The organism is Bailinhaonella thermotolerans, assembly GCF_003594875.1.
GTDB classification, from domain to species: domain Bacteria; phylum Actinomycetota; class Actinomycetes; order Streptosporangiales; family Streptosporangiaceae; genus Bailinhaonella; species Bailinhaonella thermotolerans.
In genome coordinates this window covers 224,861-279,266 of record NZ_QZEY01000001.1, presented here as the reverse complement: position 1 = coordinate 279,266, position 54,406 = coordinate 224,861, and the positions used below count along the sequence as shown (strand labels likewise).

Annotated in this window: 56 protein-coding genes and 1 pseudogene (2 of these 57 cut by a window edge); 16 read left to right on the top strand and 41 right to left on the bottom strand. The window is 74.9% G+C overall.

Annotated features, from left to right (window positions below; genetic code table 11):
- On the bottom strand, positions 1–116 hold the start of the coding sequence (locus D5H75_RS01315; RefSeq protein ID WP_147425031.1) for a hypothetical protein. Its footprint begins 265 nt before the window's first position; the window shows 116 of its 381 coding nt (coding positions 1–116); the start codon lies at positions 114–116; its stop codon lies beyond the left edge, outside the window.
- A gap of 606 nt (positions 117–722) precedes the next feature.
- Between D5H75_RS01315 and D5H75_RS01310 the strand changes: the two genes are divergently transcribed.
- Both D5H75_RS01310 and D5H75_RS01305 read left to right on the top strand, forming a co-directional pair.
- Entirely contained in the window at positions 723–1,259 is a 537-nt protein-coding gene (locus D5H75_RS01310) for a SigE family RNA polymerase sigma factor (RefSeq protein ID WP_119924449.1), read from the top strand.
- The gene (locus tag D5H75_RS01305; RefSeq protein WP_119924448.1) at positions 1,256–2,035 is read left to right on the top strand and encodes a hypothetical protein; all 780 of its coding nucleotides are present in this window, start codon (positions 1,256–1,258) and stop codon (positions 2,033–2,035) included. Before D5H75_RS01310 ends, D5H75_RS01305 begins: the two co-directional genes overlap by 4 nt.
- A 105-nt stretch (positions 2,036–2,140) precedes the next feature.
- Here D5H75_RS01305 and D5H75_RS01300 read toward each other — a convergent pair whose 3' ends face one another.
- Together D5H75_RS01300 and D5H75_RS01295 are read right to left on the bottom strand one after the other, a co-directional pair.
- Positions 2,141–3,121 (bottom strand): MBL fold metallo-hydrolase, encoded by a 981-nt coding sequence (locus D5H75_RS01300; RefSeq protein WP_119925157.1) that lies wholly within the window; start codon positions 3,119–3,121, stop codon positions 2,141–2,143.
- A 267-nt stretch (positions 3,122–3,388) separates the two neighbouring features.
- Positions 3,389–4,333, bottom strand: a complete 945-nt coding sequence (locus D5H75_RS01295; protein ID WP_202637716.1) for a LysR family transcriptional regulator — start codon at positions 4,331–4,333, stop codon at positions 3,389–3,391.
- A 109-nt stretch (positions 4,334–4,442) separates the two neighbouring features.
- Between D5H75_RS01295 and dnaE the strand changes: the two genes are divergently transcribed.
- The 4 genes from dnaE (at position 4,443) to D5H75_RS01275 (ending at position 9,577) form a co-directional block, all read left to right on the top strand.
- The gene (gene dnaE, locus D5H75_RS01290; RefSeq protein WP_119924447.1) at positions 4,443–7,985 is read left to right on the top strand and encodes a DNA polymerase III subunit alpha; all 3,543 of its coding nucleotides are present in this window, start codon (positions 4,443–4,445) and stop codon (positions 7,983–7,985) included.
- A complete protein-coding gene (locus D5H75_RS01285; protein WP_119924446.1) occupies positions 7,982–8,302 on the top strand; it encodes a DUF6300 family protein in 321 nt (106 codons plus the stop codon). The genes dnaE and D5H75_RS01285 overlap by 4 nt, the downstream gene beginning before the upstream one ends.
- 145 nt (positions 8,303–8,447) lie before the next feature.
- On the top strand, positions 8,448–8,873 hold the full coding sequence (locus D5H75_RS01280) for an ArsR/SmtB family transcription factor (RefSeq protein WP_119924445.1): 426 nt from the start codon (positions 8,448–8,450) through the stop codon (positions 8,871–8,873).
- Complete coding sequence (locus D5H75_RS01275) at positions 8,870–9,577, top strand: cation efflux transmembrane domain-containing protein (protein ID WP_119924444.1); 708 nt, start codon at positions 8,870–8,872, stop codon at positions 9,575–9,577. Before D5H75_RS01280 ends, D5H75_RS01275 begins: the two co-directional genes overlap by 4 nt.
- 222 nt (positions 9,578–9,799) lie before the next feature.
- Here D5H75_RS01275 and D5H75_RS01270 read toward each other — a convergent pair whose 3' ends face one another.
- Positions 9,800–10,972, bottom strand: a complete 1,173-nt coding sequence (locus D5H75_RS01270; RefSeq protein WP_119924443.1) for a cytochrome P450 — start codon at positions 10,970–10,972, stop codon at positions 9,800–9,802.
- Positions 10,973–11,061: 89 nt separating this feature from the next.
- On the opposite strand from D5H75_RS01270, the gene D5H75_RS01265 reads away from it, so the two are divergent.
- Complete coding sequence (locus D5H75_RS01265) at positions 11,062–11,661, top strand: TetR/AcrR family transcriptional regulator (RefSeq protein ID WP_119924442.1); 600 nt, start codon at positions 11,062–11,064, stop codon at positions 11,659–11,661.
- A 12-nt stretch (positions 11,662–11,673) separates the two neighbouring features.
- Here D5H75_RS01265 and D5H75_RS01260 read toward each other — a convergent pair whose 3' ends face one another.
- Positions 11,674–13,050 carry an MFS transporter gene (locus D5H75_RS01260; protein ID WP_277949908.1) on the bottom strand — a complete coding sequence of 459 codons (1,377 nt, stop codon included), beginning with the start codon at positions 13,048–13,050 and terminating at the stop codon, positions 11,674–11,676.
- Between the two features lie 91 nt (positions 13,051–13,141).
- Between D5H75_RS01260 and D5H75_RS01255 the strand changes: the two genes are divergently transcribed.
- Entirely contained in the window at positions 13,142–13,744 is a 603-nt protein-coding gene (locus D5H75_RS01255) for a TetR/AcrR family transcriptional regulator (protein ID WP_119924441.1), read from the top strand.
- A 59-nt stretch (positions 13,745–13,803) separates the two neighbouring features.
- On the opposite strand, the gene D5H75_RS01250 is transcribed toward D5H75_RS01255, so the two are convergent.
- The 5 genes from D5H75_RS01250 to D5H75_RS01230 all read right to left on the bottom strand — a co-directional run bounded on the left by D5H75_RS01250 (position 13,804) and on the right by D5H75_RS01230 (position 16,874).
- Positions 13,804–14,394 (bottom strand): sugar O-acetyltransferase, encoded by a 591-nt coding sequence (locus D5H75_RS01250; RefSeq protein ID WP_119924440.1) that lies wholly within the window; start codon positions 14,392–14,394, stop codon positions 13,804–13,806.
- 196 nt (positions 14,395–14,590) lie between these two features.
- Positions 14,591–15,223, bottom strand: coding sequence for a TetR/AcrR family transcriptional regulator (locus D5H75_RS01245; RefSeq protein WP_119924439.1), 633 nt, complete (start codon positions 15,221–15,223; stop codon positions 14,591–14,593).
- A complete protein-coding gene (locus tag D5H75_RS01240) occupies positions 15,220–15,651 on the bottom strand; it encodes a hypothetical protein (RefSeq protein WP_119924438.1) in 432 nt (143 codons plus the stop codon). The genes D5H75_RS01245 and D5H75_RS01240 overlap by 4 nt, the downstream gene beginning before the upstream one ends.
- A gap of 81 nt (positions 15,652–15,732) precedes the next feature.
- Entirely contained in the window at positions 15,733–16,098 is a 366-nt protein-coding gene (locus D5H75_RS01235; protein ID WP_119924437.1) for a GntR family transcriptional regulator, read from the bottom strand.
- Positions 16,095–16,874, bottom strand: coding sequence for a hypothetical protein (locus D5H75_RS01230; protein WP_119924436.1), 780 nt, complete (start codon positions 16,872–16,874; stop codon positions 16,095–16,097). The genes D5H75_RS01235 and D5H75_RS01230 overlap by 4 nt, the downstream gene beginning before the upstream one ends.
- 220 nt (positions 16,875–17,094) lie before the next feature.
- On the opposite strand from D5H75_RS01230, the pseudogene D5H75_RS42655 reads away from it, so the two are divergent.
- Positions 17,095–17,274: pseudogene (locus tag D5H75_RS42655) on the top strand (ArsR/SmtB family transcription factor); the annotation flags it as partial.
- Positions 17,275–17,331: 57 nt separating this feature from the next.
- On the opposite strand, the gene D5H75_RS01220 reads toward D5H75_RS42655, so the two are convergent.
- The 3 genes from D5H75_RS01220 to D5H75_RS01210 form a co-directional block, all read right to left on the bottom strand.
- A complete protein-coding gene (locus D5H75_RS01220) occupies positions 17,332–17,877 on the bottom strand; it encodes a GNAT family N-acetyltransferase (RefSeq protein WP_206781944.1) in 546 nt (181 codons plus the stop codon).
- A gap of 39 nt (positions 17,878–17,916) precedes the next feature.
- Positions 17,917–18,252 carry an ArsR/SmtB family transcription factor gene (locus D5H75_RS01215; protein WP_119924435.1) on the bottom strand — a complete coding sequence of 112 codons (336 nt, stop codon included), beginning with the start codon at positions 18,250–18,252 and terminating at the stop codon, positions 17,917–17,919.
- Positions 18,253–18,427: 175 nt separating this feature from the next.
- Positions 18,428–19,153: a helix-turn-helix transcriptional regulator gene (locus D5H75_RS01210; protein ID WP_202637715.1), complete on the bottom strand. Its 726-nt coding sequence runs from the start codon at positions 19,151–19,153 to the stop codon at positions 18,428–18,430.
- Between the two features lie 182 nt (positions 19,154–19,335).
- Between D5H75_RS01210 and D5H75_RS01205 the strand changes: the two genes are divergently transcribed.
- From D5H75_RS01205 to chrA, 4 genes are read left to right on the top strand one after another with little or no spacing between them, the layout of a single operon-like run.
- Entirely contained in the window at positions 19,336–19,704 is a 369-nt protein-coding gene (locus tag D5H75_RS01205) for a hypothetical protein (protein WP_119924433.1), read from the top strand.
- Positions 19,701–20,300 (top strand): Chromate resistance protein ChrB, encoded by a 600-nt coding sequence (locus D5H75_RS01200; RefSeq protein ID WP_202637714.1) that lies wholly within the window; start codon positions 19,701–19,703, stop codon positions 20,298–20,300. Before D5H75_RS01205 ends, D5H75_RS01200 begins: the two co-directional genes overlap by 4 nt.
- Positions 20,297–20,728 (top strand): chromate resistance protein ChrB domain-containing protein, encoded by a 432-nt coding sequence (locus D5H75_RS01195; protein ID WP_119924432.1) that lies wholly within the window; start codon positions 20,297–20,299, stop codon positions 20,726–20,728. The genes D5H75_RS01200 and D5H75_RS01195 overlap by 4 nt, the downstream gene beginning before the upstream one ends.
- A gap of 56 nt (positions 20,729–20,784) precedes the next feature.
- Positions 20,785–22,149, top strand: coding sequence for a chromate efflux transporter (chrA, locus tag D5H75_RS01190; protein WP_119924431.1), 1,365 nt, complete (start codon positions 20,785–20,787; stop codon positions 22,147–22,149).
- 64 nt (positions 22,150–22,213) lie between these two features.
- On the opposite strand, the gene D5H75_RS01185 is transcribed toward chrA, so the two are convergent.
- The 7 genes from D5H75_RS01185 to D5H75_RS01155 all read right to left on the bottom strand — a co-directional run bounded on the left by D5H75_RS01185 (position 22,214) and on the right by D5H75_RS01155 (position 28,177).
- The gene (locus tag D5H75_RS01185; RefSeq protein WP_119924430.1) at positions 22,214–22,654 is read right to left on the bottom strand and encodes a MerR family transcriptional regulator; all 441 of its coding nucleotides are present in this window, start codon (positions 22,652–22,654) and stop codon (positions 22,214–22,216) included.
- A complete protein-coding gene (locus tag D5H75_RS01180) occupies positions 22,651–22,992 on the bottom strand; it encodes a hypothetical protein (RefSeq protein WP_202637713.1) in 342 nt (113 codons plus the stop codon). The genes D5H75_RS01185 and D5H75_RS01180 overlap by 4 nt, the downstream gene beginning before the upstream one ends.
- A 102-nt stretch (positions 22,993–23,094) precedes the next feature.
- Positions 23,095–23,973, bottom strand: coding sequence for a right-handed parallel beta-helix repeat-containing protein (locus tag D5H75_RS01175; RefSeq protein WP_147425029.1), 879 nt, complete (start codon positions 23,971–23,973; stop codon positions 23,095–23,097).
- A gap of 146 nt (positions 23,974–24,119) precedes the next feature.
- On the bottom strand, positions 24,120–25,343 hold the full coding sequence (locus D5H75_RS01170; protein WP_119924428.1) for a serine hydrolase domain-containing protein: 1,224 nt from the start codon (positions 25,341–25,343) through the stop codon (positions 24,120–24,122).
- Positions 25,344–25,407: 64 nt separating this feature from the next.
- Entirely contained in the window at positions 25,408–26,622 is a 1,215-nt protein-coding gene (locus tag D5H75_RS01165; RefSeq protein ID WP_119924427.1) for an epoxide hydrolase family protein, read from the bottom strand.
- Positions 26,619–27,092: a MarR family winged helix-turn-helix transcriptional regulator gene (locus D5H75_RS01160; RefSeq protein ID WP_119924426.1), complete on the bottom strand. Its 474-nt coding sequence runs from the start codon at positions 27,090–27,092 to the stop codon at positions 26,619–26,621. Before D5H75_RS01160 ends, D5H75_RS01165 begins: the two co-directional genes overlap by 4 nt.
- A gap of 101 nt (positions 27,093–27,193) precedes the next feature.
- Positions 27,194–28,177: a BtrH N-terminal domain-containing protein gene (locus tag D5H75_RS01155; protein ID WP_119924425.1), complete on the bottom strand. Its 984-nt coding sequence runs from the start codon at positions 28,175–28,177 to the stop codon at positions 27,194–27,196.
- Between the two features lie 227 nt (positions 28,178–28,404).
- On the opposite strand from D5H75_RS01155, the gene D5H75_RS01150 reads away from it, so the two are divergent.
- Complete coding sequence (locus tag D5H75_RS01150) at positions 28,405–28,863, top strand: cupin domain-containing protein (protein WP_202637712.1); 459 nt, start codon at positions 28,405–28,407, stop codon at positions 28,861–28,863.
- Positions 28,864–28,974: 111 nt separating this feature from the next.
- Here D5H75_RS01150 and D5H75_RS01145 read toward each other — a convergent pair whose 3' ends face one another.
- Together D5H75_RS01145 and D5H75_RS01135 are read right to left on the bottom strand one after the other, a co-directional pair.
- Positions 28,975–30,048, bottom strand: coding sequence for a CE1 family esterase (locus D5H75_RS01145; RefSeq protein WP_202637711.1), 1,074 nt, complete (start codon positions 30,046–30,048; stop codon positions 28,975–28,977).
- Positions 30,049–30,312: 264 nt separating this feature from the next.
- Positions 30,313–30,747 (bottom strand): DUF6223 family protein, encoded by a 435-nt coding sequence (locus D5H75_RS01135; RefSeq protein WP_119924421.1) that lies wholly within the window; start codon positions 30,745–30,747, stop codon positions 30,313–30,315.
- Between the two features lie 236 nt (positions 30,748–30,983).
- On the opposite strand from D5H75_RS01135, the gene D5H75_RS01130 reads away from it, so the two are divergent.
- Positions 30,984–32,102, top strand: a complete 1,119-nt coding sequence (locus D5H75_RS01130; RefSeq protein ID WP_119924420.1) for a sensor histidine kinase — start codon at positions 30,984–30,986, stop codon at positions 32,100–32,102.
- Positions 32,099–32,761 (top strand): response regulator, encoded by a 663-nt coding sequence (locus D5H75_RS01125; RefSeq protein WP_119924419.1) that lies wholly within the window; start codon positions 32,099–32,101, stop codon positions 32,759–32,761. Before D5H75_RS01130 ends, D5H75_RS01125 begins: the two co-directional genes overlap by 4 nt.
- Before the next feature lie 83 nt (positions 32,762–32,844).
- Here D5H75_RS01125 and D5H75_RS01120 read toward each other — a convergent pair whose 3' ends face one another.
- From D5H75_RS01120 to D5H75_RS01035, 19 genes are all read right to left on the bottom strand, one after another.
- The gene (locus D5H75_RS01120) at positions 32,845–33,909 is read right to left on the bottom strand and encodes a hypothetical protein (RefSeq protein ID WP_119924418.1); all 1,065 of its coding nucleotides are present in this window, start codon (positions 33,907–33,909) and stop codon (positions 32,845–32,847) included.
- Positions 33,910–33,986: 77 nt separating this feature from the next.
- Complete coding sequence (locus D5H75_RS01115) at positions 33,987–34,586, bottom strand: hypothetical protein (RefSeq protein WP_119924417.1); 600 nt, start codon at positions 34,584–34,586, stop codon at positions 33,987–33,989.
- A 43-nt stretch (positions 34,587–34,629) separates the two neighbouring features.
- On the bottom strand, positions 34,630–38,595 hold the full coding sequence (locus tag D5H75_RS01110; protein ID WP_119924416.1) for a LamG-like jellyroll fold domain-containing protein: 3,966 nt from the start codon (positions 38,593–38,595) through the stop codon (positions 34,630–34,632).
- Positions 38,592–39,902, bottom strand: a complete 1,311-nt coding sequence (locus D5H75_RS01105; protein ID WP_119924415.1) for a baseplate J/gp47 family protein — start codon at positions 39,900–39,902, stop codon at positions 38,592–38,594. Before D5H75_RS01105 ends, D5H75_RS01110 begins: the two co-directional genes overlap by 4 nt.
- On the bottom strand, positions 39,902–40,324 hold the full coding sequence (locus D5H75_RS01100) for a hypothetical protein (protein ID WP_119924414.1): 423 nt from the start codon (positions 40,322–40,324) through the stop codon (positions 39,902–39,904). Before D5H75_RS01100 ends, D5H75_RS01105 begins: the two co-directional genes overlap by 1 nt.
- Complete coding sequence (locus D5H75_RS01095; RefSeq protein ID WP_119924413.1) at positions 40,321–40,653, bottom strand: hypothetical protein; 333 nt, start codon at positions 40,651–40,653, stop codon at positions 40,321–40,323. The genes D5H75_RS01100 and D5H75_RS01095 overlap by 4 nt, the downstream gene beginning before the upstream one ends.
- On the bottom strand, positions 40,653–42,416 hold the full coding sequence (locus D5H75_RS01090; protein WP_147425028.1) for a hypothetical protein: 1,764 nt from the start codon (positions 42,414–42,416) through the stop codon (positions 40,653–40,655). The genes D5H75_RS01095 and D5H75_RS01090 overlap by 1 nt, the downstream gene beginning before the upstream one ends.
- The gene (locus tag D5H75_RS01085) at positions 42,404–42,793 is read right to left on the bottom strand and encodes a hypothetical protein (protein WP_147425027.1); all 390 of its coding nucleotides are present in this window, start codon (positions 42,791–42,793) and stop codon (positions 42,404–42,406) included. Before D5H75_RS01085 ends, D5H75_RS01090 begins: the two co-directional genes overlap by 13 nt.
- Positions 42,790–43,302, bottom strand: coding sequence for a hypothetical protein (locus D5H75_RS01080; RefSeq protein ID WP_119924410.1), 513 nt, complete (start codon positions 43,300–43,302; stop codon positions 42,790–42,792). Before D5H75_RS01080 ends, D5H75_RS01085 begins: the two co-directional genes overlap by 4 nt.
- 36 nt (positions 43,303–43,338) lie before the next feature.
- Entirely contained in the window at positions 43,339–46,488 is a 3,150-nt protein-coding gene (locus tag D5H75_RS41170) for a hypothetical protein (protein WP_202637710.1), read from the bottom strand.
- Positions 46,485–49,397: a pre-toxin TG domain-containing protein gene (locus D5H75_RS01070; protein ID WP_119924409.1), complete on the bottom strand. Its 2,913-nt coding sequence runs from the start codon at positions 49,395–49,397 to the stop codon at positions 46,485–46,487. The genes D5H75_RS41170 and D5H75_RS01070 overlap by 4 nt, the downstream gene beginning before the upstream one ends.
- Positions 49,398–49,402: 5 nt before the next feature.
- The gene (locus tag D5H75_RS01065; RefSeq protein ID WP_119924408.1) at positions 49,403–49,720 is read right to left on the bottom strand and encodes a hypothetical protein; all 318 of its coding nucleotides are present in this window, start codon (positions 49,718–49,720) and stop codon (positions 49,403–49,405) included.
- The gene (locus tag D5H75_RS01060; RefSeq protein WP_119924407.1) at positions 49,717–50,109 is read right to left on the bottom strand and encodes a hypothetical protein; all 393 of its coding nucleotides are present in this window, start codon (positions 50,107–50,109) and stop codon (positions 49,717–49,719) included. Before D5H75_RS01060 ends, D5H75_RS01065 begins: the two co-directional genes overlap by 4 nt.
- A gap of 8 nt (positions 50,110–50,117) precedes the next feature.
- Entirely contained in the window at positions 50,118–51,245 is a 1,128-nt protein-coding gene (locus tag D5H75_RS01055) for a hypothetical protein (RefSeq protein WP_202637709.1), read from the bottom strand.
- A 76-nt stretch (positions 51,246–51,321) separates the two neighbouring features.
- Positions 51,322–51,492: a hypothetical protein gene (locus tag D5H75_RS41165; protein ID WP_202637708.1), complete on the bottom strand. Its 171-nt coding sequence runs from the start codon at positions 51,490–51,492 to the stop codon at positions 51,322–51,324.
- 80 nt (positions 51,493–51,572) lie between these two features.
- Entirely contained in the window at positions 51,573–52,400 is an 828-nt protein-coding gene (locus D5H75_RS01050) for a hypothetical protein (protein WP_119924405.1), read from the bottom strand.
- A gap of 229 nt (positions 52,401–52,629) precedes the next feature.
- The gene (locus tag D5H75_RS01045; protein WP_119924404.1) at positions 52,630–53,583 is read right to left on the bottom strand and encodes a CPBP family intramembrane glutamic endopeptidase; all 954 of its coding nucleotides are present in this window, start codon (positions 53,581–53,583) and stop codon (positions 52,630–52,632) included.
- Positions 53,580–53,939 (bottom strand): MarR family transcriptional regulator, encoded by a 360-nt coding sequence (locus D5H75_RS01040; protein WP_119924403.1) that lies wholly within the window; start codon positions 53,937–53,939, stop codon positions 53,580–53,582. Before D5H75_RS01040 ends, D5H75_RS01045 begins: the two co-directional genes overlap by 4 nt.
- Before the next feature lie 263 nt (positions 53,940–54,202).
- Positions 54,203–54,406, bottom strand: partial view of an alanine/glycine:cation symporter family protein gene (locus D5H75_RS01035; protein WP_119924402.1) — the 3' end only. 1,161 nt of this gene lie beyond the right edge of the window; 204 of the gene's 1,365 nt are visible here — the last part of the coding sequence; its start codon lies off the right edge, out of view — the gene reads right to left on this strand; it ends in the stop codon at positions 54,203–54,205.

The window sequence follows — 54,406 nt, the reverse complement described above, 5'->3', positions numbered from 1 at the left end:
TCCAGCAGCGTGGCCAGATCCGGCGGGAGGGGGTCGGCGCCCGAGGGGCGGCCGTACTCCACCGGACCCGTCCAGTCGCCGGTGAAGTGGGGCGGCGGTTCAGCCGTCGTCGTCACGATCAGGGACGGCGCAGGCGTGGGCTCGCTCCGCTGCCCGTCGCTCGGAGAGGGCCGAGCACCCGCGCCGGGCGGGGGCTGAGCGCCAGCGCCGGGCGGGCGCCGGGCCGCCGCCTCCGACGCCCGTTCTCTTCGCTCATCGGCGTAGTGGGAGGCCGCGCCGAAGTAGAGGCTCGCAGCCGTGCAAACAGTGGCCACGACCGTGCAGATGACGGTGGTCGCGACGGCCCACGGCCTCTGCCAGACCGACGGGTTCCCGTTGCCGACGTGCGAGGGCACCCACCCGTCGTACCCCAGGGGTGTAGATCGTTCAACACCCTCCGGCCGCGCGCGATCGACGACCGGCCGCACCGTGGCCTCTGACGGCCGGGTCGCCCGTCTCCGATGACCCCGGTGGTCCGACCTTCACAGGATGAGGAGCGCCTTGACCGCTGTCGTACGGTCTCCCGGCCCTGGGGCGGCGCGGCGGCTCGACGCCCCGATGGACCGGCTCCCCGGCGGCCCCGGCGGCGCCCAGCTCCGGTCCCGCGAGGCCGGTTCCCCGGATTCGCCGGTCGGGGCAACGGTCTGGGGCGGTGGTGGACTCTACGGGGTGAGGAGGTGTCCATGGGGGACCGCAAGCAGGCCCTGGACGAGGAGTTCCACGGGTTTGTGATGAGCCGCTGGCCGCGGCTGATGCGTACGGCGTTCCTGCTGACGGGTGAACGGCACGCCGCCGAGGATCTCGTGCAGTCGTCGCTGGAACGGGCCTACGTGTCTTGGCGCAGGGTGAGCGCCGCCGGGGATCCGGACGCCTATGTGAGGCGCATTCTGATCAACGCACACGCGCGCCGGCATCGCAGGAAGCTCAAGGAGTACCTGCGGGCACGGGACGAGGTCCAGGAATGGGACGAGCCGGAGCGTGACGACCGCATGGCGCAGGCCGAGGACCGTTCGATGCTGCTGCGGGCCCTGGCCCGGCTGCCGGCGCGGCAGCGCGAGGCGGTGGTGCTGCGCTACTGGGAGGACCTGACCGAGACGCAGGCCGCCGAGGCCATGGGCTGCTCGGTCGGCGCGGTCAAGAGCAACACGGCCAAGGGCATCGCGAAGCTGCGGGCGATCCCGGGGCTGGCGGCGATGGTGACCAGCGGAGGGCGGAGATGACGATCGAGGACCGTGACATGGACGACCAGGACGTCACGCTGCTGCTGCGGGAGGCGGCGGGCGGGATCGAGCCGGGTGCGGCGCCCTACGCGGCGGTGGTGCGTGGCGGGAAGCGCCGCAGGGCGCGCCGCTGGGCGGCCGGCGCCGTCACCGTGCTCGCCCTCACGGGCGTCGCGGGGACGTTCGGGGCCGGCGCGCTGATGGACCGGCCCGAGCCGGTGGCGGCCGAGACCGCGCCGTCACCCGAGCGACGGCACGTCTACACGCCCTGGGTCACCCCGCTGGCGACTGTGCGTGACGGCGCGAACGCCTCGGAACTGCGTCTGTCGGTGGAGGTCTGGGGCGCGCCCCGGAACGCGGCCGAGATCCGCGAGCAGAAGGCGCGCATGGTCCGGCACGGCGTGTGGCGGGACCGTGAGAGCGATCCCGTACGGCCCGGCGACGTGTGGTTCTCCGTCGTCGCCACCCGGGTGGGCGACGGCAGGCGGACGGTCGTGGTGAGCGGCCTGGAGCAGGCGGGCGGGGAGCGGCCGGGGTACGTGGCCTACGACCTGCCCGGGGACCTGGTGTCCGGCCGGGTGGTCGTCGGCCACGTCTCCCCGGACGTGCGGCGCATCACCTACCAGTGGAGGGACGGGAGCAGTGACCCGGGGCTGATCCAGGTGGCCGGGCTCAAGGATCGCTGGTTCGCGCTGCGGGCGGACGCGGGTCGCCGGTTGCGCGCCATCACGACGGTCGACGCCGCCGGCGAGTCGAAGACGTGGCCGGCGAGCTGATCTGATCATCGGCCGCTCTCCGCGGGGGAGCGGCCGATGGCGCCGCCGTACCCTGGGCGCGAGGGGGCGCTGAGCGCCGGCGGCGGGACCGGTGCCGGCGTTCGGTCAAGATCTGGTGGGCTGGTGCTGCTCGGGCAGGTGGCTCTCCGGGTGCGCCCACGGCACGACGTTGCCCGGGTCCCCGGATCTCTCCCACTCCCGCCGGAAGAACGCCACGACCTCCCGGTCCGAGTGGCGCAGGCTGAAGTGCGTCAGGACGAACAGGGTCCGCGGGTGCGCCTCGACCACCGGCCTGAGCCGGCTCCACACCGTGTGCCCGACCCGGTTCGCGCGGTCCATCTCGGCGTCGTCCAGGAAGGTGCACTCGGTGATGATCACCGGGTAGTCGAACAGCCAGGGGTTGCGCGCGAACACGTCCACGTGCGTGTCCCCGAGGAAGGCGAACAGGGGTTTGCGCACCTCGGTCTCGACCTCGGCCCCCTCCTCGCGCGCGCGGGCGACGATCCGGCCGAACTCCCCGTCCCGGCCCTCGCCGGCCAGGGACCGCCGCAGCTCCTCGAACTCCGGCCGCAGCGCCTTGCGCCGTTCGGAGAAGGCGTATCCCACGCAGGGCACCTTGTGCCGGCACTCCACCACCCGCACGTGGTGCCCGCGGCGGCCGAACCGGAACTCCTCGCCCTGGCGTACGCCGTGCAGCCGGTGGCCCCCGGCCCGGGCGGGGTCGAAGCCCGGCCCGTGGTTCAGCTCGGCGGAGGCGCGCAGATAGGACTCGGCGTACGGCACCGCCTCGGCCGGCAGGTAGATGTCCACGCCGGACGGGTTGGACGCCAGGAAGTCGAGGTCCTTGGAGTGGTCGTGGTGGGTGTGGGTCAGGAAGACGGTGTCGGCCCGCCGCCCCTCGCACAGCCCGGCGTCCAGGCAGCACCGCAGCTCCGGGATGTGGAAGAACGTCTTGTCGTTCGCGCGGGAGTACCCGGTGAGGGTCAGCCCGGTCCCCGGGATCCGCCAGGTCTTCCACTGCCGGAAGGGGTGCCCGCGCTCCAGGAGGCCGGGCCGGTCACGCCGCTGCTCCGCGAGCCCGGTCATCGAGAACGCCCTCCCATCGCCGGCCGCGGCCGGCCCCCGGCCCGCCACGGCGGATCGCTCATGATCGTAACCCCGCCCCGCCCCCGCCACACCCGGATTTCCGGCCCGGCCGGGCGATGGGGGAGGGCTCTCACACCCCGGCGCTCGCCGCCCCGGTCCCTCACGGCCGCCGTCGGGCGTACGCCGGGCCGGCCCTCGTGCGGCCCGCAGGCCGTACGCCGGGCCGGCCCTCGTGCCCTTGGCCGGGCGTACGCCGTACCGGGGGGCTTAGCGGGCGGCGGCGGTGAAGGCGGCGCGGTCGGGGGCGGGGAGCCACTGGCGCCGCGGGTCGAAGGACGGGCGCGCGCGCGTGACGAAGGCCAGGAGGCGGGGCAGCAGCGGGTGCGGGTTCTGGCGGTGGCGCAGCAGGGAGTGCGGGTAGACGGGGACGGGCTCGACCAGCGGGATCTGCACGATGTCGGGCCGCCAGGGTATCCGCGTGCCCTCGCCGACGAAGCTCAGCAGCCCGCCCGCGCCGACCTCCGCGGCCAGGTGCTCGTAGCCGAAGTCGGGCCCGGAGGCGTCGATCCGGACGGCGAACGCCTCGGCGAGGAGGCGGTAGTAGTCCGCCCACTCGCTCCCCGGGGCGTTGCCGGGCATCCACACGGTCGCGCCGGCCAGGCGCGCCATCTCCACGCGCGGCAGCCCGGCGAGCGGGTGGCCGCGGCCGGCGAGCAGGTGCAGCGGCTCCAGGAGGGCGGGGACGGCGACGAGGTCCTCCTCCGGCTCGCCGTCCACCCGGCACAGGGCCGCGTCGACGGATCCGCGGGCGAGCGCCGCGCGCGCGGACCGCAGCCCGTCGGAGGTCACGATCTCGACCTCCGCGCCCTCCTCGCTCTCGTGGAACGCCCGGACCAGGTCGATGGGGGCCAGGCGGGTGTCCAGCACGTCGATCCGCAGCGCGCCGCGCCGCCCCCGCAGCGCCGCCAGCGCCTGGTCGGCGAGCCCGGTCAGGGCGCGCGCGTGGGGCAGGAACGCCCGGCCGTCGTCGGTGAGGGCGGCCCCGGCGCGGGAGCGGAGCAGCAGCCGCAGCCCGAGGTCGGCCTCCAGCCGCGCGATCCGCTTGGAGACGGCCTGCTGGCTGATCCCCAGCCGGACCGCGGCCTCGCCGAAGTACCCCTCCTCGGCCACCGCGACGAAGGCGCGCACGGCCCCGAGATCGACATCATTCACAACCTCTGGTTGTGAGATTTCCGCGTGTCGGTTGTTGGACAACCCGCTCCTTCCTCGGATCGAATACTCCGGGTCGCAGCCGAGCCTACAACCGCCAGGAGTGGAACAGGTGGAGTCTTTCGCGCACCTGCACGTGCACACCGAGTACAGCATGCTCGACGGGGCCGCCAAGGTCGGCGCGCTCGTGGAGGAGGTGGCCCGGCAGGGGATGCCCGCGGTGGCGATGACCGACCACGGCAACGTGCACGGGGCGTACGAGTTCCACCAGGCGGCGCGCCGGGCCGGGGTCAAGCCGGTCATCGGGATCGAGGCCTACGTGGCCCCGGCCTCGCGGCGTCATCGCCAGCCGGTGTACTTCAGCGACGACCCGGCGCTGCGCCGTACCGACGAGGCCACGGGCCTGGGCGGCGACGTGTCCGGGCGCGGGCTCTACACCCACATGACCATGTGGGCGGCCGGCGCGGAGGGCCTGCGCAACCTGTTCCGGCTCCAGTCCCGCGCCTGGCTGGAGGGACACGTCCAGAAATATCCGCGCATGGATGACGAGCTGCTGGCCGAGTGCGGACAGGGGATCATCGCCACCACCGGCTGCCCGTCCGGCGAGGTGCAGACCCGGCTCAGGCTCGGCCAGTACGACCAGGCGCGCGCCGCCGCCGCGCGGTACCGCGACATCTTCGGCGCGGGGAACTACTACCTGGAGCTGATGGACCACGGCCTGCCCATCGAGCGCCGGGTCCGCCGGGACCTGCTGCGGCTCGGGCGGGAGCTCGGACTGCCGCCGCTGGCCACCAACGACTCCCACTACGTCCACGAGCACCAGGCCGCCGCCCACGACGCGCTGCTGTGCATCGGCACCGGCAAGCGGCTCGCCGACCCCGACCGGTTCCGCTTCTCCGGCACCGGCTACCACCTCAAGCCCGCCGATCAGATGCGCGCGCTGTGGGACGCCGAGGTCCCGGGCGCGTGCGACAACACGCTGCTGCTCGCCGAGCGCGTCGGCGACTACGGCGAGGTGTTCGCCCACCGCGACCTGACGCCGCGCTTCCCCGTGCCCGAAGGGGAGACCGAGTCGAGCTGGCTGCGGGCCGAGACCCTGGCGGGCGCGCGCCGCCGCTACGGGGGAGACCCGCCGCCCGGGGTGCTCGACCGCATCGACTACGAGCTGGACGTCATCGACGCCATGGGCTTCCCCGGCTACTTCCTCGTGGTCGCCGACATCTGCCGGCACGCCCGCGAGAACGGCATCGGCCTGGGCCCCGGCCGCGGCTCGGCCACCGGCTCGATGGTGGCCTACTGCATGGGCATCACCGAGCTCGACCCCATCGAGCACGACCTCATCTTCGAGCGCTTCCTCAACCCCGAGCGCGTCAGCATGCCCGACATCGACCTCGACTTCGACGACCGCCGCCGCGACGAGATGATCGACTACGTCACCCGGACCTACGGCGAGGACCACGTCTGCCAGATCGTCACGTTCGGCACGATCAAGGCCAAGGCCGCCGTCAAGGACGCCTGCCGCGTCCTCGGCCTGCCGTACAGCCTGGGCGACCGCATCACCAAGGCGTTCCCCGCCGCGGCCGGGGGCAAGGAGATCCCGCTCGCCGCCATCCACGACGAGACCCACCCGAGGTACGGCGAGGCCGCCGAGCTCCGCGCGATGTACACCCAGGAACCCGATGTCAAACGGGTGATCGACACCGCCGCGGGGGTGGAGGGCCTGACCCGCGGGACCGACGTGCACGCGGCCGGCGTGATCCTGTCCCGCGAGCCCCTGATCGACGTCATCCCCCTGGTCAGGCCGAAGGCCGACGGGCCGGTCGTCACCGGGTTCCCCTTCACCCAGGCCGAGGACATGGGCCTGCTCAAGATGGACTTCCTGGGCCTGCGCAACCTCACCGTCATCGGCGACGCGATCGCCAACGTCCGCGCCAACAAGGGCGTCGAGATCGACATCCTGAAGGTCCCGCTCGACGACGCCCCGACATACGAGCTGCTCGCGCGCGGCGACACGCTCGGGGTCTTCCAGCTCGACGGCGGCGGGATGCGCGCCCTGCTGCGGATGATGCGGCCCACGAACTTCACCGACATCGCCGCCGTGTCCGCGCTCTACCGGCCCGGCCCGATGGAGATGAACGCGCACACCAACTACGCCCTGCGCAAGACCGGCCGGCAGCCCGTCGAGCCCATCCACCCCGAACTGGCCGACGCCCTGGAACCCATCCTCGGCGACACCTACCACCTGGTCGTCTTCCAGGAGCAGGTGATGGCCATCGCCCAGCGGCTCGCCGGCTACTCCCTCGGCGCCGCCGACATGCTGCGCCGCGCCATGGGCAAGAAGAAGAAGGAGGTCCTGGACGCCGAGTGGGACCGCTTCTCGGCGGGCATGCGCGGCCAGGGCTTCTCCGCCGAGGCGATCAAGGCGGTCTGGGACGTGCTCGTCCCGTTCAGCGGCTACGGCTTCAACAAGTCGCACACCGCCGGCTACGGCCTGGTCTCCTACTGGACCGCCTACCTCAAGGCCAACCACCCGTGTGAGTACCTCGCCGCGCTGCTCACCTCGGTCGGTGACGACAAGGACAAGATGGCCGTCTACCTGTCGGACTGCCGGCGGCTCGGAATCCGGGTGCTGCCGCCCGACGTCAACGCCAGCCGCCTGGACTTCGCCGCCGTCGGATCCGACATCCGCTTCGGGCTGGGCGCGGTGCGCAACGTCGGGGCCGGCGTGGTGGAGGCGATCATCGCGGCCCGCGAGGCCAAGGGGCCGTACACCGGCTTCGCCGACTTCCTCGCCAAGGTCCCGGCCGTCGTCTGCAACAAACGGGTCATCGAGTCGCTGGCCAAGGCGGGCGCGTTCGACGGCCTGGGGCACGCCCGCGCCGCCCTCGTCGCGGTGCACGAGCGCGCCGTCGACGCGGTCATCGGCCTCAAACGGAACCAGGCCCACGGCCAGGACTCCCTGTTCGGCGAGCCGGCCCGGGCCGCGGACCTGGCCATCGAGATACCGGAGGAGGAGTGGGACCGGCCCGTCCTGCTCGCCCACGAGCGCGAGATGCTCGGCCTGTACGTCTCCGCCCACCCGCTCGACGGCGCCGAGCGGGTGCTCGCCGCGCACCGCGACACCACGATCGCCGACCTGCTCGCCTCCGGCCGCCAGGACGGCGCGGTACGGCTGAGCGGCATCGTCTCCGGCCTTCAGCGCAAGGTCACCAAGCAGGGGTCCCCGTGGGCGATCGTCACCCTGGAGGACCTCGACGCCGCCGTGGAGTGCCTGGTCTTCCCCAAGGTCTACGCCCTGTACGGCGCGGCCCTCGCGGAGGACCGCGTCATCGCGGTGCGCGGGCGCATCAGCGTCCGCGACGAGACACCGGGCGTCCACGCCGAGGAGATCGCCGTCCTGGACGTGGACGCCGCCGGCACCGTGCCCCCCGTCGTGATCTCGGTCGAGGAGACCCGCGTCACCCCGCGCCTGGTCCGGGAGTTCCGCGACATCCTGACCGCCCACCCCGGCCGCGCCCCCGTGCACGTACGGCTGCGCCGCCCCGGCGCCGGAGCCCTGCTGCTGCACCTGGAGCCCTTCCACGTCGACCCCGAGCCGGCCTTCTACGGCGACGTCAAGGCCCTGCTCGGCGCCGACGCGATCGGCACGGCGTGAACGCCCCGGCGGCGTGCCCGCGCTGCGGTACCGGGGAGGTCCTCGCCACCCTGCGCCTGCCGTACACCTGGAGGAACGCCTCGGGCCACCCGGTCCGGGGGACCTCGGAGATCGTGCTCTGCGCGCGCTGCGGCGCCGCCGACCCCCTCACCGGCCCGATCGTCGCCTACTTCGCCAGGCACGGCACCGCCGGAGCCGGGGACCTGACGTCCCTGGCCCGGGCCCTGCGGCGTTGGGCCGCCGGGGCGTCACCGCCGCGCCCCGACCCCGGCGCCGTGGCCGCCGAGGCGGAGGCGTGGCGCCGCGGCGACCTGTGACCCGGCGCGTGCGCGCGACCCCGGCGTGCGCGGCAAGCCCCGGTCATGCGGCCTCCGGGGGGCGTGCGGCGGGCCGCGGGCGTCCCCCGGAGGCCGCCGAGGTCCATCCCGCCCTGGAATCGCTATTTCGGGTTATCATCGCCATATGGCGATTGATGGTGACGCGGGGCGCTGTGTCAGCGCCGAGATCGCGGCCGGGATCTCCCCGGCGGCGGCCCTGTTCCACTCCCTGGCCGATGAGAACCGGCTGCGCATCGTGGCCCGGCTCGCGCGCGGCGAGGCACGGGTGGTCGACCTGGTCGGGGAACTCGGGCTGGCCCAGTCCACGGTCTCCAAGCACCTGGCCTGCCTGCGCGGCTGCGGCCTGGTCGGCTACCGCGCCGAAGGCCGCCAGTCCTTCTACTCCCTGACCCGCCCGGAGTTGATGGACCTGCTCGGCGCGGCCGAGCACCTGCTGGCCGCCACCGGCCACGCCGTGGAGCTCTGGCCCGTCCACGCCTCCCGCGCGGCCGCCGGGGCGCCGGCCGTCCTGGCGCACCTCGACCCGCCGGTGGGGGAGGCGGTGTCATGACCACGCTCAGCCCGCCCGCCCCGGCCCGGCGCGCCGTGCTGCGGCGCCGCGTCCGGCTGCTGGTCGCGGCCACCATCGCCTACAACGTGATCGAGGCGGCGGTGGCCCTCACCGCCGGCGCCGTGGCCTCCTCGGCCGCCCTGATCGGCTTCGGCCTGGACTCCGTCGTGGAGGTCGCCTCCGCCGCCGCCGTGGCCTGGCAGTTCTCCGCCGCCGACCACGAGCGCCGCGAACGCGTCGCGCTGCGGGTCATCGCCCTCTCGTTCTTCGCGCTGGCCGCCTACGTCACCCTCGACGCCGTGCGCGCCCTGCTCGGCGCCGGCGAGGCGGACCCCTCCACCCCCGGCCTGATCCTGGCCGCCCTCTCGCTGGTCGTCATGCCGTTCCTGTCGTACGCGCAGCGCCGCGCCGGCCGCGAACTCGGTTCCGCCTCCGCGGTCGCCGACTCCAAGCAGACCCTGCTGTGCACCTACCTGTCCGGGGTGCTCCTCGTGGGCCTGGCGCTCAACGGCCTGTTCGGCTGGTCCTGGGCCGACCCGGTCGCCGCCCTGGTCATCGCCGCCGTCGCGGTCAAGGAGGGCCGCGGGGCCTGGCGCGGGGACGCCTGCTGCGCCGTACCCGTCACCACCCCGGCCCCCGGCGGCCCGGCCTCCGGGGCTGGCGGCTGCGCCGGCGCCTGCTGCACCCCACGAACCCCGTCGTGACGTACCCGTCCGAGGTGCCCATGCCCCCCGGAGGCGTCCCTGACGGATCCCGCCCGGCCGGCCCGGCGGCTCGGCCGGACGGCCATCGCCCCGGCAGGCTCCGCCACGGCGGGCGGATCGCAGCGGCGGACCCGATGGCCTGCCGGCCCTCATCGACCCCGCCCAGACCGCGCCCACGCCGGACGGGCGTGCGCGTCGCAGGGGCGTCGCCGCCGCGGGCGGTCACCAGGTGACGGGGAGCGCGGTCAGGGAGCGGGTGAGGGTGGCGCGGTCGAAGGTCAGCTCTTCCCCGGGCACGGCCAGGCGCATGGCCGGGAAGCGCGGGATGAGCTGGGAGAAGACGGCGGTCAGCTCGATGCGGGCCAGGGGTGCGCCGATGCAGTAGCGGGCTCCGTGGCCGAAGGAGAGGTGGGTGGCGGGGCGGGCGGGGTCGAAACGGCCGGGGTCGGGGAAGGCGGCCGGGTCGTGGTTGGCGGCGCCGAGGTCGAGCAGGACCAGGTCGCCGGCGTGGACGTGGGTGCCGTCGATGTCGAGGTCGGCACGGGCGTAGCGGGGGATGCCCGTGCCGTCGCCGCCGGTGCCGCGCAGCATCTCCTCGATCGCCGGGCCGATCCGGTCGGGGTCGGCGGCGAGGGACCGCCACCGGCCGGGCTCGGCGAGGAGCCGCAGGGTGCCCTGGCCGATGGCGTTGACGGTGGTCTCGTGGCCGGCGAACAGCAGGAACATGCCCATGGCGGCGGCTTCGTCGTCGCTGACGCCGTCGGTGGCGGCCAGGCGGGCGATGATGTCGTCCCCGCCTTCGGCGCGTTTGCGGGCCACCAGGCCCTGGCCGTACGCGAACAGCTCACCGAGTCCCCGCAGGGAGCGGGCGTTGTCGGTGACGTCGGCGGCCGCGTGGGTCCAGACGCGGAACTTCTCCCGGTCGGCGTACGGCACGCCGAGCAGCTCGCAGATCACCGCGATCGGCAGCGGTACGGCGAGCGCGGCGTGCAGGTCGGCGGGCGGGCCGTGCTCCTCCAGCTCGTCCAGCAGGCTCGTGGTCAGGGCTTCGACGCGGGGGATCAGCGCCCGCATCCGCTTGGGGGAGAAGTGGGGGCGCAGCAGCGCGCGCATCCGGGTGTGGTCGGCGTGCTCGGTGTCGAAGGCGCCCTGGGGGCCGCCGAACAGGGCCGAGCGGCCGGTGCGGGCGGCGGTCTCGGGGGCGGGGTGGGAGCGGCCGAGGCGGGGGTCGTCGAGCAGCCGCCGTACCTGCTCGTAGCCGGTGACCAGCCAGGCCGGGTCGCCGACGGCGGTGCGGACGCGGTGCACGGGGCCGGTGGCCTGCAGTTCGCGCAGGCGCGGATCGGGCCGGAGCGGATCGGGCCGGTCGAACGGCAGGCTGGGCGGCGAGGACATGTCACCCTCCGGAGGTACAAGCAGCTTTGTATATCCCGATGTAAACAACGCTACTTGTAGACTCTCCGATAGACAAGAGGAGGTCGTCCATGGCGGGCGAGCGGGCGAGCGCGACGGGCGACCCCGGGGCCGCGCCGGTACGGCGGATGCGCCGGGCCGAGCGGCGCGAGCAGATCCTGGACGCGGCCACCCGCGCCTTCGCCCGCGCCGGCTACGCCGCCACCGGCCTGGACGACGTCGCGGCCGAGGCCGGCATCACCCGCGTGATCCTGTACCGGCACTTCGAGTCCAAGGCGGACATGTACCGCGCGGTCCTCGACCGCGCCTGCCTGCGCCTGATCGAGACCGTCGGCGTCGACGACTTCGACGAGAACGCCATCCCCGCCCTGCTCCGAGCCGCCGCCGCCGACCCCGACGGCTTCCGCCTGCTGTTCCACCACGCCGCCCGCGAACCGGAGTTCCGCGAGCTGACCGACAGCATCACCGCCGCCTCCCGCGACACCGCCCGCCGCAACCTCGCCAAGCTCATCCCCTCCGGCCCCTGGCTCGACTGGGCCGCCGAACTCATCCCCACCGTCAGCGTCGAGGCCGTCATCGCCTGGCTCGACGCCGGAACCCCCGACCCCGCCACCGCCGCCGACCGCATCAGCCGGGCCATCGACGGGGTCATCCGCGCCGCTCGGTCCTGACCGGGCGGCCGGTCAGCGGCCGGGCCGGGCCGCGGGCTCGTTGCCGGCGGGGAGGGCGTCGCGGCGTCTCGGCAGCGCGAGGGCCAGGAGCGCGACGGCGGCGAGCGCCGCCGCGATGGCGGTGAACGCCGGCCCGTGGCCGGCCGCCGGGACGCGTGCCGGGGCGGGGCCTCCGTCCGGCGCGGTGCTCAGGGTGGCCAGGGCGGCCAGGCCGAGCGCGCCGCCGATCTGCTTGGCGGTGTTCATCAGCCCCGACGCCGCCCCCGCGTCCTCCGGGGCGACACCGGAGGTGACCGTGACGGTCAGCGGCGTGTTCAGCAGGCCCGCGCCGAGCGAGATCAGCACGGCCGGGCCCAGGACGCCCGTCAGGTAGTCCTGGCCCGGCGCGAGCCGGGCCTGCCACACGAATCCGGCGGCGGCGATCAGGGCCCCGGCGGCGACGAGGACGCGGTCGTCGGCGCGGCGCATCAGCCATGGGGTCAGGCGCAGGCCGACGGCCAGCGTCAGCAGCGTGTGCGGCAGGAACGCCAGCCCCGTCGCCAGCGGCCCGTACCCGAGGACGTTCTGCAGGGACAGGGTCAGGAAGTACCACATCGGGTTCAGGCAGGCCCCGGCCAGCAGCATCGCGGCGTTGCCCAGCCAGATCGCCCGCGGCCGTACCAGCGCGGGCGGGATCAGCGGCGACCGCGCCACCCGCGCCTCGGCCAGTGCGAACAGCCCCAGCAGGGCGAGCCCGGCCGGAACGGCGGCCGGGGCGCCGGACAGGCCGCAGGCCAGCGCGGCCAGGCCGCCGGTGGCCAGCGCCGCGCCGAGCACGTCCAGCCGCCGGCCGCCGCGACGCGCGGGACCGGGGGCGAGCCGGCGGGACGCGGCCAGGCAGGCCACCCCGATCGGGACGTTGGCCAGCAGGATCGCGCGCCAGGACAGGTACTCCGTCAGCGCCCCGCCGACGAGGTTGCCCGCGGTGCCGCCGGCCAGGCCGACCGCCGTCCAGACGGCGATCGCGCGGGTGCGGCGCGGGCCCTCGGGGAAGGCGGACGTCAGGATCGTCAGCGTGGCCGGGGCCAGGATCGCCGCGCCCACCCCCTGCGCGGCGCGGGCGGCGAGCAGCCAGGCGGGCGTGCCCGCCAGGCCGCCGGCCAGGCTCGCGGCGGTGAACAGGGCCAGGCCGGCGGTGAAGACGCGCCGGTGCCCGTACAGGTCGGCCAGGCGCCCGCCGAGCAGCAGCAGCCCGCCGAAGGCCAGCGTGTACGCGTTGGCCACCCAGGCGAGATGGCGCGCGTCGAACGCGAGCGCGTGCTGGATGGACGGGAGCGCGACGTTCACCACCGACACGTCCAGCACCACCATGAACTGCGCCGCGCACAACAGCGCCAGCACGATCGGCACGCCGCCCTCCTTCTATTGCGATGCGCACACATTGGATTACCGCGCCCAGCATATAATCCGATGTGATCGCATCGGGAAGAGCGGAGGAGTGATGGGGCGGGGACCGGGAGCCCACCACGAGCAGCGCCGCGCGGAGATCGCCGACGCGGTGCTCGCCGTCGTCGCCGAACGCGGCCTGGCCGCCGTCTCCCTGACCGAGGTGGCCGCCCGGGCCGGCGTCTCGCCCGGCCGGGTGCAGCACTACTTCCCCGCCAAGCGGCAACTCCTGGAGGCCGCCTTCGAGCGCGGCAACGAGCTGTCCGCCGCCCGCATCCGGGCCAAGGTCGGCGGAGACCCCGCGGCCGCCGAGCCCCGCCTGGTGCTCGCCACGGTGCTCGGCGAGCTCATCCCGTACGACGCCGCCACCGAGGCGCACATCCGGGTCCGCCAGTCGTTCCAGTCGTACGGCTTCGCCGAGGAGGGCATCGCCGCCCGGCTGCGGGCGTTGTACGCCGACCTCCACCGCCAGATGGCCGATCTCATCCGCGAAGACCAGCGGGCCGGCCGCGTCCCGGCCACCCGCGACCCGTACCAGGCGGCGCTCGTCCTGGTGGCCCTGGCCGAGGGGCTGGCCGCCTACGTGCTCACCGGCGTCGCCTCGGCCGCCACGGCTCGTGAGCAGGTGCTGGAGGCCGTCGCCGCCCTCTACCGGTGAACCGCGCCGCCGCCGTCCCGAGGGGAACGGCGGAGCGCGCGGCGGGCCGTACCGGGAGGTCAGGGGCGGTATCCGGTCTTGTCCGCCGCGGTGATCGGGCGCAGGACCCGGGCGGGGGAGCCGGCGGCGATGACGCCGGAGGGGATCGGGCGGGTGACCACGCTGCCGGAACCGATGATGGTGTCGTCGCCGATCGTCACGCCTGGGTTGATGGTGACGCCGCCGCCGATCCAGACGCGGTCGCCGATCGTCACCGGCCTGGCGTAGCAGGCCCCGGCCGCGCGCTCGGCGGCGTCGATGGCGTGGTTGCTGGTGTAGACGCCGACGCGGGGGCCGAAGAGCACGTGGTGGCCGATGGTGATGCCCCCGCCGTCGAGCATGACGCAGTCGAAGTTGGCGTAGAAGTGGTCCCCGACGCTGATGTTGTAACCGAACTCGCAGCGGAACGTCGGCTCGAAGTGGCAGTCCCGCCCGACCCGGCCCAGCAGGCGGCGCAGGATCGCCTCCCGGTCCGGCTGCGGCCGCCCGAAGCTGTCGTTGTACTCCGTGGTCAGCAGTACGGCCCGCCGCCGTGCCTCGACGAGCTCCTCGGTGAGGTCGTTGTACATCGCGCCCGAGAGAATGCGCGCCCGCTGGGCTTCTAGCGTCACCGCGTGGTCCTCGCTCTTCGTTCGTCAGTCCCGTGGCCACCCGGTTCCGCGGCGCCGGGGAGAACTGGATACCACAGGGCCGTCAGGACGACCTCTCCGGGAGCGCGCGCCGCGGGCCGGCGACGGTGTGGCGCGCGCCCCGGCCCGGTCCGCGCGGGGATCCGGCGGCGAGGTGCGGTCAGGCGGCGAGGTGCGGTCAGGCGGTGGGCCGCGCGGGTGCCGCGGGGTCGCCGTACTGGTGCTGGAAGCCGGTGACCAGGGCGTTCAGGCCGGTGGTGAACCAGTGGTCGTAGTACTGCCGGGCGGCGGGGTCGGGCGGGCCGGCCTCTTCGGCGCCGGGCGGGGTGCCGACCTGGGCGAGCGCGTGGCCGAGCACGTACACGCCGACCGACTGGATGGTGATCAGCGCGTCGTCCTGCGCGATCCCCGCGGCGGTGAAGCGGCCGAGCACGCCCCGCAGCAGGGGCAGGGCGGTCTCGACGTCGACGGGGTGGGTGGCCAGCAGCGGTACGGCGTGCGGGTGGGCCAGCAGCATGCGGCGATAGGCCGTGGCGAAGCCGGTCACCGCCTCGGTCCAGGTGGGGCCGGGGTCGAGGCCGGTGAGCGCGTCGGCGACCAGGCGGTTGACGATCGCGGAGAGAACGGCGTCGCGTCCGGGGACGTGGCGGTAGAGCGACATGGCCGCCACGCCGAGGTGGGCTCCGAGCGCCCGCATGGTCAGGGCGTCCAGGCCCTGGGCGTCGAGCAGGTCGATCGCGGCGGTGACGATCTGCTCCCGGGTCACCTGCGCCGGGCGGCCTCCCCGGTTGCGGGGCGGGGTGGTGTTCATGCGTTCAGTGTGACGGCCAGCGTGGTCCCCAGCATGGCCAGGGTCAGCACCCCCACCACCATGTGCTGGACGTCGGGGACGACCGCGCGCCCGGCCGTGGGCAGGATCTTCAGGGTCCGGGAGTAGTCGCGGGCGTAGACCTCGCGCTGGGCGGCGGAGCTCAGCCCGAAGTAGGGCACCCACCAGCTCGCCAGGTGCCCGGCGAAGGTCATCGCGCACAGCACCAGCGCGGCGATGAGCGACCACGTCTCGTGCAGGGCGACGCCGGCCGCGATGAGCAGCGGGAACGGGTAGTTGATGACGGCGGCCAGGACGCGGGCCCGCAGGTTGCCGGGCGTCAGGTCGTTGAGCGGGAACATCGGCACCCAGTCGATCAGGGCCAGCCAGGCCAGCCACACGAGCGGGAGGACGACGGCGATCGTGGTCATCGGGGCTCCTCGGGGGGTCGCACCAGTTTGCGTACGAGGTAAGCTTACGTCGTACGCAAACTGGTGGCAAGCCCCGGGGCGTCAGGGTCCGGGGGCGTGGCCCAGTGCGGCCTTGACGATCTGGATCGCCTCGGTGGGGTCGATGCCGAGGCTGGCGATGACGGCCGCGTAGTCGCGGGCGGCGCGGTGGGCCTGCTCGCGCACCTGCTCGCCGCCGGCCGAGACGAACGAGCCGGCCCGCCCGCGGGTCTCGATCAGCCCGGCCTCCTCCAGCTCCCGGTAGGCGCGGCCGACGGTGTTCACGGCGAGGCCGAGATCGGCCGCGAGACGGCGGATCGGCGGCAGCCTCGTGCCGACCGCGAGTGAGCGGTCCTGGATCTGCCTGGCGAGCTGGGCCCGGAGTTGCTCGTACGGCGGCGTCGGCGAGGCCGCGTCGATGACGATCATCGGGCGGCCATGGCCCGCCGTGCCGCCGCCGCCACGCTGGCGCTCCGTTTGTGGATCAGCCACAGCGCGAGGACGCCCGCCACCACGAGCGCCACCGCGACCGCGTTCCACCAGCCGAGCGATCTGCCGACCAGGAAGATGGCCGGCAGCGACCACACCACCCCGGGTGTGACCAGGGCGCGGGCGTCCTCGACCCGCATGATGACATCGGCCGTCAGCGACGCCTCGTCCTCGGCCACGGCCGGGCCGGCGAGCACCTGGCGGAGCTGCATGATGACGCCGGCGCCGGCGCCGGCGAGGCCGATCAGCACGATGACCGCCCCGGACCGCAGGCCGGAGTCCGGGATCGGCAGCACGCTCACCGCGAGCAGCAGGGCGCCGGCGAAGGTGCCGGCCGCGAAGAGGGCGTACGGCCGGCCCAGCACCGCCTGCCAGCCGAGCTCGACCGGGTGGGCCACCCGGCGGGACAGCCGCGCGCCGGCGTCCCGGTCGGCGCGCCGCACCCACCAGCCGAGCAGCCACTGCCCGACGAGCAGCCCGGCCACCAGCCCCACCAGCACCAGCAGCGGCGGCCAGGAGGACGTGACGTCGCCGGGCAGCGTCAGCGCGTGCGTGAGCGAGGCGCCGATCAGGAACGCGGCCAGCAGGAAGCTGTTGACGGCCTTGGCGCGCCGCCGTACGGCCAGCCGCGCCGCGAGCAGCGGGGTCGGCTCGGCGCCGGCCAGGCCGTGCTGGGCGAGCCACCGTCCGGCCTCGGCGTGATCCGTCTGGTGCATGCCGCCACCTCCGAATGTCGTAAGCCTTGTCTCAATAAGATGAGTCATAGGTTGCGACAAAGTCAATCCCGCCCGGCCCTCCGCCTCCACTTCGTTCATGATCGGGAGGCAGCCGGGACGACCACGATATGAGTACATCCGTCCCAAATATTGGACCAGTCGATCCCGGCGGGAGCGTCCGCGCCGGTCATCACGGTCTCGGCGTCGCCAGACCTGTCGCGACCTCACCGGCGCCTTCGACCTGACCGCCCCCACGATCTCCCACGACCTCAAGATCCTGCGCACCGCCGGCCTCATCGACGGCGAACGCCGCGGCACCTGGGTCTACTACCGCCTCATCCCCGAGCGGGTCGCCAAGATCGGCCGCCTCTTCATCCCGCTCACCGAACCCGCCGGGGTCTGGGGGCGCGCGGCGGCCGGCCCTCCGTGGCGCATCGCGCGCCGCCCGCGGAGGGGGTCAGCGGCCGACCAGGGGGCTCCGGCGCTCCAGGAGGATCACGTCGCGCCAGAGGCCGTGATGGCGGCCGATCCGTTCGCGCACCCCGACCTGGCGGAACCCGAGGGAGCGGTGCAGGGCCAGCCCGGCGGTGTTCTCTGGGAAGACGTACGCCTGGACGGTCCACACCCCGGCGGCCTCGGTCTCGGCGATGAAGCCGGCCAGCAGCGCCCGGCCGATGCCCAGGGCCTGGCAGCCCGGATGGACGTAGACGCCGTGCTCGACCACGCCCGCGCAGACCGGGCGCGAGGAGACGGGGGCGGCGGCCGCCCACGCCAGCACCTCCCCGCCGCCCGCGTCGGCGGCGACGAAGCTCAGCCGCGGCAGCCTGGCCGCGCGGAACCCTTCCCAGCTCGGCGGCACCGTCTCGAAGGCGGCCTGCCCGGTCTCCAGCCCGGCCCGATAGATCGCCAGCACCTGGTCCGCGTCGCCGTCCCGCATGGGCCGCATCAGCACGCCGGGCGCGATGGGCGTCCCGGCCGGCGCGCCCGCGCCGCCGCCCGTCATCCCGGGTCCCTCGCCGCCCCTCACCGCCTCGCCGACCTCTCACTCACACGCCGGCGCCACCGGCACCGGCTTGCCCATCACCACGTCGGCGGCGGTGGGGAAGCAGCTCACGCAGTTCTCGTTGATCCGGTACAGGCTCGACGTGCCCCGCCGTTCCACCAGCACGAACCGCACCTCCGCCAGGATCCGCAGGTGGTGCGAGACCGTGGACTGTCCCACCCCGGAGGCCGCCACGATCTCCCCGACGCTCATCGGCTCCCGCCTCCGCGCCAGCAACGACACGATCTGGATCCGCGTCGCGTCCGCCAGCGCCTTGAACCAGCTCGCGTACTCCTCGGCCGCCGCCCGGTCCAGCAGCTCCATGCTCACGTTCATCGAGAATCGACGATAGTCGATGAAGGCTGGGTACGCCAGAGGGGCCCGCGGCCCGCCGGGACACGCTCGGCCGGGACACGCTCGGCCGGGACACGCTCGGCCGGGACACGCTCGGCCGGGGCCTGCTCGGCCTCGGGACCCGCTCCGCCTCGGGTCCGCTCGGCCTCGGGTCCGCTCAGCCTCCGGGCCGGCGGCCGAAGTCGGTGGCGAGCCAGGCCGCCAGGTCCTCCGCCGGCCGGCCGCGGTCGCCGGACCCCGGTTCCCCCGCCTCCGGCTCCCGCACGCGGTCGAGGCGGAACACCCGCCAGTCGCCCGCGTCGAGGTCGTGCGCGAGCACGTACCAGCGTCCGCGGGCGTACACGCAGCGCACCGCCTCCACCCGGCGCCTGCTGAACGTCCCGTGCCGGTCGCGGTAGCCGAACCGCAGCACGAGGTCCCGCTCGGCCGCGCGGAGCAGCACCGCCAGCGTCGAGGGATCCACGCTCTCACGGTCGCCCCAGGCGTTCTCGCTGCCCGCCGCGGCGGTGTCCAGTACGGCCCGCAGCCGCCGGGGGAGCACCTGCGACAGCTTGGCCAGCGCCCGGTGCGCGGCGTCGCCTGCGAGGATCCCCTCGGCCATGCGCAGCGCCGCCACCAGGGCCACGACCTCGTCGTCCTGGAAGACCAGCGGCGGCATCCGGTGCCCCGGGCGCAGCGCGTAGTGCCCGCCGGGCCCGGGCCGGCTCTCGACGGCGTAACCGAGGCTCTGCAGGCGGGCCACGTCGCGGCGCACGGTGCGCGTGCTGACCTCCAGGCGCGCGGCGAGCTCTGCGGCCGGCCAGCTCGGCCGGGCGGCCAGCAACTCCAGCAGCCGCAGGGTCCGCCCGGCGGGGTCGCCGCCGGCGGGGGCGAAATCGGTCATGAGTCCAGTGTCGCCACAATCGCGGACGGGATCCGGCCGCATCCGCCCCCGCGCGGACGTCATGGAGATCGCCGACCCGCGCGACCGCCCTGCCGCCTCGCGGGCCGGGAGCCGGCTCGGCACGCCCTTCCCAATCGATGCAACCACGGTTACAGTGGCTGTGATCGCAGGGAGGTGGAGCGGTGGCCGGACTCGTCCTGTTCGTCTGCCCGCATGGGGCGGGCAAGAGCCGGATCGCGGCGGCGTGGTTCGCCGGCGCGGCGCCCGGGGGGTGGACGGCCACGACCGCCGGGCTGGAGCCGCAGGAGCGGGTCAGCGCCCACGCCCCGCGATTGCTCGCCGGGAGCGAGGTGGCGGACCTGCTGGACGTGGACCTGCCGCGGCCGCTGTCGGCGGTGGGCGAGGCGGCGCTCACGGTGGCGATCGACTGCCCGCCGGGCGCGGTCCCCGGGGCCGTGGAATGGCGGCTGGACGCCCGGGAGTTCGGCGAGGCGATGAACGCCGAGCTGCGCGAACGTGCCCGGCGGCTGGCCCGGGAGCTGAGCGCGTGATCGAGTGGGTGCTGCTGGCCTACCGGATCCCGCGCACGCCCTCCAGCCCCCGGATCGCGGTGTGGCGCAAGCTGGAACGGCTCGGCGTGGCGCGGCTGGGCGACGGCCTGGTGGCGCTGCCCGCCGACGCGCGGACGCGGGAGCAGTTCGACTGGATCGCCGAGGAGATCGGCGAAGCCGGGGGGACCGCCACGATCTGGGTGGCGACCGCGGGCGGCGCGGCGCAGGAACAGGCGGTCGCGCAGGCCATGCGGCAGGCCCGCGCCGAGGAGTACCGCGCCGTCATCGCCCAGGCCGAGGCCGCCGCCGGGGGAGGCGAGGGGGAGCGCAGGCGCACGGCCAAACGGCTCCAGGCCGAGCTGCGCCGCATCGACCGCCGCGACTTCTTCCCGCCGGAGGAGCGGGAGGCCGCCCGCCGCGCGGTGCGGGCGCTCAGCCGTACGGCGGGCGCCGGGACCGGCGGCACCACCTGGGGCGGACACACGACAGGGGACGGAGACCCGGCCGGAGGCGACCACACGGCCGGGCGCGGCGGGCGGGGGACGGACGGCGAACGGGCCACGGCGGCGTCCGCGGCCGGGGAGGAGACGCGATGAGGTGGGCCACCCGCAGGAACGTGCACATCGACCGGGCGGCCTGCGCCTGGCTGATCCGGCGGCACATCGACCCCGCGGCCGAGTTCGTCTTCGTCGACGATCCCGGCGACGTCCCCGCGGACGCGACGCCGTTCGACATGCGCGGCGCGGAGCTGTCGCACCACGGCCCGGACTGCAGCTTCGAGACGATCCTGCGCCGGTACGAGCTGACCGACCCGGTGCTGTGGAAGATCGCCGAGATCGTCCACGAGGCGGACGTGGACGACGAGCGCTACGACGCGCCCGAGGCGCGCGGGCTCGACGTGATCCTGCGCGGCCTGTCCATGACCTGCGACGACGATCGCGTGCTGGAGCTGGCCGGCCCGCTCTTCGACGGGCTGCACGAGTACTTCCGCCGCGCCTTCACGCTCGGCCGTCCCCCCGCCTGACCTCGCCCACGCCCGATCACGCCGACCGGGCACCCCCTCGGCCCCCGGAGCCCCCCATGACCGCCCCCGCCCACGAGCAGGCCCGCGACCTGGTGCCGTTCGGCCAGGCCGTACGTGCCTGGTTCCTCATCTCGCTGCAGACCTTCGGCGGCCCCGCCGGGCAGATCGCCGTCATGCAGCGCACCCTGGTGGAGGAACGGCGCTGGATCGGCCAGCGGCGCTTCAACCACGCGCTCAACTACTGCATGCTGCTGCCCGGCCCCGAGGCCCAGCAGCTCGCGATCTACATCGGCTGGCTGCTGAACGGCACCCGCGGGGGACTGGTCGCCGGCGTGCTGTTCGTGCTGCCGGGGATGGCCGCACTGCTCGCGCTGTCGGCCGTCTACGTCGCCTTCGGCGACACCGCCGCCGTGACCGGGCTGTTCGCCGGGCTGGCCCCCGCCGTGCTGGCGATCGTGGCCCAGGCGGTCATCCGCGTCGCCCGCCGCTCGCTGACCCGCCCGGCCCTCATCGCCCTGGCGGTGGCGGCGTTCGCCGCGCTCGCCCTGTTCGCGGTGCCGTTCCCCGTCGTCATCGCGGTGGCGGCGCCGGCCGGGTGGCTGCTGCACCGCCACCGTCCCGGCGCGCTGGGCGGCCGGGAGGGGAACGGCGACGGCGGCCCGGCCCCGGTGATCCCCGACGACGCCCTCCACCACGCGCCGCCCGGCGCCCGCCACACGCTGAAGGTGCTCGCCGCCGGGCTGCTGGCGTGGGCGGTGCCGCTCGTCGCGGTCGTGCTCGCCACCGGAACCGGCAGCACCCTGACCGCGCAGGGGCTGTTCTTCTCCGGCACCGCCCTGGTCACCTTCGGCGGGGCCTACGCGGTGCTGGCGTTCGTCGCCCAGCGCGCCGTCGAGACGTACGGCTGGCTGACGCCGGGGGAGATGGTCCGGGGCCTGGCCCTGGCCGAGACGACCCCGGGCCCGCTCATCATGGTCGTGCAGTTCGTCGCGTTCCTCGGCGCCTACCGCGACCCCGGCACGCTGGCCCCCTGGGCCGCCGCCGTGCTCGGGGCGCTGCTGACCACGTGGGTGACCTTCGTGCCCTGCTTCCTGTTCATCTTCCTCGGCGCCCCCCACGTCGAGCGGCTGCGCGGCAACCCCGCCATCTCCGCCGCCCTGACCGGCATCACCGCCGCCGTCGTCGGAGTCATCGCGAACCTCGCCCTCTACTTCACCCTGCACACCCTGTTCGCCCGGACGGCCGAACGCTCCTGGGGGCCGTTCACCACGGTCGTCCCGGACCCGTCGAGCCTGAGCCCGGCCGCGCTGGCCATCACCGGCGTGGCGCTGCTGCTGACGTTCCGCCTCGGCTGGCCCATCCTGCGGACCCTCGCCCTGTGCGCCGCCCTCGGCCTGGCCACCGCCCTCATCCCCGGCTAGCCGCTCCTCCGGCGGGCGCGAGCCACGCCGCCACAGGGACCGGATGAGCATCCCGGCCGTGGCGTTACCGGGCGGGGGGTTCGGGGCCGGCCGCCGGGGTGCCGCCGAACGGCAGCGGGCAGCGCGGCTCGCGGGCGCAGGCGGCCAGGTCGTCGCACCCCGCCGCCAGGGCCTGCCGCAGTGTCTCCGCGATCGCGGACAGCTCGGCGATCCGGGCCTCGACGTCGCCCAGCTTGGCCCGCGTGCGCTCCCGCAACCCCGCGCGCCGGCCGCCGCGCCGCCGCGCGCCGCCCGCCAGGATCCCGGCCACCTCCTCCAGCGTGAACCCGAGCCGCTGCGCCGCCTTGATCATCTGGAGCCGGGTCACCGTCTCGGCCGGATAGAGCCGATGCCCGCCGGGCGTGCGGCCGGGCGAGGGCAGCAGGCCGCGCCGCTCGTAGTACCGCAGCGTCTGCGGGTTCACCCCCGCCGCGGCGGCGACCTGCCCGCTGCGGAGCCCGCTCACGCCGGCCCGCCCGCGGCCCGTACGGCCAGAGCGTCCAGCACCGGTGTGTGCGCGGCGGGGACGCCGATCTCCAGGGACACGCGGCCCGCTCCCGCCGTCAGCACGAACGTGAAGAACGAGCAGCACCGGGTCTCGCGCGCCACCAGCTCGGCCGCCCGCCCCGCCGTACCGGGCGCGGGATCGAGATCCAGCCGGAGCCGGTCCGGCCCGATCCGCTCGGCTCCGCGCACCGCCCGGGCGAACAGCGCGTCGAACTCCGCCTCGCGCGAGGGCCGCTCCGCCGCCGGCAGCGCGCACGCTCCCGCCGCCCAGCCGCCCGTCATCTCCTCAAGCTCCATGCCCCGACGCTAAACCCGTACCCCGGTACCGGATGCAACCCCGCCCCGCGTTCCCCGGCGCGAGGCGGCGCGTCCGCCCGGGCAGGCCGCCGACCGCCCCCGTCAGATGCTCAGGTCGGGTTTGGCGTAGACGGTGCCGGCGCCGATGTCGGTCGTGAAGTTGCCGAGCACGGCGTTGTCTCCCGCCGTGTAGATGACGCCGCCGTTCAGGGTGACCAGGCCGCTGTCGTTCAGCGTCACGGTGGAGCGCGCGATCACCACCTGGGCGTCCTTGTCGGAGTAGACGCCGATGCGGTTGTTGGCCACGGTCGTGCCGGTGAGGGTCAGCATGGCGCGCGGGCTCCCGGTGTACCCCCGCAGATAGACGCCGATCCCGTAGTCGGTCACCAGGCTGTCGGAGACCGCCATCCTCGTGCTCGCGTTCACCTGGATGCCGTTCGTGTTGTTCCCGCCGTCCCCGTGCAGGCGGCATCGCTCGAGGGACACGCGCGTCACCTCGCCCGCCTGGGCGGACGCCTCGATCGCGGCGCGGTTGTCCCTGAGGACCGTGTCGACGACCGTGACCGTGCCCCGGTAGACGGTGATCCCCGCCGTGGGAGCGCCGTCGGGCCGCGAGCCGAAGCCGCTGATCGTGCAGCGCTCGATCCGCACCCTTCCCGAGGACACCTTGACGCCCTTGGAGGCGCCCGCGCCCGTCCCGCGCACGGAGAGGCCGCGCAGGGCCACGACCCCGGCCGCCCCGGCATCGACGTAGATGGCGCCCTCATAGAAGCCGGACGTCCCGAGGACCTCCGCGTGGACGCCCTCGGCGATCACCGAGAGGCTTTTGTCCACCCGGAAGTCCTGATATTCCCCGCTGTCGAGCACGACGACGGTGCCGCCCGCCTCGACCAACTGCACCGCGCGGGCGATCTCCCGCACCGGGGCGGCCATGGTCCCCGCGTTGGTGTCCTTGCCGCTTTTCGCCGATACCACGATCACCCGCGTCGCCTACCCCGCGATGAGCCCGTAAACACGGGCACCGGCCCGCCACGAAACGCGGCCAGTCCGCGTAAACCTCAATCCCAACCGCACACGGCGAGGATCGTCATCACCTCGGCGGCCCACCCGCCGGCCGGGGCCGCCGGCTACCGGGGCGGATCGACCAGGGCCTGGTAGACCAATTGACGGAGTTGGCCGAGGACGGGGCGGACGGTGGAGGGGATGATCTGGGAGAGGAAGATGACCGTCAGGTCCTCAGCCGGGTCCACCCAGAACATGGTGCTGGCCGCGCCGCCCCAGTTGTACTCGCCGTCGGAGGCCAGACTCTTCTGCTTGACGGCGTCCTGGACGACCGCGAAGCCGAGACCGAAGCCGACGCCGCTGTTGGAGATCTCCGAGAAGATCGGCCGCCCGAACTCCTCCAGGTCGGCGCCGCCGGGCAGGTGGTTGCGCGTCATGTATTCGACGGTGCGCGAGCCGAGGACGCGGGCCCCCTCGAACTCCCCGCCACGCAGAAGCATCTGGGTGAACCGGTGGTAGTCGGCCGCGGTCGAGATCAGCCCGTGGCCGCCGGACAGCAGCGCGGGCCGGGCCGGGGGAGGCGGGATCGGCACCATCTGGCCGTCCCGCGCCTGGCCGTACAGTGTTGCCATGCGGGTGGGGTCGACGGGCTCGAACCCAGAGTCGCGCATCCCGAGCGGCGCGAAGATCCGTTCGGCGAGGAACCGGTCGAGCGGCATCCCGGAGATGACCTCGATGAGCCGGCCGAGCACGTCGGTGGCGACCGAATAGTTCCACCGCGACCCCGGCTCGAACAACAGCGGCAGCCCGGCCCACCGCCGGACGCACTCGGCCAGATCCAGGCCGGCCGGGTACGGCCCGTCCAGACCCGCCGCGCGGTACATCTCATCCACCACGCTCTCGTGGTAGAACTCGTAGGTCAGGCCCGCCGTGTGGGTGAGCAGGTGCCAGACCCGGATCGGCTCGGCGGCGGGCCGGGTGGCCGGTGCGGCGGCGGGCCCGCCCTGGTAGACCCGCATGTCCGCGAACTCCGGCAGGTACATGGCCACCGGGTCGGTGAGCAGGAGCCGTCCCTCCTCGTACAGCGTCATCAGCGCCACCGATGTGACCGGCTTCGACATGGAGTAGATCCGGAACAGGGTGTCCGGCTCGACGGGAAGCCCGGCCGCGACATCACGGTGACCACAGGCCGACAGGTGCGCGATTTCTCCTCTCCTGCTGATCAGTATCAGCCAGCCGGGCCACCGGCCGTCCTCCACGCCTTTCGCGAAGTAGCCGTCGATCCTGGCCAGCCGGGCCGGATCGAACCCCACCTCCACGGGGTCGCACGTCAGGGACATCGCACTCATCGACAACCTCCGTCGTCCTTCGGTTCTGATGGGGAGCGGGCCGGGCGGGGCCGGCCTTTCCGGGCTAGCGGCGGCCCCGGAAGGTGCGGCGCAGGTCGTCGACCCACTCGGCGGGGATCTCCCAGGGGATGAAGTGGCCCCCGTGGTCGTGGGCGGTGAGGTTGACCAGGTTGTACCAGGACGCCCGGTCGGTGGCGAGGAAGTCCTCGACGCGGCGGTCGGTGGTGACCCCGGGAGGGTTCTCGTGGCCGACGAAGGTGATGCCGGTGGGCGCCTCGACGGCCGGCCGGCGGGGATGGGACGGGGTCCAAGGGTAGCGGTTGTTGTTGGCGTAGGTGCGGATCGAGGTGCCGATCGAGTTGGTGACCCAGAAGATCATGGCGTGGGTGAGCAGGTCGTCCTTGGTGAAGACGGTCTCGATGTCGCCGCCGTTGTCGCTCCACTTCATCCAGCGCTCCAGGATCCAGGCCAGCATCCCGGCGGGGGAGTCGGTCAGCCCGTAGGAGAGCGTGCTCGGGGCGAGCATGTGCGCGGCCAGGTGGACGGCGAAGCGCCGGTCCAGCTCGACGATCCGGGCGTGGACGTCGGCGGGAAGGCCGTCGGGGATGGGCCGGCCGCCGGCGAAGTCCCAGGCCCGCTCGCCGTTGAACATGGTGAGCTTCTGGCCCGAGCCGATGTGGACGGCGTGCAGCTCGCCGGCGTACTTGTGGCCGAGCTGGCCGGTGACCAGGGCGCCCACGTCGCAGCCCGCCGCGCCGTACCTCTCGAACCCCAGGACCTCGGTCATGAGGGTGTGCCACAGGTCGGCGACCTTCCAGAAGTTCATGTCCGGGCGCCCGCGGAGCGGGCTGGAGAAGCCGAACCCGGGGAAGGAGGGGACGATCACCTCGAACGCCTCGGCCGGGTCGCCGCCGTGGGCCCCCGGGTCGGCCAGCGGCTCGACGACCTTGGACCAGTGCCAGAACGTCCACGGCCAGCCGTGCGTGAGGATGAGCGGCGTCGGGGCGGGACCGTTCCCGGGCCTGCGCATGAAGTGGATCGGCACGCCGTCGATCTCGACGCGGTAGTGCTCGTAGGCGTTGATCGCGGCCTCGGCCGCGCGCCAGTCGTAGCCGTCGCGCCAGTACTCCACGAGTTCCTGGAGGTAGGCGCGGCGGACGCCGTAGTAGCCGTCCTCGTTGCCGGCGTCGTCGGGCCAGCGGGTCAGCTCCAGGCGCCGCCGCAGGTCGGCCAGCACTTCGTCGGGGACGTGGATGGGGGCCGGCTCCGGGGCCGTCATGATCGCTTCTCCTGTTCCAGTTGCCGGTCGAGCTCCACCAGGCGCCGCAGGGCCGGCAGGGCGGCCACGATGGGGGCCCACTCCTCCGGGGTGAGGCGGCCAGTGAGTTCCGTGAGATGCGCGATGCGGTCGGCGCGGCGTCCCTCCACGATGGCCCGGCCGGCCGGGGTGATGTGGACGAGCACCGCGCGGCTGTCGGAGGGGTCGGGGCGGCGTTCCACCAGGCCCTCGTGCTGCAGCTTGGTCACCATCTGGGTGATGGCCGGCTGCGAGACCTGCTCGCCGGCGGCGAGCGCGGTGAGCCGCTGGGGGCCTCGACCGGCCAGGGTGTGCAGCACGGACAGGGTCGTGAAGCTCAGCCGCTGCACCTTCGGCAGCCGGATGAACATCCGGGTGAACTCCTCCAGCGTCGAGGTGAGCTCGGCGACGCTCACCTCGCCCGCCTGAGGCCGGGGCCGGGGCTCGGTCATCGCGCGGACCGGTCCCCGCGCCCGGCCCGTGCTCGAACGCGTCGCATCTGCATAAGCAACTTATATAAGGAACTTAAGCGCCCTGTCCACTCCGGCCCTGCCTACAGCCGCCGCAGCGACTCCATGGCGTCCCCCTCGATGCGGGAGAGGTCCCCGAGGAGGGCGGCCGCCCGCTTGAGAGGGGCCGGGTCCCCGCTCTCCCCGGCCTCGGCGATCAGGGCGGCCACGCCGGCCCACAGGGTGGCGGCCTCGGCGTACAGGGCGTGGGCGGCGCGCAGGCCCGCGTGGCCGGTCACCTGGGCGGATTCGGCTAGGAAGTCGCGGTAGAGCGCGCGGAACAGGGAGCCGCCGGTCCCGGCCCTCTCCATCAGGAGGGCGGCCCGCGGCAGGTCCCGCCGCGGGTCGGCGGCGCGCTCCAGCCGGCCGGGCAGCAGCCGGGCGGCCTTGGCGATGCCGCGGTGCCCCAGGTTCGCGATGGGGGCGGACAGGAAGGCCTCGGCGCAGTCCCTGATGGCGGGGACGATCCGCTCCCGCCAGCGGGGCGGGCGCCCGGCCAGGGTGAGGGTGAAGGAGCGGTTCCTCGCGGTCATCGGGCCGCGCTCGGCCCGCGCCTTCGCCAGGGCGGCCCGGCTGGTGCGCACCGCCCCGCCCTGCGGCCCGGTGTCCACCAGGTAGGCGTCGTGCTCGTCGTAGCCGTACATGGCCACGACGTGCCCGCCGAAGTGCACCCTGGTCTGGAAGTACTCCAGGTGGTAGCAGTCGAGCTGGAGCCCGACCGGGCGCCCCGCGTCGACGGCGGCGGCCGCGTTCTCCCACGCCTTGCGCGCCGAGGCGGTCTCCGCGACGTCCAGGGTCAGCCCCAGCCTGGCGGCCAGGTTCCTGGTGAGCTCGAACGGCTTGACGCGCCCGCCGAGGAAGGGGAGCGGCATCCCCCTGCCGTCCCAGTAGACGAACGACAGCCCCGACCCCAGCCCGAACAGCATGGGCTCGGACAGGTCGAGCCCCTCATGCCGCAGCAGCACCCCCAGCGCCGTGGTCTCGCAGTGGTGCGTCCCGCGCGGCTCGACGCCCTCGACGATCGCCATCCGTCCCTCTCCTCGCAACCGGCCGATCATCCCGTACGGCGGCCCGCCGCGCGGCCCCGGTCCCGCCACGGCGACCGGGCCGCCCCGGCCCGCCTCCGGGGAACAGCGTGGGGCCTCCCACGGAGGGAGAGTCCAGCCGGTTGACCAACCGGACTGCGGTCCGGTAACTTCGCGGACATATGCGGACCGTGGTCCGTATTCGGGATTTCGCCACAGGAGGTGGGGCAATGCTCAAGAAGCTGATCCTGGCCGGGCTGGCCGCTTCGCTGGCCGTGACGCTCGGCGGGGCGGGGAGTTCGCTCGCCGAGACCAAGCCGGGCCGGGGCTCGGACCCGGTGATCTACCACTCCCACAAGGAGAAGGGTTCACCGTGCGAGGGGCTGGCCGGATGCACGTTCGTCCAGTTGAAGGGCGACCCGAAGACCGGAGCGTCGGAGGCCGTGTTCACGCTCAAGGCCGGCACGCCCTTCTCGCCGCACTGGCACACCAGCCCCGAGCACGTCGTCGGGGTCTCCGGGGTCATGCTGTGGCACGTGGAGGGGCGCAAGACGTACCGGGTCGGCGCCGGTGACTACCTGTACTACCCGTCGAAGGCGGTGCACTGGGGCAAGTGCGCCCCGGGCGCCGACTGCGTCTACTACGTGTACGACTCCAAGCCCTACGACTTCCACCCCGCCGAGCGCTGAGCCGCCCCGGCCCCTCCTCCCGAGCCGGCGCGGCGCGCCCGTGCCGTACGGCATCGCCCGCGGGGCGGGAGCCGTACGGCACGGGCGCGGCGGCCGGGTGCGCGAGAGGGGTCAGGGGAGCGGGTTGGCCATGAAGAAGCTCCACATCCGGTTGCGGATGTCGTCGTCGAGGGCGCCCTGGGGCCAGCCGTGGCCGGCGTCGTAGACGCGCCACAGGATCCGGGTGCCGGCGGCGCACTCCCAGCGCTGGGCGACCAGGACGCCCGCGGGCCGGGCCTCGCCGACCGGCTGCGGGGGACAGGAGTCGCGCGGGCGCCACAGGTCGCGGTGGTCACGGGTGGCGACGTGGGCGTCGCTCTTGGCCTCGCTGCCCGCGAAGAACGCGAACGACACGGGCCGCCCCGCCGGGCAGTCCCAGGCCAGCAGCGGCCACTGGCCGTCGTAGACGCCGAACGAGGCGAACATGTTCCGCGCGGCGCACGCCATCCGCCCGGTCATCATGCCGCCCATGGAGTGCCCCTCCATGTGGACGCGGCGGGGGTTGACGCACCAGGTCCCGGCGACGTTCCTGACCACGTTGCGCAGGTACTCGATGTCGTCGGCGGCAGGCCACGACCACCACGCCCAGCCGGGCGGGGCCGGGGTCGTGCCGCGCGGGTAGACCACGATGAACTTCTTCTGCTTGGCGAACGCCGACCAGCCGGTCATCTTCTCGTGGCTGACCGGGGTGCCCGCGCCGCCGTGCACCGCGACCAGCAGGGGCGCGGGGCCCGTGAGGCCGGGCGGGACGTAGACGCGGTAGAACCGGCCGCCCGGCATCGGGCGCGAGACGGCGAGATCGCCCCCGGTGGGCTGCGTCGAGCAGGCGGCGGCCGGCTCGGCGAGCGTCACGTCCAGCGGATCCGGGGTGGCCGCGGCGGGCTGATCGGGCGGAACGGGCCCGTTGTTCTCCACGGGCACCGAGCCGCCCGGCGCGGGGACGGAGCCCGGCGCCGGGGCGGCGCTGGTCGCCGGGGCGGTGCTGGTCGCCTGTGCCGAGGCGCTCGTCGCCGGGGCGGAGCCGCCCGGGGCCGGGTCGGCGCCGGGTGAGGCGTCGGCTCGCGCGGTGGCCATCGGACCGGAGAGCACGAGGGCGAGGGCGCAGACTCCCGTCGCCACGCGGGTGAAGGACAGGGATTTTCGCATGGACCTTCCTCAACTCCTCGGCGGGCCGCGACCGCGGAACGCCGGCTTGCGGACGGTGCGTGCCGTTCAATCCGCCCGAACGCCCCCGAAGCGAATCCCCTCACGCTACGAACCCGCCCGGCCCCGCCACATCTGCCTTCCCGCGTATTTCCTCCCGGTGACCAGGAGTGATCACCGCCCGCCTCAAGCCCCGCCGCCCCCGAAGCGCCCGCGCCCGTGGGCGGGCGGGTGCGAGCCGTACGTCCGGGACGAGGGGCGGGCGGGTCAGCCGGTGCGGCGCGCGCGGAGGAGGACCAGGCGGCCGAGGGCCATGGCGGTCAGGCCCATCAGGAGGGAGACGACGCCGCCGCCCAGGCCGTTGCCGGTGCCGAGGCCGCCGTCGGCGGTGACGATCACCAGGCCGCCGATGACGGCGCCCCCCAGGCCGGCGGCCAGGGCGGTGAAGGCGCCCCGGCGGCCCGGGCCCGAGCCGAGGCGGCCGGTGGAGCGGGCGAGGGCCAGGCCGCCGCTGACCAGGCCGGTCAGCGCGAGCAGCGCGCCCACGATGGCGGCGAGGCGGCCGGCGCTCAGCGTGTAGGCGTCGGCGGCCGGCGCGGCCGCGGCGTACGCGGCCGAGGCGTGCGCGGCCGCCGGCGCGGCCAGCGCGATCCCTCCGGCCAGGGCGGACACGACGACGGCGGGCAGGCGACGGGTGGACATGGGGTTCTCCTTCTGCTCCGGTGAGCCGGTCTTCTCCGGCGAGCCGATGCCGCCGATCCTGTCCCGCGGGCCTGCCCCGGGTCGTCCGCCCCACGGGGGCGATCGGCGGTGCCGCCGGCGCCGTAGCGGGCTGCCGCGGACGCGGTAGGAGCCGCGGAGGTACCGCGTCCGCGGTAGACGGCGGATCAGCCGGGCGCCGGATCCGGCCGCCCGGGACGTCCGGCTAGGGTTCCGGCATGAGGAGGGGATGGAGCGGCGCCGCGGACTGGGCGATCGCCGTGGGCGTGGCGGCGGCGCTGCTGGCCGCCGGGCTCTCTGGGGACCGCCCGGCCGCGGGCGCGGCCCCGCTGGGGTACGCGCTGCTGGCCGCCGGCGGCCTGGCGCTGGCCGCCCGCCGCCGGGCGCCGGTCGCCGTGCTGGCCGTGACCGGCGCGTGCGCCGTCGGATACCAGGTGGCGGGGTTCGACGTGCCCGTCGTCGCGTACCTGTTCGCGGTGTACGCCGCGGTGCGCGCGGGCCATCGCGCCGCCGCCGTCGCCGGATCGGTGATCATGCTGGTGGCACTCCCGCTCGCGGCCCTCGCGCCGCCCCAGGGCCTGTCCCCGGGCGACGCGCTCGCCCGGTCCCGGGGCGCGCTGGAGATCGCCTGGCTGGTCGCCGCGGGCGCGGCCGGCGAAGCCCTCCGCCAGGCCGAACGGCGGGCGGACGAGGCCGAGCGCACCCGGGAGGAGACCGCGCGCCGCCGCGCCGACGAGGAGCGCCTGCACATCGCGCGGGAACTGCACGACTCGCTCACCCACCAGATCTCCGTCATCAAGGTGCAGGCCGAGGTCGCCGTCCACCTGGCCCGGCGGCGCGGCGAGCAGGTGCCCGAGGCGCTGCTGGCCATCCGCGAGGCGGGCCGGGAGGCCGCCCGGGAGCTGCGCGCGACCCTGGAGGCGCTGCGGCAGGACGGCCAGAGCCCGCCCCACGGCCTCGACCACGTCCCGGAACTGGTGGAACGCGCCCGTACCGCCGGCCTCGACGCCGACCTGACGATCGAGGGCCCCCGGCGCGACGTCCCGGCCGCCGTGGACCGGACGGCGTACCGGATCGTCCAGGAGTCGCTGACCAACGTCGCCCGCCACGCCGCCGCCACCGCCGCGTCGGTCCGCATCGACTACCGGCCCGGCTCGCTGGTCATCCGGGTCGACGACGACGGCACGGCCGCGCCGGGCACGACCCCCGGCCACGGCGTCGGCCTGCTCGGGATGCGCGAGCGCGTCACCGCCCTCGGCGGGCGCCTGCACGCGGCGCCGCGCGGGGAGGGCGGATTCTCCGTGCGGGCCGAACTCCCCCTGGAGCCCGCGCCGTGATCCGCGTCCTGCTGGTGGACGACCAGCCGCTCATCCGCAGCGGGTTCCGCGCGCTGCTCGACGCCGAGGACGGCATCGAGGTGGTGGCCGAGGCCGCCGACGGGCGCGAGGGCCTGGCCCTGGCCAGGGAGCACCGGCCCGACATCGCGCTCATCGACGTCCAGATGCCGGTGATGGACGGCATCGAGGCGACGCGCCGCATCGCCGCCGACCCCGCCCTGGCCGGGGTGCGCGTCGTCATCCTGACCAACTACGGCCTGGACGAGTACGTCTTCGACGCGCTGCGCGCCGGCGCGGCCGGATTCCTGGTCAAGGACATCCAGCCGGAGGACTTCCTGCACGCCGTGCGCGTCGCCGCGCGGGGCGACGCCCTGCTCGCGCCGTCGATCACCCGCCGCCTGATCCACAGGTTCGTCACCCAGCCGCTCACCACCGGCTCTCCCGCCGCGCTGGAGGAGCTGACCAACCGCGAACGCGAGGCCGTGGCCCTGGTCGCGCGGGGCCTGTCCAACGACCAGATCGCCGACCGCATGCTGATCACCCCCATGACCGCCAAGACCCACGTCAACCGCGCCATGGCCAAACTCCGCGCCCGCGACCGCGCCCAGCTCGTCGTCCTCGCCTACGAGTCCGGCCTCGTGACCCCGCCCGGCCCCTGACACCCCGCCGGACGCCCTCCCTGGCGTACGACGGGGTGGACCACCGTGGTCGCCGCGGATCCCGCGGCGCGCCCGGCGGGCGGTCAACGGCAGTGCCAGTCCGGGACGTGGACGGCGATCAGCCGTGCCCCGCCGATCACCGCGCCCTCACCGGTCCGCTGGGTGATGTCGATGGTGTGCACCTCGCCCGGGTCGCCGTCGCACTCCAGGACGAACACGACCGGCGTCAGCTCCCCGGGCCTGATCCGCACCCGGGTGGGATCGCCGCACTGCTCGCGCTCCTCGCATGCCGGGTTCACGGTGCGGATGGTGAACTCGGCGTCGTGCTCGGCGGGGCGCAGCTCCGCGGGCTCAGGCATGTTGCGCAGGACCAGGCGGCCGCCCTGGGCCAGCCAGGTCCGCTCGAGCGGCTCCGTCTGGCACAGCGCGGGCACGGGGTCGGGCCTGGGCTCCCCGTCGACCAGGTCGACGAAGTCCCGCATGAGGAGGTGTTCCCGCTCCAGGCGGCCGAGGCACTCGCCCCGGTCGAGTTCGCGGGCCCGGACCCTGAACTCGTCCGGCTCCGCCCCCGGGTTGGCCAGCCGGAAGGCGAACGGGGCCAGCCGCAGCGTCTTGGTGATGACGGTGACGTTCTTCCAGCCGTGGTGGCGGTTGTTGATCACATCGAGCCGCCCGCCGGTCAGCCGCGCGCCCTCCGGGCCGGGCGGGCTCTCGACGTAGACGTTCGCCCCGACGCACAGGTGCCCCTCGCGGGGGTTCGGGCCGTTGATCAGGTCCGCGTTGGTCGGGCGCCACACCACGTGCATCGTGCCGGGCGAGGACTTGGTCACCGCCGTGCCGACGGTGGCCGTGCGGCCGTTGGCCCCGCCGGAGCTGGACTGCGCCGCGTCGGGCCCGATGAACCCCGCGGTGTAGTCGCATACCCAGGTCTGCACCTTGACGCCGGTGTACGGCTCGGTGCTCGTGCTGTCCACCCGCACGTGCACCCAGTTGTCCACCCCGACCTGGGCGGAGGGGATGCTGTTGCCGGCGGTGTCGGTGAGCCAGATCGAGGGCGAGGCCCAGAACGCGGCCCCGGCCGGGATGACGTCGGTGCCGTCGTCGCCGTCGGCGTACTTGACGTAGAGGTTTCCGGGCTCCTTGGGCATGGTGAGCTCCTTTCAGGACATGTGGGCGAGTGAGCCGAATACGGGTGAGGGGATGACGTGCCCGATCTGGAAGCGGATCAGGGGGTGAGGCACGTGAGCTGGAAGCAGGTGAGCTGGACCGCGCTGTCGGGACCGGTCGGCGCGCTGTCGAGCTCGGCGGTCAGGTAGTAGCGGTAGTTGTCGTTGTCGACCTTGGCCCTGTCCCCGCTCGTCACCGCGTTGGAGGTGTCGAACGGGCCGTTGCCCAGCGTCAGCCCGACGATGAGCTCCTGCGCCGAGCCCGCGGCGAGGTTCTGCCGGTAGACGTTGACGAACAGGTTCCCGCCCTTCTTGCGCCCGCAGGCCCGCAGCTCGGTGATGGTCGCCCGGTGGGGCAGGGAGAGCGACATCATGCCGCTGGCGGCGCTGGAGCCGATCGGCTTCGACACCGCGCCGGACACGTGCTCCCACGGATCCGTCAGCGTGATCAGGGCGGGCGTCAGGGTGAACTTCACCGGCCGGGGCGCGGGGAGCTGGAGGGCTTCGTTCACCTTGGCGATGACCTGGGACAGCGTGGCGAACTCGGCCTCCAGCGCGTGGAAGCGGGCGTTGAAGCCGTTGTCGCCGGCCGCCCGGACCCGGTCGACGTTGTCGATCCAGTCCTTGTGCCGGAAGGCGGGTGTGTAGTTCACGCTCATCGTGGTCCCCTCCTCGGGACGTCATCGGTCAACAGGGGTGTGGTCACTGGTCGAGCCCGTACGTCCAGCCGGGCGGGCGCGGGCCCCGGGCGCGGAAGTCGGGGTAGACGTACGGCGGGAACGCGTCGAGCAGACCGCTCGCCAGCTCCAGCACATGCGCCCGGACGCTGCCCGTGTCGATCTCCACGCCGACCGGGCACAGATGGTTGAGCACGTTCATCGCCAGGTCGTACTGGTCCTTGGCGACCACGAACCGGCCGCCCGCGGCCTCGATGGCCCGCAGGGTCTCGGACGGCTCCACCCGGAAGGTGTACGGCGGCGTGGCGCCGGTGTGCCGCAGGGCGGCCCGGACCTGCACGGGCCCCGCCCGCACGCCGAGCACCGTCGTCCGCGGCCGGGTCGCCGCCGTCAGCTCGGCCCGCGCCCCGCCGGTCACCCGTGTCGACCACACCAGCCGTTCGCCCAGGCCGGTGCCGAGCGGCCAGGAGGCGAGCAGCGCGCCGCCGCCGCCCGCGTCCAGCACGTCGACGCCGTCACCCGCGTCCGCGCTCGCGGCGACGTACCCGCGTACGGCGTCCGCGGCGACGGCGGCGGCCCCTGGCAGCGACACCGAGGCGGGCAGCCCGGGCAGGGCGTGCCCGCTCCCGTCGGCCCTGCGCAGGTGCACCCGCCCGCCGGCCGGGTCCACGACGTACAGCAGGGCGCCGGCGGGGTCGAGGGCGAGCGCGGACGGCGCGCCCCCGGCGTCGGTGAAGGTGGCCTGGACCGACGCGGTCGCGAGGCCGACGACCTGGAGCGCGCCGGGCACGGTGACATAGGCGCGGGCGCTCCCCACGGCCAGACCGCGCGGGGCGCCGGCCAGGGTGACCGTCTGGGCGGCGGTGAAGCCCGGCAGGGCGACCGCGCGCAGCCGGCCGTCGGCGGTCGCGGCCCACAGGCGGGCGCCGCCGGGCTCGCAGCGCACCGCGATCACGGGCGAGCCGAGGTCGAGCGAGCGGGTCACGGTCCGTGCCACGGGATCGACCTCGACGAGCGCGCCGGAGCGCAGCCCCGCGTAGGCGCGTGCGGCCGACGGGTGGTGGGCCACGTCGGCGGGCGCGGCCGGCAGGGCGATCCGCCCGGCGACCGCCCGGTCGCCGGTGGTGATCACGGTGAGCGTGGTGTCCCCGGTGTCGGCGACCACCAGCCGGGCGCCGTCCGGCGCGGCCGCGATCGCCCCCGGTTCCAGACCGGCCTTGACGCAGGCGGCCACGGCGCCGGTGGCCGGGTCGAGCGCCGAGACGCTGCCGGTGCCGCCGTTGACCGTCCACACCAGGCCGGCCGCGAGCGTGACGGCCCGGGGCGCGGCCCGGGCGATCTGGACGACGGCCGCTCCGCCCTCGTCCACCGTGGCCGGGCCCCGCACCGGGGCGGCCGGCCCGGATTCCTGGAACAGCGACAGCGCGGACCCGTCGTTGGCGACCCGGCTGAACCCGGCGGCGTGGGCCAGCGCGCCGAGGCGGGCGAGCGAGGCCGTCGAGGTGCCCCGCGCCAGCGTCACCGCGCGACCGGCCGCGGCGGGCCCGGCGGCGCCGGGGTCCCAGGCGGCGAGGAGCTGCGGATCGCCCGGCGGGAGCAGCGCGGCGAGCGCCTCCAGCCGGGCGGCCAGGGCCGGGTGGACGCGGCGGGTCTCCGGTGGGCCGCCCGCCGGGCGGGCGTACCGGCCCGGGGCGTCGACCAGGTACACGGGGTGGACGCGCTCGTCGGCGCGCAGCGGGCCGGGCGCGGGCGGGCGGAGCCGGCCGGACGCGGCGATCGATTCGCCCGCGGCGAGCTCGGCGAGGCCGATCCGCAGCGGACGCGACGCGCGGAACGCGCGCCCGCGGTCGCGGACCTGCGCCTCGGCGGTCACCCGGCCGGGCAGCTCGGCGCGGATCAGCACGTCGCGGCGGTCCACGCTCCCGGCGGCGGACGCCCGCCCCGGCCCGCACGGCACCAGCGACCAGCGCACCTCGGCCCCGGGCGGCGGCGCCGGTTCCAGCCGCAGCGCGAGGGACTGCCCGGTGAGCAGGTCGAAGCCGTTCTCGGGGGTGGCCGTGCCGCCGGCCCCGCCGACGATCTCGAAGGAGGCGGTGGAGCGCACCGCGGCGTACACCTGCCCGGGTTCGCCGGCCTGCCCGGGCCGGTGCGCGACGAAGGCGAAGCCCGCCAGGACGGCCTGGGCCGCGAGCCGCTCCGGCGCCAGCGCGGAGTGGGTCAGCACCAGCGCGCGGCCGGCGGCCCGCGAGTCCGGCGCGGCCGGGTCGTAGCCGCCCCGCACCCGCAGCCGTCCGGCGACCCCGGCGGCCCCGAGCGCGTCGAGCAGTCCCCGCAGCGCCCCGCGGGTGCCGACCCGCATGAGCCGGGGGTTCGCCCCGCCCGAGGGGGCGTCGAAGTCGGCCCGCGGGTCGTCGAAGGCGACCAGCAGCGCCGGCGCGAAGGACTCGTCGGGCTCGGTGAGGACGTCGGCCTCGGCGAGCCCCCTGCGGCCCGTGTCGTCGATCGTGGATCCGGCGGGCACCTCCACGGGCCGCACGGTCAGCAGGTGGGCGGACTGCAGGAGCGCCGCGTCGGCGTCGGTCACCACGAACGGGTCGGCGACGGGGTCGGGCCGCCCGATCACCCGCACCGGCCCGACCACCTCGTTCAGCAGGGACTGCACCCCGAGCCTGGTCGGCAGCGCCCAGCGGCGGAAGATGCGCAGCCGCGCCCGGTACGACGCGTCGGACTCGCCCAGCGCCGGGTGGAAGGCGGTGCGCGGGGCCGCCGACAGGCGCACCTCGTCGACGATCCCGGCGAAGGCGTGCGCGGGATCGGCGCCCGCGCGCCCGATCCGGAAGGGCTCGGTGTTGGCGAGCGGCCCCTTGAGCGGGGGGTCGGCGGAGAGCGAGGCGCGCGCCACCGTCTCGCCGTCGAGGAGCAGCCGCACCTGCCGGGCGGGCCGGTCCACCACCGCGGCGACGTGCGTGAAACGGGCCGTGGGCAGGCTCCGGTCGGCGTACAGGTCGCGCGAGGCCGTGCCGTCGCCGATCCGCAGCCGCACGTTGCGGGCGATCCCCCGGCCGAACTCGCCGACGCTCAGGGCCCAGCCGGGCCGCGCGGGGTCGGACGGGTCGGCGTGCTTGGACAGCAGCGCGCCCTCGCCGGTGGACGGGTCGGGTTTGACGAAGCACTCGGCGGTGAGGCTCGCGCCGGCGCCGGTGGACAGCGCCGGGGCGTGCGGCACGAGGATCTCGGCGCCGGGGGCGGCCAGGCGCATGCCGCCGCCGAACCGGCCGGGGGCGCCCGCGAGCACCCCGGCGCCCGCGACGCCGTCGTGACCGGCGCCGCCGCCCAGGTACAGCGGCCACAGGTCCCGCACCGGGGCGCCCTGGGCGTCGTCCAGGTGGTACAGCGCGAGGGTGCCGTCCTCGTGCCCGTACGGCCTGCCCGGGAAGCGCGCGACACCGAGGTCGTACCCGATCCGGTCCAGCGTGGTCCCGGACGCCCGCTCGCTGCACCGCACGGCCCGGCGGATGTCGGCCCCGTACCGGTCCAGCACGTCCGCCTCCGCCCCGGCCACCCACAGCAGCCGGGCGAGGTTGCCGAGCAGCGCGGTCAGCCGCCACGTCTCCGGCGCCGGCCCGGCCGCCGGCGCGCCGCTCACCGAGCGCAGCACGGCATGGGCCGCGTGCTCGGGCGGCAGCACGAGGGCGAAGGACGTCCCGGACACGGTGCCGGCCGGGACCTCCACCGTCACCGCGCGGGCGTCCGCGGACGGCGGGACCTCGTAGCCGACGGTGAGCGTGGTCGCGGCCCGCACGTCCGCCACCGCCGTCAGGACGTACGTCGGCACGGGCCGCGCGCCGAACCGGGCCTGATGCTCGGCGAAGTCGTGGGGCATGACCTCCGCGCCCCCGCCGGACGCCTTGAGGGTCAGCTCCAGGGTGTCGGCGCCGCGGGCGAAGGGGACGGTGAGGTCGCCGGTCATCCGGGCGAGCGAGGCCGTCATCGGGACGCGACCTCCAGGTCGAGCAGGACCGAGTCGACGGAGAACACCGCGATCTCCGTGGGCCCCATGGCGAGGTTCTCGCCCGGCCCGGCCTCGACGACGTCGGCGGCGAACGGGACCGTGCCGAGCGTGATCCGGCCGAAGGCCGGCGGGCAGCGCCGCAACCGCAGATCCTGCACGTCGCCGATCCCCGGCTGCTCCATCAGCGTGCGCATGACCCGACTGAACAGCACGTCGCCGCCCAGCGTGAGGGTGCCGAGCTCGGCCGCGAGCCGCTCGGTGAGCGTCCCGGCCAGCACCTGGGCGTCGTATCCCGGCAGCGTGACCAGCCGGGCCCGGAGGCCGACCTCGATGTGGTCGGCCTCCACCACCTGCGGATGGATGCCGACCGGCCGGACCCGGCCGATGGCCTCGGTGACCCGCTCGAACAGGCCGGTGACCAGGCCCGGGGGCTCGGTCCGCCACGGCAGGTAGAAGTCGTGGGCGACCACGACGCTGAAGAAGTACGGCTCGCCGAGGCGCCGCTCGTCGCTGAACAGCCGCTGGTCGAACGGGAACGCGCCGAAGTACCCCTGCGAGACGTCGACCCCGCCGAGCGGATCGGACAGCAGCACGTCGATCACGCCCGGCACGGACAGGGCGGCCTGGCGCACGGCCTCCGGGGTCCACATGGTGCGGGAACGGCCGAGCAGCCGGCCCCGGTAGGTCTCGTCGTCCTCCCGGCGCTCGCCGCCGGTGAACTCCCGGTTGGCGACGGCGAAGGACGTCGGCGGGGCGACGTTCAGGTAGTGGGCCTGGTAGTCCGGGTCGATCCCGACCAGCTCGCCGGGGAGGGCGTTGCCGTCCGCGCCCGCGGCGAACGCCCGCGCGCCCACCGTGGCGGTGTCCGCGAGTGCGCTGAGCCGTACGGGCGCCGTGGTGTGGAAGGCGCGCACCGGGGCCGCCGTGACCAGGACCGTGCCCTCGGGGAGCACGTACTCCCGGTCCGGCGCCGGATCGCGGACCGTGATGGTCACCTCTCCCGAGGCGTGGAGGTGGGCGCGCGGTACGCCGACGTCCTCGCCGAGCCGGTCCAGGTCCTGGCCGGACGCGGTGGACTGGAAGCCCGCGTAGTAGAGGTCCTCCAGCCTGCGCCACTGCCGCGCGTGCTCGGCGCTGGTGACCTGGATGATCTTCATGAGGGGGCTGGTCTCCGACAGGTCGACGTCCGGGCCGAAGGCCGCCCGGGCGCGGGCGGCGGCCTCGGCCAGCAGCGTGCCGAACTCCTTGCGGACGAATCCCGAGGCGGTGACGCCGTACTCGGCCATCAGACCTCCACCCCGAACGGGAGGGTGTGCTGACCGCCGTCGGCGGCCACGATGGTCACCTCGAAGCGCCAGAGGCGGCGCCCGGCGCCCGGCGGCGGATCGAGTACGGCGATGTCGCGGATCTCGCGCACCCTCCGGTCGGTGGCCAGGGTGCGGACCAGGCTGAGCCGCAGCAGGTCCTGCGCCTGACGCACGCTCGCGGCCCGCGTGAAGACGTCCCTGACGTCGAGGCCGTAGGTGGTGGCGAACCGGTCGCCGCCCAGCGGGGTCAGGACGCGCAGGGTCAGGGCCTGCGCCAGATTGGGCAGCCCGCTGATCCGCGCCGGCCGCCCGTCCTCGAAGACGAGGTCGCCGTCCCGCAGCTCCAGGCTGTGCCCGAGGCCCGTGGGGGTCGCCATGTGGTCCTCCTGATCGTCGTTCATGTCGCGCTCAGAGACGTCTGGCCGGGGTCCAGCACGGTCAGGACGCCGGGCGGGTTGCCGTTGGTCAGGCCGGTCACGGTCGCGAGGAGCGCCGGACGGCCCCCGACGCGGAGCGTCACCGAGGCGCCCCCGGTGACCGAGGCGACGAGGGTGCAGGGCACGAAGCCCGGTCCCGTCTGGCCGCAGTTCGTGATCGGCTTCCCCTCCAGGTCGCCCCGGGCCAGCACCGCCGCGCCCGCGACGAGGGCCGTGCGCTGCCCCGGCTGGAGCCGCACGGTGCCGCCGTGGCCGCAGCCGATCGAGGCGCCGGTGGTCAGCACGGCCGGCATCAGGCCACCTCCACCGCGGTGCCGCGCAGGGTGATCTTCCCGTCGGCGAGGGTGATCGAGGCCGGGCCGCTCTTGAGCGTCAGCGGCCTGCCGCCGGCGTCCACGGTGACCGCCCCGTCGGTGGCGACGGTCACGGTCGTGCCGCTGTCGTGCTCGATGAGGAGCTTCCCGGCGAGGGCGTCGGGCACCTGGGGGCGCTCTCCGACGTCGGGCAGGAGCTTGTCCCCCACGGCGATCCGCAGCCCCCTGGCCTGCACGACCCGCCGGCCGGCCGCGTCGGTGAGGTCGTTGACGCCCTTGCCGGTGGGCAGGCCCTTCGGGTCGAGCCCGGTGGGAAGGCACAGCCACCAGTCGCCGGGCCGGTTCCTGGGCGGCGTGTGCTCCGGCTGGTCCGGCCACAGGAAGCCGGTGACCACGGCGTCGTTGACCAGGCCCCGGTTGTGCGCGAGGACCGCCCGCATGCCGGGGAACACCGGCACCATCAGGCCGCAGCGGTGGAACGCGAACGGCGACGCCAGCGGCCTCTCGTGCAGCCGCGGCTCCCGGTCGACCTCCGCCTCCACGCTCGGCGCGACCACATCGGCGGCGGGCGACTGACCGTAGTGCAGGTCGGCGAGGTGCCCGCCCGCCCCGTACTTGGCCACCTCGCCGACGTCGATCGCCGGATTCTCGCCGCGCACCGACTCCACGAGGTCGCGCATCCGCCTGCCCACGCCCTCGGCCCCGGTGCTGCGGGGCGCCCGCCGGCCCGGATCGGCGACGACCAGCAGCACCTCGCAGGTGTAGCCGCGGCGGCTGTGGAACAGGTGCCTGACCCGCTCGACCCGGAGCCGCCCCGGCGGGGCGTCCCGCGGGTCGTCGGGCACCACGACGGCGGTGCGCCCGGGACGGACCGCCGGATCTCCGAGCACGGTCAGCTCCAGGCTCGTGCGGGCCTTGCCGGAACCGCCGGGCAGCCGCACCCCGGCCGCGGCGGCCACGGCGCCGGCGGCGGCCCCCAGCGCGCCGCCCCCTCCGTCGGCCGGCGCGGGGGCCGGGACCAGGTCCTCGGGATCCTCCTGGACGTGGTCGAGCGACACGATGTTGTCCGCCGCCGTGAACCGCAGCGGCGTGCCCGCGTCGGCGGCCGCGCCCATCCGGATCACCCCGTCGCCGATCACCAGCGGCGCCTGCGCGACCTGGGCGATCTGCCGCAGCGCCTGCAGCCCGTCGCCCGCCCGCAGGCTGAAGTTCCTCGCCTCGGGCAGGCCGTCGGCCGAGGCCGTGACGGTGATCGGGCCGCCCTTGCTCGCCGCCGCGGCGACCGCCCGCACCGAAGCGGTCAGCGATCGGCCGCCGGGACGCCCCTCGCGCACCGCCGTACGCAGCAGCCGGTAGCCCGCGGCCTCCACGCCGCGCAGCTCGGTCACCAGGTCCCCGCCCGCGGTGACGCTGGTGCGCAGGCCGGTGAGCACGCCGCGCACCACCGCGTCCGAGCGGCCGCCCGGGTCGTCGAAGTAGCCGAGGGCGAGCGAGACCCCCACCGGATCCCGGCCCATCAGGGCGTCGGCGTGCCGGGTCTTGAGGGTCTCGGTGACCTCGGCCGGCAGGTTGGTCAGCTTCGCGCTGAAGGTGCTGGCCGCCGCCCCGGCCACCAGGTCCACCCTGATGTCGGCGTCCAGGACGTACTCCCCGCTGAAGACATCGTTGGACACCCGCAGCGGCAGCAGGCCGCCCGGACCGGCCTTCTCCACCTGGAGCTGGAACCAGATCACAAAGCCCATCGCACCGCCACCCCCGCCCGCACCTCGGATCCGTACGCCCCGGCGGCGCCCAGATTGCGCGGATCGACGACCATCGACAGGAAGACCAGGGAGAGCTCGGCGGCCTCCAGCTCCAGGTACGGCACGAGCTTGCGGCGCAGCACCACCTCGGGCGCGCCCGGCGACTCGCGGGTGACGCTCGCCACCATGAACGCGCCGTCCTCGGGCAGCACCAGCGGCCGCCCGCCGCGCAGCCGTTCCTCCTCGACCACGGTCACGGTGAGCGCGACGGTGTAGGTGGCGGCGCCCAGGGCGAGCCGGAAGGACTGCGGGAAGCCGTCGTCGGCGTCGACGGGCAGCCGCAGGTAGCGGGTGAGGTCGGGGGCCACGGCGCTCACCCGGCCAGCGGCGCGGTCGCCACGCGCGGCACGGGCGCGGCCGGCGGCGTCCCGGCGGACAGGGCCGTCCCGGCGGCCAGGGCGAGGTCGGCCGCCTCCCCGAGGGCCGCGGTCACGCTGGACCGCGGCACGTGCCGCAGGGTCAGGCTCGCGTCCAGCGTCTCGCGCCGGTTGACCGACTGGGTGAACCGCAGGTCGGTGATCTGCATGTCCAGGCTCACGGTCAGCCCGCACACCACCGGGATCCCGGTCACCGCGAGCAGCGGGGCGGCCGCCGCCACCAGCACCCGGGACACCAGGGCCAGCGCCTCCAGTTGCTTCTTGACCAGCAGCCGGCCGGGACCCGGCAGCAGCGCCTCGATCGCGATGGTCTTGGTGGTCGGCGCGATCGCCTGCGAGAAGCGGCTGCCCGCGATCCGCTCGATCTGATAGCCCTCGGTGATGCTGAGACTCTGCACGTACAGCAGCGGCACCGTGCCGATCAGCACCGGCGTGTTCCGCTCGGCCATCTGCCCTCCCTCGCGGGGCGTCGTGGTGGACGGTCGTCAAGGGTCGATCCGGTAGACACGCGGGTTGCCCGCGTCGAGCCAGGCCCGGAACGCCGCCCGCGCGGCGGCGGGGTCGTGGCCGGCCGCGGCGAGGGCCTGGGCCGCCTCGGCGCTGTCGCAGATTCCGAGCATGCGCTGCCGTATCTCGGGCAGTTCGCCCGCCTTGTTCGGGTGGTAGAGGTAGAGGAGGTCCGCGTAACCGGTCGGCGCGTGCGCGACCAGGTCCTTGACGAGCTGTTCGGCGACGACCCGCCCGCTGCCGGTGATGTTGGTCTTGACCTCGGCGCTGACCCGGCCGCGGCCGGGCAGGTCGGCGACGATGTCGACGACGCGGTTCGGCCGGGGCTTCTGGAAGTCCAGCGCGGTCGCTCCGAAGTCCTCGACGAGCGTGCGCGCGGCGTACAGCTCGCCCCAGCCGCCCTGGAACTGCCGCCAGCCGCCCTCCGGCCCCAGGACGCCCAGCAGGACCTCCCCCATGCCGGTGACCCGGTCGCGGGGCAGCCGGCGGAAGATGTCGTCCACGAGGGTGAGCAGGTGCGCGCGGTCGGCGCGGGGCAGCTCCAGGGCGTCCACCCAGTCGAAGCCGATGTCCTCGGCCAGCCGCGCGATCTCCTCCAGCCCCGACAGCTCCCGGTCGGTCAGCTCGCCCACCTGGGCCGCGAAGCGCTCGGCCTCGGCGAGCCGCTCGGCGGCCTGCGCGGCCTGACCCCGCTTGCGCAGCTCGGCGGCCCCTTCCTCGTACTCGGTGAGGACGGCCATGATGTGCCGCCGGCCCGCGATCCGGCCCCTGGCGGCCTCCGCCGCCCGCGAGAGACGGCCCGCCAGCTCCTCGAAGGCCGCCGCCTCGCCGGCCGCGAGCCGGTCCAGCAGGCGCTGGTAGGCGGCCGGATCGGGAAGCTCGGCCCGGCGCAGTTCCACCGCGTGCAGCAGACCGTCCACGGCCCGGGCGTCGCCCCCGGCGCGGCGCAGCAGCGTCACGTAGACGTCGCCGCCCGCCTCGGTGATGAAGGACATGGCGCGCGGCCAGTAGGCCAGGGCCTTCACCCGGTCCGTCCCGAGCCGCTCGATGTGCTCGGGCCGCATCCGGCTCACCGCGCGCGACCACTCGTCCAGGCGCGCCGACGGCACACGGTCCACCATGTCCGCCAGGACCCGCCGCTCCAGACGGGTCTCCAGCAGCCGCGCGAGGGCGGCCGTCATGTCCTCGGTGACCCCGCCCCTGGACCCCATGCGGCGCTCGAACCGCCGGGCCAGGGACAGCGCGTCGGCGAGCCGGTCCACCTCGGGCAGGACGTCGCGGGACCGGGCGAGCCTGCGCAGGGCCGCGCCCTTCGTGCCCGCCGGCACGTCGAGCAGCTCCGCCAGGCGGACGGCCTCGGCGAGGTGGTGCTGGGGGAGCAGGCGCAGCGCCTGCGCCGCCGCGGTCGCGTCCTGGAGCCGGGCCAGGCTCGTGAGCGCGGCCACGAACCGGTCCAGCCGGCTCAGCTCCTGCGCCACCTCACCCGCGCGGCCCAGCCGGCGCAGCGAGGCGAGGACCCTCAGCAGGGCCGCGAGCCGGTCGGTCAGCTCGGCCGCCCCGAGCGCCTCCTTGATCTCGCCGATGCCGATGAACCAGGACAGGATCTCCACGGCGAGCGCCGTGCGCAGCACATCGGCCAGGTCCCCGGCGATCCGGGCGCCGCCGCCGGGGGCGCCGTGCGGCGCGCCGAGCCGTTCGGCGTACTCCAGCCCGGCCATCGCGACGCGGATGGCGTCGCCGGCCTGCTCGCAGAGGACCTCCAGGGTCTGCGCGGCCTTCGGGTCGGGCGGCGGCGTGGTCGCCCGGTGCACCAGCAGCGCGAACTCGGCCAGGTGGCCCAGGCCCTCGAACAGGTCCGCGGGGGAGTGCGTGAACAGGTCCTTGATGCCGTCGATGGTCGAGCGCAGCCACAGGCTGAGCCCGTTCGCGCGGTTGCGCAGCCGCCGGGCCGGGTCCGGCGCGGCCGGCGGCTCGTCAGGCAGCAGCTCCAGCTCGCGGAACAGGGCGGTGACGTAGGCGGGGCTCAGCCCCTTGCGGGGCCGGGTGCGGCCGAGGATCAGCAGCAGCTCGACCACGGAGCCGTCGAGGGTGGTGAACAGGCGCCGGTAGGCGTCCTTCGCGCGCAGCAGCGCGGCCATGGCCTCCAGCTCGGTGCCGCTGCGGGCCGAGGCGAGCAACTCGATGATCGCCTTCTTCTCCCGGTCGCTGGGCCACTTCAGCCCGGAGAGGACGACCAGGTATCCGGCGCGCCGCTCCCACGGCATCCAGGCGAACACGTCCCGGTCCATGGTCACGATGTGCTGGAGCATCGCCTGCTCGTCCGGCGCGCCGGGCTCGGCCTCGCCTCCGGCCGCGGACAGCCACGCGGTGGCGACGCGGGCGGCGACGGCCGGGTCGAGGCGTTCGCCGGGCGGAGTGCGCTCGAACTCCCGCCGGACGGCGGCGGGGGTCCAGGGGGTCGCCGGGCCGAGGTCGAGGATGTAGCGGTCGTCGGCGGTGACGGTCATGACGACCCGGTAGTCGGTGAGCTCCAGCACCTTGCCCCGCTCGGTGACCTGCAGCCCGGGCGTCGCCTCCACCCCGGCGCCGGCCGGGAGCGGCATGGCCCGGCCGAACTGGCGGATCAGCAGCGGGTCGGCGAGCGGCACCATGACGAACCGGTCCTCGCGGTGCCGCCCGCGCCGCTCCAGCACGGTGAACCCCTGCGCGCCGTACAGATACACGCCCCACTGCGCGGCCCTGGCCAGCGCCGCCGAGGTCACGTACGGGTCGGCGCCCGTGCGCACCCACTCGTCCACGGCGAGCCGGATGACCGGCAGTGTGGGGAAGCGGTCCCGGACCAGCACGTCGCCGAACGGGAACCGCTCGGTCCGCGCGGCGGCCCTGATCGGCACGGCCACCGGCGCGCCGGTCCCGTCGCCGTAGCCGGGCATCGTCCACGTCCGGCCCCCGGGATCGGCCCCCCACGGCCCGTCGCCACCCGGGCCCGCGGCGGGCGCCGCCGGCCGGGCCTGGCCGCGTGCCGCGAGCGCCCGCCGTACGCCCGCGGTGACGGCCGCCCGCACCGCGCGGCGGGTGGCCTCGTCGCACTCGCCCACCCAGGTCTCCGGCATGGGCGGCGCGCTCATTCGCTCACCCCCGGCGTGCCGCGCAGCCCGAACTTCACCTGGACGGTCTCCCGGTTGCTGTTGGGGTTGTGGAGCTCGAAGGTGAGGTTGTCGGCGTCCAGCGCCTTGCGGTGGTTCTCCCCGAGCGCCTTCTCCAGGTTGTGGTCGAGGCTGAGACGGCGCTCCTGCGCGGACAGCTCGGCGGCCTTCGGCAGGCCCAGCCCGGGCGGCGGATCGGCCACGTCGAGCAGCGGCGCCTTGCCCGACGGCGGGAAGGAGAACCCGGCGTCCCGCAGGTAGCGCACCGCGTCGGGGTCGGTCCGGCACTGGGTCCAGAACTCGTCGCGCACCCTGTCGTACAGGTCGAGCATCTCCTGCCGCCCGGCGTTCTCCAGGGAGCGCCCGCCGACCACCTTGGCCCGGGCCCGCTGCCACACGGGGCCGAGCGGCGTCCCGTCGATCCGCCGGCCCAGGACCTGCCGGGCGCGCTCGACCGCCTGCCGCATGCTCTCGCCCGGCCTGCGCGGGAGGTGTTCGAGGTCGAGCCGGGACCTCTTCCGCGTGGGCACGCGGACGTCGTCGACGGTGGGCCGCTTGCCGCCCCGCACGGCCGGCCGGGTGGCCTCGTCCTCGATCGACGCGACCGCGCGGTCCACCTCGACGTCGGAGAGGAACCGTTCGGCCGCCTCCTGGCCGGGGCGTCCGGCGCCGCCCTCCAGCGCGCTCTCGGCGGCCCCGATCCGCAGTTCCCGGGTCGTCGCCCGGTCGGTCAGCCCCATGTCCTTGAACAGGCCGCCCAGTTCCTCCAGGCGCCTGGCGTCGCGCACCGGCCGCCCGGCCCGCACGTCGGCCGCGGCCGACTCCAGCAGCAGCGCCCCCTTCGTGCCCGGCTCGACCTTGGTCAGCGCCCGGTGGAGCACCCCGGCCTCCCGGGCCGAGAGCCGGTACTCGCGGGCCAGGGTGGCGGCGGTGTAGGCCCCCTTGCCGAGCCTGGCCGCCTTGCCTGCGGCGGGCAGGAGCACCGAGGCGCCCAGGATGGCCCGGTCCACGGTGCTCAGCTCGTTGCCGAACAGGTCGTACCCGATCGCCGCCTCGCCCGCGGCGACGACGGAGCCGACGACCGGGATGAAGCCGATCAGGGTCTCGACCGCGGTCTGCCACGCGGGGATGTCGATCGGGATGTCGTAGCGCTCGGTGTCCGGGGCCGACCGGGCGAGCAGGTACGCCCGGAACTCCAGGGGGTGGGTGTCGAGGTAGCGCTTGAAGTCGGCGGCGACGCTGGTCGAGGTGAAGCCCCTGGTGTGCATGGACGCGATGAGGTCGCGCAGGAAACCACGCGCGATCATGTCGCGGATCGCCGTCTCCCGCTCCGACTGCCACACCAGCCAGCCGGCGCCGTGCCCGCGGTCCTCGACGAGGTACGGCTCGCGGACCTGCCACACCCGGTTCCGCAGGAACTCCAGCGCCTCCTCGACCTTGCGGGCGGCGGCCTCGGTGTCCCGCCTCGCGGCCTCGTCCAGGGCCGCCTCCCGCTCCAGCCGCAGCCTCCGGGCGACGGTCGCCTTGACCCCGGCCTCGAGCTGCTGGAGGTACAGCCGGGCCCACACCTGCCCGGGGTCGTGGCGCGCGAGCACCTCGTCGCTCTGCCGGTCGAGCCAGGCGAGGTACTCGCCGAGCGCCTTGGTCACCGCCGGCCTCTCCGCCTGCGGCACGGCGTCGGCGGTGCGCCGGACGGCTCCGGCCAGCTCCAGGAACCGGCCGCGGGCCGACGTCCGGGGCGGCGCGGCCGTCTCCCTCAGCGCCGCGGTCCACAGCGCGGGCCCCGTCTGGCGCAGGAACTCCGGTGTGCCGTAGTGCCTCTCGATCCAGGCGTGGTAGCGGTGGAACGCCTCCCGGCCGAGCGGGTCGTCCACGCGCGCCCAGGCGATGTAGCCGAGCAGCTCGCGCCGCTTGTCGAGCTGGGCCTGCTCCTCCGGGGAGTGCCGGATAGGTCGCGAGGCGTACCAGAACTCCCCGCGGGTGGGGCCGTGCCGGGGGGCGTATCGCGGTCCGCGGGCCACGACCGCGATCCGCACCGACGGCTCGGTGTACACCAGCGCGTCCAGGTACGCGCGCGCGATGCGGTCGGGCAGGTCGGCGGGGAGGAGGCCGGTGACCGGCAGCGGGCGGCCCAGCAGCGGCAGGGCGAGCCCGGCCTCGGTGAGGACGTGGTCCCCGGAGACGTTCCGCTGGACCTCGGCGCCGAGCCGGAGCTCGACCCGGACGGTGTCGCCGGGCATGAGATGGCCGGAGTGCGGGTCCAGGCGCCGCTGGAGGTCGGCCAGGTCGGCGTCGGCGTCGGCGGGCAGCTCCCGGCCCAGTACGGCGAGCCTGCCGCTGAGCCGCAGCGCCCGCACCACGGCGACCAGGTCCTCCGGTGGGAGCCCGCGCAGGACGCGCAGCGCCTCGCGGGCGTCGGCGTCGGTCACCGCCCAGTCCAGGACGCCGGTGGACAGGAGATCGGTGACGCGGCGCAGCGCGGCCTGCCTGGCCGGCCCGCCCGCGGCCGCAGGACCTGCGGGGCCGGTACCTGCGGGGCCGGTACCTGCGGGGCCGGTACCTGCGGCGCCGGGACCGCCGGGCGCCCGCCGGTCCACCGGCACCCGGACCGGGCGCGGCGGCCCTTGGTAGGACATGATCCGGTAGCCGCTTCCGGGCCCGTCCGGGCCGGCGTCGAGGGTGGAGTCGTACCGGGCCGCGGGTGCTCCGTGGCCGCCCGCCGTCCGGCCGCCGGGCGGGGCCGTACGTGAGCCGGCCAGCGCCCGCTCGGCCTCGTCGAGCCGCCGGGCGACCAGCCGCGCCACGGCCGCCTCCAGCCGCGCCAGGTCCTCCGCGGTGGGCGAACCCACCAGCCGTACCCGGATCGGCACCCGCACGTCGACGCCCGGCATCGCCCTCAGCCGCCCCCCTGCCGCCTGAGCGCGACGTCGAGTTCGTCGAAGACGTGCCGGGCCACCGTGTCGAGCTGCGCGTCCGACAGCTCGCCCACCACCTCGACCTCGATCGGGAAGCTCCACACCACCCGGCCGTCCGGGTCCGCCCCGGCGCCCGGGGAGAGCACCGCCTCGCTGCCGGGCGCGGGCACGATGTACTCGCCCTCGTGCACCAGGGCGATCCCCGTGCGCTCGACCCGGCCCCCGCCCTCGAAGGCCGGCATCACGATCAGGCCCTCGGCCCCGCCGCGCTCCTCACCCGTGTCCTCGGGGGCCGTCACGACTCGACCCCGGGACTCAGCGACATGCAGGTGAAGCTGGCGCTGGGCGCGCCGTCGATGACCACGTTGCTGGGGTTCGCGGAGGTGATCACGCAGCGGCTGAACTTGAGGGCCTTGAACGTCCAGTCGGTGCCCTTCTTCTCCGCCACCGTGATCTCGAACTCCTTGCCCTTCACCGCGAGTTCGGTCAGGTCGGCGACCGCGGTGCCGATCGCCTGCACCGTCATCGTGAAGGTGAAGGTCTGCGGCTGGCGGACGTACCCCAGGTTGTCCTGCTCGATGGAGTGGATGACCGTGTGCGGCACGTTGAAGGTGGGCGTGAACTGCGAGATCGGCGCGATGACGGTGTTGCCGAGGCGGATCTCCAGCCGGGTGTTCCAGTCGGGCATGTCCGTTCCTAGGTGAAGTTGAGGGTCAGCGCGAGACGGTGCAGGGCGCCGGCGTAGTCGACGGACACCAGCACCTGGGCCACCCGGTCGGCCTGCGCCTGCTGGATGATCTTGAGCTGGGCCGGGGTGAGGGCGGCGGGGTCGCTGTCGAGCAGATCGAGCACCGGGATGTCGACGGCGTAGCCGTCGATCACCTCGTCGCGGACCAGCGGATCGAGGACCGCCTCCATCTGCACGACCAGCGCGCGCAGTCCGGACCGGCTGATCCGCAGATTCCCGATGCCCCGGATCAGCCTGGCCTTGAGCTTGAAGCCGATGTCGTCCACGGTCCGCCGGACGTCGATGAACTTCATCCCGGCCGGGTCCCCGGTGTATCCCTCGCCCAGGTACACGCCGCCGCCCGGGATGAGGGCGGGGCGGGCCAGCCAGTTGATCCCGCAGCCCTTCGGGGGATCGCCGAACTGCTCGCCCTGGTTGAGCTTGTCGATGGCGGCGACGCTGAACGGCTCGCTGGTGATGGCGACCTTCTTGAGCAGCACGGAGATGTGCGGCGGATACCCGGCGATCGTCCCGGCCACCGCCGCGGCGGCGTCGTCGGCGCTGCGGTGGGCGATGTAGATCATGCGGTCGCTGACCAGCTTGGCCTTGCCGGTGACCACGACCGGGTCGTCGGCGTCCCTGACCAGCATGACGACGCCCATGCGTTCCTTGCCCTCGCCCCCGGAGTTGGAGACCTGGGTGACGTGCGCGGCGAGCTTGCCGATCGCGCCGGAGTCGCCCCCGGTCGTGCCGTCGAGCGGGGTCGCCGCGAGGACCACGAACTGCGCGTCCAGATCCTCGATCGCGGTGAGCGCGGCCGCCGGGTCGCCCACGGGCCCCGGTGACGTGCCGGCCGTCCGCACCGCCCAGACCTGGGCGGGACCCGGAGTCTGCCCGAAGAGCGTCGTCAGCGCCGCCGTCAGCGAGGAGTTGGGCTTGGGGACGCCCGGATTCTGCGGATCCGGGACGGTCGCGGGGCCGAACTCCTCGGCGGCCTGCGAGGGGTCGGTGACCGCCACGACCACGCCCTGGGGCCCCTTCGCGGCGGTGCCGATGACGGCGACGTTCCCCGTGGCCCGCACCACCGGGGAGAACATGTCGACATTGGATCTGACGTTGATGTACCGGACGGCCATTCTTCCTTCGCCTTTCGTCTTCCCGCCGACAGCGCGGTCAGTGGAACCTGTCCTGGAGCTTGCGGCGCAGCGCCTCCTGCTCGGCGACCGTCATGGGCCGGGCCGCGGGCGCGCTCGCCCCGGGGTCTTGCGTGCGAGTGGGAGGGACCTCGGAGGTCTCCGCGGGGGTGTCCGGCCCGTTCGGAGCGGGGCTTTCGGGCGAGGTCATGGCGTTCTCCTTGGGGTTCTCCTCGGCGTGGGCACATAGCGGGGTACGGCGGGCGCGGGCGGGGGCTCCGCCGCGCGGTTCTACGGCGGCACGGGGATCGCCAGGACGTCCTGCGAGGCGAAGAAGGCCAGCAACTCGCTCTCCGGGACGGGATGGGCCGTGACGGCCGGCTTGGGCAGGAGCAGCACCGGCGCGAGCGGGGAGCGCGAGGTGAGGCCGTCCGGGTCGCGGTGGGCGACCTGGCCGCGCGCGGCGAGGTCGCGCACGAGCCGGGCGGAGCGCAGCGCCTCCGTGACGTCCACCGTCTCGCGGATGAGCACGGCCAGCCGCAGCCGCAGCCGCCGCTGGTTGGCGGGGTCGGCCGGGTCGAAGGGGGGCGGGGCGGCGAGCTTGACCTCGCCGAGCAGGTGATGGAAGGCCCTGCGCAGGTCCTCGACGGTGGTGAGCCCGTGGCGGGCCAGGTACCCGGCCAGGTCGAACCAGCGGAACTTCGCCTGGAACTCGGCCAGCGAGGCGTACTCCCCGATGTCGCCGAGGACGACCGACTCGATCCGTCCCCCGTCGAGTTCCAGCAGGACGGTGGCCGCCACCTCCAGCGCCAGATCGACCCACTCCGGCGGGGCGCCGGCCTCCCGCCCCTCGTACAGCACGTCGGTGCGCGCGTGGTCCGGCGTGGTGCGGGTCCAGGTCCCGGCGAGCAGCCGCTGCCGGAACAGGGGCCACTGGTACTCCTCCGCGGCCACCTCGACCTTCAGCACGTCGTGGAGGGCGGCGGCCGGCACGCCGTACAGCGTCCCGGCGAGCTGGCGGATCCGGGCGCGGCCGGTCGCGTCGGCGGGGAACAGGAGGCCGGGCAGGCCGCCGGGGGCGTGCAGCCGCAGCATCAGCGCGTCGGTGAAGGTGCTCACCCGGCACCACCGTGAAACGCCATGTCCCGCGCCTCTCCCGCCCGCGACCGCCGACCGACTACCCCCCGGCGGCCAGGTCGCCGGGGTGTGGCACGTCGCATGCTGAGACGTCAGAACACGATGCGTCACCGATAGGGCACCGAAAGTAGCAGACGCTCCCCGGCCACGGAAGTGCCGTGACGCCCCTGTCGAACGCTTTTTACGGAGGTACGGCCGGGCGGGGGTGTGATCAGGGGGTCAGGTCGCCGGCGCGGCGGACCCCGGGGTCCGCCGCGCCGGGTGGCGCGGGGATGGGCCAGCGGCGCAGGAGGGTGAACGCGGCGCAGGCGAGGACGAGCCAGCCGATGAGCCCGGTGATGCTGGCCAGGGCCGGATCGTACGGCGTGCGCGCGTCGCCGACGAGGACGACCACGGTCGCGGTGCTGTTGAACGCCGCGTGGGAGACGGCCGCCGGCCACACGCTGCCCGACCGGAGCCGGAGCCAGGCCAGGACGACGCCGTAGAGGGTGCTCAGGCCGATCGTCATCAGCGCGGCCCAGGCGCCGAGATGGGGGTAGTTGTAGCCCAGCAGCGTGTGCGGCGCGTGCCAGGCGCCCCAGATCACGCCCGAGAGCGCGAGCGCGGGCCACAGGCCGTACGGCCGGAGCCGGGGCACCAGCCAGCCGCGCCAGCCGATCTCCTCGCCGAGCGCGGGCAGCAGCAGGATCAGCGGCTCCAGCAGCACGATCGACGCCAGGCGCGGCAGGATCTCCACCAGGGAGTCGCCCGCGGGCTGCGAGGCGGGCGGCAGGCGCTGCAGCTCCCGGAACGCGCTGAGCCCGTTGAGGTCCAGGGCCAGCAGGCCGAGCAGGGCGCTGAGGGCCACCGCCGCGATCACCAGCAGGGACGTCCCGATCCAGCCCAGCCCGAACAGCGCCCAGGTCCGGCGCCGGTCGGGCCCCCAGGTCAGCCCCGCGTCCTCCCGCCACGACCAGGGCCGCCCCGCCCGCGTCAGCCGTACGGCGAGGACGCCGAGCGCGGGCAGGACCATCAGCGCCACGCTGGTCAGCGCCGAGGTCAGCGGGGATTCGAAGACCGAGGCGGGCGGCTCGTCCGACAGCCAGACGGGCAGCGCGACCAGCCACGCCAGGCCGTAGGTGACGGCCAGGAACACGGCCAGGTCGGTGTTCTCGCGGAACTTCACGACGATCGTCCAACCCTTCGCCCGAATCGGTCCGGTGTCACGCCGCCGGCGGGTGCGGGCGTGCCGAGCAGGACGTCCAGGACGGCGCCCAGAGGTACTCCGGCGCCGCCGGGGATCGTCAGGAGGCGGTCACGGGCGATCTGGTAGCTGTTGTGGCGGCCGACCCGGGTCCGGCGCAGGTACCCGGCCGCCTCCAGCTCGCCGACCACGGCCTGGACGGTGCGCTCGGTGACGCCGGCCGTGGCCGCCGCCTGGCGGATCCGTATCTGGGGGTCGCGGGCGATCTGCAGCAGGATCAGGAGATGCCGGCTCAGCAGCAGGGCCGGGTCGCCCTCGCCCGGGTTCGCGGAGCTCATGCGCGGCTCACGCCCCGCGGCACGAGGATTCCCCCGGCCGTCCCACCGAGGGTGCTCATCGGGAAACCTCCGCGTCAGCCCATGATCATGACCTTGCCGACCAGACTTCCCGGCGCACCGCGACATACCGTAACAGCCGGAGCGGTCCAAGGTCATCGGCGTCGGCGAAGTCCGGGTCCGGTTTCGCCGGCCGGGTCCGCCCGGAACGGGGAGGCCGCCCGCCCCGTACGGGCGGGCGGCCTCCGTCACCGGGCCCGGGGCGGTCAGGAGGTCGGGATCTTCTCCCAGTCGGGGCGGTTGAAGTATTCGCGGGTCTCGCGGACGACGAGGCCGGAGAGCATGATCAGGCCGATGAGGTTGGGCAGGGCCATGAGGCCGTTCATGATGTCGGAGAAGGTCCAGACGGTCTCCAGGTGGGTGATGGTGCCCACGAAGATGAGGGCGATGAACACCACCCGGTACGGCGC

Excerpts from the sequence above, each read along its gene's own strand:
- D5H75_RS01310 (WP_119924449.1), top strand. The coding sequence starts at position 723 with ATGGGGGACCGCAAGCAGGCCCTGGACGAGGAGTTCCACGGGTTTGTG.
- D5H75_RS01305 (WP_119924448.1), top strand. The coding sequence starts at position 1,256 with ATGACGATCGAGGACCGTGACATGGACGACCAGGACGTCACGCTGCTG.
- D5H75_RS01300 (WP_119925157.1), bottom strand. The coding sequence starts at position 3,121 with ATGACCGGGCTCGCGGAGCAGCGGCGTGACCGGCCCGGCCTCCTGGAG.
- D5H75_RS01280 (WP_119924445.1), top strand. The coding sequence starts at position 8,448 with ATGGCGATTGATGGTGACGCGGGGCGCTGTGTCAGCGCCGAGATCGCG.
- D5H75_RS01275 (WP_119924444.1), top strand. The coding sequence starts at position 8,870 with ATGACCACGCTCAGCCCGCCCGCCCCGGCCCGGCGCGCCGTGCTGCGG.
- D5H75_RS01270 (WP_119924443.1), bottom strand. The coding sequence starts at position 10,972 with ATGTCCTCGCCGCCCAGCCTGCCGTTCGACCGGCCCGATCCGCTCCGG.
- D5H75_RS01265 (WP_119924442.1), top strand. The coding sequence starts at position 11,062 with ATGGCGGGCGAGCGGGCGAGCGCGACGGGCGACCCCGGGGCCGCGCCG.
- D5H75_RS01255 (WP_119924441.1), top strand. The coding sequence starts at position 13,142 with ATGGGGCGGGGACCGGGAGCCCACCACGAGCAGCGCCGCGCGGAGATC.
- D5H75_RS01245 (WP_119924439.1), bottom strand. The coding sequence starts at position 15,223 with ATGAACACCACCCCGCCCCGCAACCGGGGAGGCCGCCCGGCGCAGGTG.
- D5H75_RS01240 (WP_119924438.1), bottom strand. The coding sequence starts at position 15,651 with ATGACCACGATCGCCGTCGTCCTCCCGCTCGTGTGGCTGGCCTGGCTG.
- D5H75_RS01235 (WP_119924437.1), bottom strand. The coding sequence starts at position 16,098 with ATGATCGTCATCGACGCGGCCTCGCCGACGCCGCCGTACGAGCAACTC.
- D5H75_RS01230 (WP_119924436.1), bottom strand. The coding sequence starts at position 16,874 with ATGCACCAGACGGATCACGCCGAGGCCGGACGGTGGCTCGCCCAGCAC.
- D5H75_RS01220 (WP_206781944.1), bottom strand. The coding sequence starts at position 17,877 with ATGACGGGCGGCGGCGCGGGCGCGCCGGCCGGGACGCCCATCGCGCCC.
- D5H75_RS01215 (WP_119924435.1), bottom strand. The coding sequence starts at position 18,252 with ATGAACGTGAGCATGGAGCTGCTGGACCGGGCGGCGGCCGAGGAGTAC.
- D5H75_RS01210 (WP_202637715.1), bottom strand. The coding sequence starts at position 19,153 with ATGACCGATTTCGCCCCCGCCGGCGGCGACCCCGCCGGGCGGACCCTG.
- D5H75_RS01195 (WP_119924432.1), top strand. The coding sequence starts at position 20,297 with ATGAGGTGGGCCACCCGCAGGAACGTGCACATCGACCGGGCGGCCTGC.
- chrA (WP_119924431.1), top strand. The coding sequence starts at position 20,785 with ATGACCGCCCCCGCCCACGAGCAGGCCCGCGACCTGGTGCCGTTCGGC.
- D5H75_RS01180 (WP_202637713.1), bottom strand. The coding sequence starts at position 22,992 with ATGGAGCTTGAGGAGATGACGGGCGGCTGGGCGGCGGGAGCGTGCGCG.
- D5H75_RS01170 (WP_119924428.1), bottom strand. The coding sequence starts at position 25,343 with ATGAGTGCGATGTCCCTGACGTGCGACCCCGTGGAGGTGGGGTTCGAT.
- D5H75_RS01165 (WP_119924427.1), bottom strand. The coding sequence starts at position 26,622 with ATGACGGCCCCGGAGCCGGCCCCCATCCACGTCCCCGACGAAGTGCTG.
- D5H75_RS01160 (WP_119924426.1), bottom strand. The coding sequence starts at position 27,092 with ATGACCGAGCCCCGGCCCCGGCCTCAGGCGGGCGAGGTGAGCGTCGCC.
- D5H75_RS01155 (WP_119924425.1), bottom strand. The coding sequence starts at position 28,177 with ATGGCGATCGTCGAGGGCGTCGAGCCGCGCGGGACGCACCACTGCGAG.
- D5H75_RS01150 (WP_202637712.1), top strand. The coding sequence starts at position 28,405 with ATGCTCAAGAAGCTGATCCTGGCCGGGCTGGCCGCTTCGCTGGCCGTG.
- D5H75_RS01145 (WP_202637711.1), bottom strand. The coding sequence starts at position 30,048 with ATGCGAAAATCCCTGTCCTTCACCCGCGTGGCGACGGGAGTCTGCGCC.
- D5H75_RS01135 (WP_119924421.1), bottom strand. The coding sequence starts at position 30,747 with ATGTCCACCCGTCGCCTGCCCGCCGTCGTCGTGTCCGCCCTGGCCGGA.
- D5H75_RS01130 (WP_119924420.1), top strand. The coding sequence starts at position 30,984 with ATGAGGAGGGGATGGAGCGGCGCCGCGGACTGGGCGATCGCCGTGGGC.
- D5H75_RS01120 (WP_119924418.1), bottom strand. The coding sequence starts at position 33,909 with ATGCCCAAGGAGCCCGGAAACCTCTACGTCAAGTACGCCGACGGCGAC.
- D5H75_RS01115 (WP_119924417.1), bottom strand. The coding sequence starts at position 34,586 with ATGAGCGTGAACTACACACCCGCCTTCCGGCACAAGGACTGGATCGAC.
- D5H75_RS01110 (WP_119924416.1), bottom strand. The coding sequence starts at position 38,595 with ATGACGGCCTCGCTCGCCCGGATGACCGGCGACCTCACCGTCCCCTTC.
- D5H75_RS01105 (WP_119924415.1), bottom strand. The coding sequence starts at position 39,902 with ATGGCCGAGTACGGCGTCACCGCCTCGGGATTCGTCCGCAAGGAGTTC.
- D5H75_RS01100 (WP_119924414.1), bottom strand. The coding sequence starts at position 40,324 with ATGAACGACGATCAGGAGGACCACATGGCGACCCCCACGGGCCTCGGG.
- D5H75_RS01095 (WP_119924413.1), bottom strand. The coding sequence starts at position 40,653 with ATGCCGGCCGTGCTGACCACCGGCGCCTCGATCGGCTGCGGCCACGGC.
- D5H75_RS01090 (WP_147425028.1), bottom strand. The coding sequence starts at position 42,416 with ATGGGCTTTGTGATCTGGTTCCAGCTCCAGGTGGAGAAGGCCGGTCCG.
- D5H75_RS01080 (WP_119924410.1), bottom strand. The coding sequence starts at position 43,302 with ATGGCCGAGCGGAACACGCCGGTGCTGATCGGCACGGTGCCGCTGCTG.
- D5H75_RS41170 (WP_202637710.1), bottom strand. The coding sequence starts at position 46,488 with ATGAGCGCGCCGCCCATGCCGGAGACCTGGGTGGGCGAGTGCGACGAG.
- D5H75_RS01070 (WP_119924409.1), bottom strand. The coding sequence starts at position 49,397 with ATGCCGGGCGTCGACGTGCGGGTGCCGATCCGGGTACGGCTGGTGGGT.
- D5H75_RS01060 (WP_119924407.1), bottom strand. The coding sequence starts at position 50,109 with ATGCCCGACTGGAACACCCGGCTGGAGATCCGCCTCGGCAACACCGTC.
- D5H75_RS01055 (WP_202637709.1), bottom strand. The coding sequence starts at position 51,245 with ATGTTCTCCCCGGTGGTGCGGGCCACGGGGAACGTCGCCGTCATCGGC.
- D5H75_RS41165 (WP_202637708.1), bottom strand. The coding sequence starts at position 51,492 with ATGACCTCGCCCGAAAGCCCCGCTCCGAACGGGCCGGACACCCCCGCG.
- D5H75_RS01040 (WP_119924403.1), bottom strand. The coding sequence starts at position 53,939 with ATGAGCTCCGCGAACCCGGGCGAGGGCGACCCGGCCCTGCTGCTGAGC.